Source organism: Aeromonas sp. D3 (assembly GCF_027705025.1).
Lineage (GTDB): Bacteria > Pseudomonadota > Gammaproteobacteria > Enterobacterales > Aeromonadaceae > Aeromonas > Aeromonas salmonicida.
In genome coordinates this window covers 1-57,671 of the sequence record NZ_JAPDBE010000016.1, presented here as the reverse complement: position 1 = coordinate 57,671, position 57,671 = coordinate 1, and the positions used below count along the sequence as shown (strand labels likewise).

The window sequence follows — 57,671 nt, the reverse complement described above, 5'->3', positions numbered from 1 at the left end:
TAAAGAAGGCGCAGGAGAGGCGCGATACCCCCGGCGGCGGGCTCACCACCCTGTGCAGGGTGGCCTTGAGGTAGCCGTTGGAGGCCAGCTCCAGCAACTCGCCGATGTTGACCACCAGGGCCCCCGGCAGGGGGGGGGCCGGGATCCAGCCTGCCGCCGTCTCCACTTCGAGTCCGGAGTGATCGTCCTGCATCACCAGGGTCAGGTAGCCGGGATCCTTGTGGGCGCCCACTCCCTGGCTGCTGCTGCCTGCTTCGCGCCCCGGATAGTGGATGAGCTTCATGTGCTGGTAGGGCTTGCCGCGAATGCTGGCATCGAACACGCCTTGCGGCTGCGCCAGCACCTCGGCGAAGGCGCCGAGCAGGGTGAGGGTGATGTCGCTCAGCCGTTCCTGCCAGGCCAGCAGCTGCGTTTTCATCTCGGGCAGGGCGGCGGGCCACTGGTTGGGGCCTATCAGTCGCTGCCAGGGGGCATGGATCTCGTCTTTTGCCAGCGCAGGTGCCTCATTCATGATGTCGAACTGCTCGCGCCGGTCCGGCCGCTGGCGGGTGAGTTCGGCGCCCACCTGGTTGTAACCGCGAAAATGGGGGGAGTGTACCATCTGCACTGCCCGTTTTTCCTGCTCCGGCAGGGCGAAGAAGCGGGCCGCCAGCGCCAGGGTCTCTTTCTGCTGAGTCTCGCTCAGGCCATGGCCTGTCAGATAGAAAAAGCCGATGTCGCGGGCCGCCCGGCCAAGCTTGGCCAGCATCTGGCGACGAGTCGCGGGGTCGCCACCAAGGGCGGCGAGATCGATGATCGGCAGTGGTGAATGTTCCATGTGCACCTCCTCATTTTCTGAGTACCGGGGCATCCCGACGACTCAGTGCAAACATGACAGCGCGGGTCGGTGGTGACACACCGGGCCGACCGGTAAAGATGGCGCCATTTGGATTGAGGGTGATGCTACTGTTCGGCGTTATAAGACGGAAGCAACAAATTATTCTTAGTTATATACAAAAATCGAAATAGAATTCGATGCTAATTCGGGTGGGTGTTTATTGAGCGGCCGAAGGTGAGTGTGCTGTTTGTGTTGTCAGCAGGCTAGGTGCGCCTTTGCCGCCAGGGTAAGAAGTGCAATCAGTCGCCGCCAGAGTAGCCATATGAGGTTGGATAGTAAAAGATGAGGGAGGCTGATGCCTCCCTGCTTGTTATGCGCCAAACCTCGTCTTTCCGACAGTGGTGAACCCTGTCCTCTGTTATCAATTACGCGGCACAGAAAGGGGAGAAACAAACCCTTTCGGCTTTATCGCAAACACAGAACAGTTCAATTGTGACAATACGCTCTCTGCTGTGTTACCGATAATAACGCCAGCAATCCCGGTGCGCGCGACCGTGCCCATGACCACTAAATCAATATTGAGCTTTGCTGCCATTTTAGGTACTTCCCGATCGGGAGAGCCTGGGATGATATAGGTACGAGGAGAAAGAAACTGGAATGAGTCATTTCCTATCCTGGCTTTTAGTTTATCCATGAGTCCCCGCATCTTACCGGTTCTCGTCATGTGTTCTGACTCCAACATGTCTTTTTCCACCTTCTCGGGATTTTCAGCCCAAAGGCTGATAAAGCCAGCTTCAGGGGTTTCATAGCTATTTAGTACATGCAGTGTTGCAAAATCTGAAAGAGACAGTGAACTCGCAAACTCAAGGATTGCTACATTCAATTCATCGTTATGGGTTTGTTCATCGTCATCAAATGCAACAGCCGCGAGGATCTGTTTACATTCTGTGGTGTCACTCCTTTTCACCAACCATACCGGGCAGGGACATTTTCTTAATAAATGCATGTCATCACTACCAAAAAGTCGATCAAGCCAATCGAGCTGATCAGGCTCTTTCATAACCAGATCAAATCCATGAATCTGTACTTGGTGGATTGTTTCGATGTAGCGTTTTCCAGTTAACAGCAGAGTCTTGATGCAGATATTTTTATCAAGAGAGGCTACCAGCTGTGCCAACATGGTTTCCTCTTGCTCAATGAATTTTCGCTGGAGTGTCTGTTCATCGCTGCTAAAGGCCAAAAATGATGAAAAAGAAGGGATTACTTTTAATAATGTCAATTCAGCCTGATTAGTTTTGGCCAGTTCAACAGCTCGTAATAGGGCAGGTTCTGGCGCCTCTTGGCCGTGATTGCTGAGCACGAATGCGATACGTTTGAACAGTTTCATCGTAATCCTCCTGCTGAAATGACCGATTAGTACCACGTGCCAAGGCAAGCGTCAGTCGCGCGTATATTTGCTATTTTCACTCATCTTCCAGCACTGGTTTATAACCACAATCTCTCACATTTTGAATGACCTGGCTAATATCCGCATCAGGGATGTCCAATATTCTCAATGCGGTTTCGCCAAGGTGCAGACTCGCTTCGATAATTTCTGGATAGGCTTGCAGTGCGCCAGCCTCAAGCAGGAGATTGCTGGTTTCAAGGTCTCGGGCTCGCGCTACCACAGGAACCTGCGGACAGGTTCTGCGCAGATAGGCGATGGTCGTCAAAGCGGTTTCGGAGTCGTCAACAGTCACCACTACCAGAGACGCACACTCCACATGTATGGCCGCGAGTAGCTCTGGATCTGAAATATCACCATAGAAGACGGGATGATTGTCTATTTCTCGGCCATGAGCGACGCGTTTGGCATCCCTGTCAAACACCAGAAACGGGATTCCACTTGAATGTAGTAACACAGCTATGGTGTGACCCACACGCCCATAACCACCAATAATGACTTGATTTGGTACTTGCCTTACCAGCAGAAGCGGGTCCGCTTCGCGCTGAGGTGGCGATTTTTTCACCAACTTGCTGACGATATATCCGTTAAAACGAATAAGGATGGCGCCGAGTACCATCGAGACTAGTACTGAGGTAATGGCAATTTGACCCAATCTCATATCGAGCACTCGGGCATCCAGGGCGATAGCAACCAGAGCGAGCCCGAACTCGCCACCTACGCTGAGCAACAAGCCTGTGCGCCAGGCTACATCCGTTTCGGCCTTCACACGGCGCAACATCAGCGCGACAATCACAATCTTGCTGGTCAGGATCAGTAGGGCACCAAGTAGTGCCCATATCCAGATTGAGGAGAGTGATGCGGGATCAAAGCGCATACCGATACCAATGAAAAAGAGGCCCAGCAGGACATCACGAAAAGGCCGTATGCTTGATTCCACTTGATGGCGGAATTCAGTCTCGCCCAGCATCATGCCAGCCAGGAAACCACCAAAGGCCAGGGAAAGACCAAGGCTGTTCGTGGTCCAGGCTGCGAGCAAGGCAACCAGGAGCACTGCAAGGGTAAACATCTCCATGGAGTGCCGCTCGGACACCAGATGAAACAATGGACGTAGTAGCCAGCGGCCAACAATAAACACCAGGACCAAGGCCAACACAGCTTTGGCGAGTGCCCAGCCAAGGGTACCGATCAGTACATCAGCTGTTACTGCACTGCCCAGCACGGGGATAATGACCAGAAAGGGGACGGCGGTGACATCCTGAAACACCGAAATTGCCAACCCAAAGCGACCATGCTGGGAGTTTTCTTCTCTTTGCTCAGTCAACAAGCTGGCCATGATAGTGGTGGAGGATTGTGCAAAGACAGCGCCAAACACAAACGCCGCAGCAACAGAAAGACCAGCCAACCAGCTCACGAGACTGACCAACAAGGTCGTCAATACAACCTGACCGGTACCGAGTCCAAGTACCTGGTGCCGCAGTACGGCTAATTGGGGGAGTGAGTAGTTAAGGCCTATTGCAAACAGAAGAAAGACGACACCAAATTCGGCCAGTGTGGTTAGCTCAGGAACAGAAACCGTATAACCAATGGTATGGGGTCCGAGAATAATACCAACCAATAAATAGCCAAGGCTGGTTGGTATATGCAGCCGTTGAAAGGTGACAACCACGGCTATGGCTACAGCCAACAACAATAGAATTGACCCGAAATGATCCATCACTCGCTCCTTTCCCTGATGCAGATATGATGAATGAGTGGCTACTTTACTGGATTTGAAAGCATCACGAAACCAAGATGTTACATCTTTAACAAGGCGTGTATGCGTGTGTTCTTGCAGTGAAGGGAGTGTATGGCGACAGCAATCATGTCAGGGTGTCTATTGGCAAAAAGGGGCACATATCCTTGGCTAACACATCCAGCCTTGGATATCTGCCCCCGTGGGGTTCAAGCTGACGCTGTTATCTGAATAATACTGCGCGAAGAGGTCAGGCTGTGTAACCCAGAGTAAAGCGCTGGCGCAGGTGGGCCGGTTTTTCCACCTCGTTCAGCACGCCATCGGCCAGATCGCCGACCGTGATCCCGGCAGGCTTGTCACCGCTGAAGAGCACCTGATCGCCACCGAGGTGATAGCCACCGCGCTTCTCGCCGGGTTCGAGGAACACGGGCGGGGAGACGAAACGCCAGTCGAGGGTGGTTTCACGGCGCAGGGCGGTGAGACCGTCGCGGGCCGCCAGGGCGCCCTGTTTCCACTCGGCCGGGAAGTCCGGGGTATCCACCAGCTGTACGCCGGGGGCGATTTCCAGGCTGCCGGCACCACCGACCACCAGCAACCAGCTGTGGGCGGTCACGGCCGCCGCGACTATGGCCTTGGCCCCTTTGAGGTACTGGTCGTAGATGTCCGGTGCGGTCCAGCCCGGGTTGTAGGCGCTGATCACCCGGTCGTGCCCCTTGAGCACCTCGGCCAGTGCCTGTGGGTTTTGGGCATCTACCGCCACGGCGGTGACCTGCGGGTGGGCAGCGACTTTGCTGACATCGCGGACGATGGCTGTGACGTGATGGCCGCGGCTGACGGCTTCATTGAGGATGGCTGTACCGACAAAACCGCTGGCACCGATCAGGGCAATTTTCATGGGTGATTCTCCTTCACTGTTGGAATGGGGCTATCCTACTCCGCCAAATGTGATTTAATAATCGACTGTAAAATTGATACACTTGTAAGCTGGAATTAATAATGGAGCAGCTCAGACGTTACGCCATCTTCGCCGCCGTGGTGGAGGCGGGCAGCATGACGGGTGCCGCCAAGGCCCTTGGCATGACCCCCTCCGCCGTCAGTCAGCATATCAGCCAGCTGGAGAGCCTGCTCGGCCTCACCCTGCTGCACCGTTCCACCCGTCGCCTCAATCTGACCGAGGCGGGGGAAGTGGTGTGGCAGGGGTGCCAGTCGCTGCAACAGACGCTGAACCAGACTGAGCTGCGCCTTTCCGAGGTGCGCGACAGCCTGCTCGGTGAGGTGCGGATCACGGCGCCCGTGGGGATGGCGGGCCAGCCGCTGGCGCGGGCCTTGTCGCCGCTGTTGCAGGCCCATCCCGGCCTGTGCATCCAGATCATCGCCGACGACGAGAAGCGGGATCTCATCGCCGAGCGCATCGACGTGGCGCTGCGGGTCGGTACCCTCTCCGACTCCAGCCTGGTGGCGCGCAAGCTGGGTCAGACCCGTATGCTGCTGTGTGCCTCGCCCGCCTATCTGGCGCGCAAGGGCACACCGCGCAGTCCGGCAGATCTGCTGGAACACGACTGGCTGGCGGCGGACATGCTGAGCGGGGGCCTGACCTTCTTCGACGACAAGGGGCAGGGCCACAAGGTCAAACCCAAGCCCAGGGTGGTGTGCAACAATGTGCTGCCGCTGCGCCAGTTCACCCTGGCGGGGCAGGGGGTCTCGCTGCAACCCGAGGGGGAAATCGCCGAGGATCTCGCCCAGGGTTGGCTGCTGGAGTTGCTGCCGGGCTTTCGGGTGCCGCCCATGGAGATCCACGCCATCACCCCGCAGCGGGAGATCCCGGAGAAGGTGCGGCGGGTGATCACGGCCCTGCGCAGCCACTTCGCCGAGCCCTCGGGGGCCGTGCCGGCGCGCCCCTGAGCCGGGTGGCAACTGTCTCGTCCCGACTTGCAAACACAGAGGGCAGCCTGTTGGCTGCCCTCAGTCATTCGCCTTGAGCCCGGCGCTATTTCATATAGAGGCCGCCGTTGATGGCCAGGGTTTCCCCCGTGATATAGGCGCCCGCTTCGCTCGCGAGGAAGGCCATGGCGGCGGCGATCTCCTCCGGCTTGGCGAGGCGGCGCATGGGGATGTCGGCCTTGATGCTGTCGAGGATATCGCTGCGGATCGCCTCCACCATGGGGGTGGCTGTGTAACCGGGGGCGATGGCGTTGACCGTGACCCCGAAGCGGGCCCCCTCCGCCGCCAGCGCCTTGGTAAAGCCCAGCATGCCCGCCTTGGCCGCCGAGTAGTTGACCTGACCGAACTGTCCCTTCTGGCCGTTGACCGAGGAGATGTTGATGATGCGGGCATCGCGCTGTTCGCACATGGCGTCGAACAGCGGCTGGGTCACGTTGTAGAGGCTGCACAGATTGGTGTGGATCACCTCGAACCACTGCTCCGGCGCCATGCGCTTGAAGGCGCCATCCCGGGTGATGCCGGCGTTGTTGACCAACACGTCCACCCGGCCCTCGTCTTGCAACAGGCGACCCAGGGTCTCGCGGCACATGGCGGTGTCGGCCACGTCCAGCGGCAGCAGCCGCACCTGATCCGGGCGATAGCCCTGCTCCCCGTACCAGTCGTGGGCCGCCACACTGTTGCCGCTGGAGTGGGTGGCGATGATGCGATACCCCTGAGCCAGCAAGGCAGTGGTGATGGCGGATCCGATGCCGCCACGGGCTCCGGTGATCAAGGCAACTTTTTTCATCTTGGCTCTCCCTGAAAAAGATTCGAACGAGGACTTTATGGGCTTTCAAATCTAATTGATATATTTGTTTTCAAACAATCTGACAGGGAAACGCGTCACTTTTGTGACAGTCTGACAACCTGGCTTGACGGTCTCGTTGAAGGCATAGGTGAGCGCGCGGGGTTGAGCCACAAACAGGGCGTGCGCTGTTCGCCGGTGGCAGCAGACCACTTGCCGCCGGGGCCGCGGCCATGTTTAATGTGGCCACTTGGGCGAGCGTGCCCCTCTGCTGGCAGCGATCCCGACCACCCAATGACACCGACCTTCCCCCTCGCATCCCCTGGCCCAGCGCCACAGGCGAGCGCCCATTTCACCCGCATCGAGCGGGTGCTCGACTACATCCACGGGCATCTGGATCAGCCATTGTCGCTGGAGCAGCTGGCCGAGCAGAGCTGCTGGTCGCGCTGGCAGTTGCAGCGGGTCTTCCTGCACGAGACAGGGCTGACGGTGGCCCACTATGTGCGCGAGCTCAAGCTGAGCCTGGCGGCGGAGGCGCTGCTTTCTAGCCGCCAGCGGGTGCTGGATCTGGCGCTGAACTACGGATTTGGTTCCGAGGTGAGCTTCAGCCGTGCCTTCAAGCAGCAGTTCGGCTGCTCGCCGCTGGCCTATCGCAAACGGGGTCTGCGGCTGGGATTGCGCACCCCGCTGGTGCGAGCGCCTATGCCGCTTGCCAATACTCCCCGACTGGTGCAGGTAAGGGTCGAGAGCCAGCCGGGTTTCATGCTGCAGGGGGTCAAGGGACTGATCCGCGGGCTCTTTGCCAGCTCGCCCGATTTTCAGCAGACGGTGCCCGCCATCTGGCGTGCCTTGCGCAGTGCCGGCGGCCTGGACAGGGCCCGCGATCTGATCGGCGTGGTAGATGTGTCAGGGGCGGGGGAGCAGCTGGCCTACTGGGCGGGCGTGGCGGCAGAGGAGGGGAGCAAGCCGCCGAGCGGGCTGGCTCGTCTGGCCATTCCGCCCCAGGAGTACGCCGTGCTTACCCACGTCGGCCCCATCAGCCAGCTGGGGCAGACCCTCAACTGGTTCATCCTGCACTGGCTGCCCGCCTCGGGTTATCGGGGGCTGGATGGTTTCGAGCTGGAGCGTTACGCCTTAGGCTTCGATGGTCTGCAACCCGATGCCCACATGGAGTACTGGTTGCCCATAGCCCCCCGCCAGGGCTGAACAGTGTGAGCTGTTTAGCTGCAGGGCGCCCATCGTCCGGCCTGTATCACGCACTGTGGCGTCCCGCCATTGGCCGCCATCTCATTAAAGCCTGCCTTTAGAAAAGATAGCCATTTGAATTCAAGGTCTTTCTCCATCGACATCAAAGGTCGTCGTATGGGGCTTTTCTTGCCCCTCGTTTGCCCTTCTTCCTGCCGACATGCCCCAAATTGTTAATTCGAGAGCAAATTTGCACAATAAAATGCAAATGAGATTTGTTACCATTAACTTGTGCCAAGCAGTCGAGGATTAGATGCAACTTGTTCACCCCCCATTGACCCTGGTCGCCGCGACCATCTCCGCCCTGTTGGCCGGCCCCGTGCTGGCCGCCCCCACGCCCAATGCGCAAGGCGCGGTGGCCGATGAAACCCTGACGGTACTGGGCCAGACCTATCGCAACACGGCGACCAAGACCCGGCTCGACCCCATGGAGACGCCCCAGGCCATCTCAGTGGTGGACGGCGAGACCCTGGAGCAGCGTGGTGTGAGCTCGGTGAGCGAGGCACTGCGCTACGTGCCCGGCGTCAATACCGAGCTGCGCGGTGGGGCGGTCAACCGGCTGGACCTGTTCAATATCCGTGGCTTTGACAACTACCAGAACTTCTACGACGGCCTCTTGTTGCAATACAACGACTGGAACCTGCAACCCCAGATAGATCCGGTGGCCATCGAGCAGCTGGAGGTGTTCAAGGGGCCGACCTCGGTGCTCTACGGCAGCATGCCGCCGGGTGGTATGGTCAACCTCATTGCCAAGCGGCCGCAACGTGAGGCCAGACACAGCCTCAGCGTGGCGACGGGCACCGGCACCCTCAAGGAGCTGACCCTAGACAGCACGGGCGCCATCAATGAGCAACTTGCCTATCGTGTGGTGGGACTGGCCCGCCAGAAGGAGGGGCAGGCGGTGACCTCACAGGAGGAGCGCTATGTGTTCGTGCCATCGCTGGACTGGCAGTTGAGTGATCGCACCCTGCTGAATCTGAACCTCTACTACCAGAAAGACCCACAAGCGGGCATCTACACCACGGTGCCGGCCAGCGGCTCGGTCAAGTCCAATCCCCTGGGCCAGCTTGGCAGTGACAGCTTCCTCGGCGACGAGAACTGGAACCACTACAGCCGGGAGGTGACCCTGCTTGGCTACAAGCTGAGCCACGACTTCAACGACAACTGGCAACTGCTGCAAAATGCCCGCTACATGGACGCCTCGGCCAACCAGCAGAACACCTATAACGCAGCGCTGGCGGCGGACCACCGCACTCTGGCCCGCAATGCCTATCTGACCGATGAAGACTCCAGAGGCTTTGTCATCGACAACCAGCTGGCAGGCAAGGTGATGACCGGCAGCGCCCGGCACAACCTGTTGCTCGGGGTCGATTACCAGTATCTGGATGCCCGTATTCTCTACCGGGACACCCTCGACTATTCCGCCCCCGCCATCGACATCTTCAACCCGAACCACAGCCAGATAGTGCCGGGAGCGCTCACCTTCAACTATCAGGACAGCAAGACCATTCGCCAGTCCCAGACCGGCGTCTATCTGCAGGATCAGGTGCGACTCGACCGGCTGGTGGCCATAGGCGGTGCCCGCTACGACAGCTACCGGATGGACACCGACAGCCAGACCCTCTATCAGGGAGCGGCGAGCAACACCCTGGCCCAGATTGATCAGGACAACCTCTCGTTGCGCCTCGGCGCCTTGTACGAGCTGGATCATGGCCTCTCGCCCTATGTGAGCTATGCCGAGAGCTTCGAGCCGGTAGCGGGGGCGGACAAGAGCGGCAAGGCTTTTGACCCTGCTACGGGCCATCAGTGGGAGGGGGGGGTCAAGTATCTTTCCGAGGACATGAGCAAGACCTTTACCGCCTCGGTCTTCCACATCACCAAGCAAAATGCGCTGGTGACGGATCCGGACAACGTCTACGGGCCCAAGCTGCAGACCGGAGAGATGGTCTCCAGGGGCGTCGAGCTGGAGGGACGAGTCGACCTCACCAGCCAGCTGGATCTGGCGCTGAGTTATACCCGCCAGGACATGGAGATCACCCGCGATACCACCAGCCTGCAGGGCAAGACCCCGGTCTGGGTGCCCAAACAGATGGCATCCCTCTGGAGCAACTACCAGCTGGATAACGGTTTACGGCTGGGGGCGGGTCTGCGTTACGTGGGGGAGGCACAGCTTGATGCTGCCAACACGGACAGGGTACCGGATTACCTGCTGATGGACATGGCGGCGTCCTACGATCTGGCCCAACTCAGCCAGCGTCTGAAGGGGGTGGAGGCCTCGGTGAGTGCCAGCAACCTCTTTAACAAGACCTACTACTCCTGCTATGACCAGAACAACTGCTGGTTCGGGGCAGAGCGCAATGTGGAGGCGCGACTCAAATACGTATTCTGACCCTGCGCCCCGGGCCAGTCCCGGGGCCCGCTGCACCACTGGCAGTCCGCGACAATCGCCAGTTCACCGGGGCTGGTGGGCTTGAGGAACTGACCACGGATACACAGGCTAGTGCGCTTGCGGATCATGGGGCCCTGTTTGCCGTCGCTGCCGGGGTTATTCCTTCGCTCAGGGGGCGGCTGGCGGGAGTGGGGGACAGGCCTCATCTGCTGGCGGCTCCCCCCCATTCAACCCCGGCCGAGGTGGCGGCGGCGCTATATGATCACTGGCGGCTTGCGCACCCTGAGGCGGGGCCGGCCTACTGGCTGACCCGCAGCTGGGGAATGCTCTGCTGGCAATCCCTCTATCTGACCATGGCGGCTGTTTATCGGTTGGGCGCCGTCCCCGCCGTCGATCGCATGGGGCAGGACTATCAGGATGGCGTGGTATCCGGTTTTACCCTGCCGGCCGAGCCCATGATCAAGGGGGACGTCAGTCTGTTGATCAAGGTGGCTGGCGAGCGGCTGCAAGCCCACTGGCAGGCGCTGTTCGCGCTGCTGGGCGGGGTGCAGCGACTCAGACCGGGTTTTGTGCGCCCGCTGCTGGCCGATGATCTGCTGGCGGCCCTGGTGCGGGTGCCAGACTTTTTCACCCATGTCAGCCGTGAGCAGGTGAGCGAACATGCGCCGCGCTGGCTCGCCGCCTGTGGCCTGCCAGCCGAGCATCTGGTGGGGTGGCGTCCGGCATCGATCCCGGCCGATACGCTGTCCCCCGGTTATGTGCGCCAGCGCTGCTGCCTGCACTACAAACGCCGCGATGGCGAGCTCTGCGCCAACTGCCCGAGGCGACATGGCGCCACCCACTGCCAGGACGAACCCTGAGGGCACTGGCTTTCCGACTCATCGCAAGCCGCCCCGGGGGCGGCTTTTTACGTCTCCTTCTGCTCACCCATCTTGCTGCGAATGCGCTCGAACAGGCTCTGCAAACAGGGCTGATCCTTGTCGGCGGCGCGCACGGCCCCATACATATGGCGGCGCACACCATTGCCGAGTGGCCTGGCCTCAAGCAGTCCCTGACGCACGAACTCCTCGCAGGCCCAGCGCGGCAGGGCAGCGACGCCGAGCCCGGCGGCGGCCATCTGCAGCATGACGGAGGTATTGTCCACCAGCTTGCAGCGGGCGGGCTCGACCCCGGCCGGTTGCAGGAAGCGGCTGAACACGTCCATGCGGGCCCGCTCCACCGGGTAGACAAGCAGCACCTCCTGCTTGAGATCCTCCGGGGTGATCCGTGCCTGGTGGCATAGAGGGTGATCCGGCGCCATCACCAGGGTGAGATCGAAGGCGAACAGCGGCTCGAAGTGGAGATCCCCGCGGGCCTGTACATCCGAGGTGAGCAGCAAGTCGAGCTGACCGCCGAGCAGGGCATTGATCGCATCAAAGCCGGGCACCGATTCCACCTCCAGATCCACCCCGGGCCACTGGCGACGAAAATCGGGCAAGAGCGGCAGCAGCCACTGAATGCAGCTGTGGCAGTCCAGCGCCAGGTGCAACCGGCCCGCGTCACCGCTGTGCAGGGCCTGCAGCTGTTTCTCGGTCTGTGCCAGGGCGGGCAGCACCTGGCGAGCCAGAGCCAGCAACTGCTGGCCCGCCGCCGTCAGCACCAGGGGGCGGCTCTTGCGAAGAAAAAGCTCCAGGCCAAGACGGGTCTCCAGCTCTTTGAGCTGATGGGAGAGGGCAGACTGGGTCAGATTCAGGCTCTGCGCCGCGCCGGCCAGCGACCCTTGCTCGGCCAATGCGGCCAGGGTTCTCAAGTGTTTGATTTCCAGGCCTGAATTGCTTGGCACTGCCATGACGTGGCTCCTTGTTGCATCAGTTGAAGGCTTTCTTGCATATCCGTTGAACGCTCTCTTACATGTCCGTTGAAGAGGCTCTTGCACGCTAGTTGCGGATTATTTGAGAGCCAGTTGAAGAGTATTCAATAGCCAAGGCCACCTTATCTTGTCATTTTGGATGTGTAAACATCTGGATGGCCAAATCATCCAGTTTCCCATCAGATGAATGAGCATAAGGAATTGGACCTATGACACGAGCACACACACTGGGCTTCCCCCGTATCGGCGCCAAGCGCGAGCTGAAATTTGCCCTCGAATCCTACTGGCGTGGCGAGACCACTCAGGCAGAGCTGGTCGCTGTGGGCAAGAGCCTGCGTGAGCGCCACTGGCAGGCCCAGCGCACCGCCGGGGTCAACCTGCTGCCGGTGGGGGATTTTGCCTGGTACGACCAAGTGCTCGGCACCAGTTTGCTGGTGGATGCCGTGCCTGCCCGCCACCGCCATGGGGATACCGATCTCGACACCCTGTTCCGGGTGGCCCGTGGCCGTGCGCCGACCGGCCCGTCTGCCGCCGCCGCCGAGATGACCAAGTGGTTCAATACCAACTACCACTACCTAGTGCCCGAGTTCAGCCGTGATCAGCGCTTCAAGCTGGGCTGGAGCCAGCTGTTTGACGAAGTGGAAGAGGCCAAGGCGCTGGGGCTGCCGGTCAAGGCCGTGCTGCTGGGGCCCGTCTCCTACCTCTGGCTTGGCAAGGAGAAAGAGAGCGGCTTCTCACGTCTCGAACTGCTCGACCGCCTGCTGATCGTCTATCAGGAGATACTGGCCAAGCTGGCCGCGCAAGGGGTGGAGTGGGTGCAGATCGACGAGCCGGCCCTGGCGCTGGACCTGCCGGACGAGTGGCGTCTTGCCTACCTCAACGCCTATGAGCGCTTGAGCGGCCCCTGCAAGCTGCTGCTCACCACCTATTTCGGCTCAGTGGCCCATCAGCGCGACATCATCACCAGCCTGAAGGTGGATGGCCTGCACCTGGATCTGGTGGCCGCCCCCGAGCAGCTGGAGACCCTGGTCCCGCACTTGCCGGCCCAGTGGGTCCTCTCAGCCGGTGTGATCAATGGTCGCAACGTCTGGCGTGCCAACCTGGCCAAGCTGGCGCCGACGCTGAAAGCATTGAAAGAGAAGCTCGGCGAGCGGCTCTGGGTTGCCTCTTCTTGTTCCTTGTTGCACAGCCCGGTGGACTTGACCCTGGAGCACGAGCTGGATCCCCAGACCCGCAGCTGGTTCGCCTTCGCCCTGCAAAAGTGCTACGAGCTGGGGCTGCTCTCCGACTACCTGGACGGAGGGGAGCTGGACAAGATCACCGCTTACAGTCAGCCCATCGTGGATCGGGAATCCGACAGCCGGGTCCACAAGAAAGCGGTGCAGTCCCGTCTGGCCAGCCTGACCAACAGCGATTTCGATCGCCAGAGCGCCTATCCGGTACGGGCGCAGGCCCAGCGCAATGATCTCAAGCTGCCGCTCTTGCCCACCACCACCATAGGCTCCTTCCCGCAGACCTCGGAAATTCGGGTGCTGCGTCAGGAGTGGCGGGCCGGTCGCATCGACGACAGTGCTTACGAGGCGGGCATTCAGGCCCAGATCAAGGATGCCATCGAGCGCCAGGAAGCCATCGGGCTGGATGTGCTGGTGCACGGCGAGGCCGAGCGCAACGACATGGTGGAGTATTTCGGCGAGCTGCTGGACGGCTTTGCCATCACCCGCTTCGGCTGGGTACAGAGCTATGGCTCCCGCTGCGTCAAGCCGCCGGTGATCACCACGGATATCGACCGCCCGACCCCCATGACCCTCGAATGGACCAAGTTTGCCCAGAGCCTGACCGACAAGCCGGTCAAGGGCATGCTGACCGGGCCCGTGACCATTCTCTGCTGGTCCTTCCCGCGGGAAGACGTGAGCCGCGAGCAGTCTGCTCTGCAGATTGGTCTGGCCATTCGTGACGAGGTGGCGGATCTGGAAGCCGCCGGCATCAAGATCATCCAGATCGACGAGCCTGCGATCCGTGAAGGGCTGCCCCTGCGCAAGCAGGATCACCAGGCATATCTGGACTGGGCGGTGCGCGCCTTCCGCCTGAGCGCAAGCCCTGTGGTGGACAGCACCCAGATCCACACCCACATGTGTTATAGCGATTTCAACCTCATCATAGAGGCGGTGGCTGCGCTGGATGCGGACGTGATCACCATAGAGACCAGCCGCAGCCAGATGCAGTTGCTTGAAGCGTTCGAGCGCTTCAACTACCCCAACGAGATCGGGCCGGGCGTGTATGACATCCACTCGCCGAACGTGCCGAGCCAGGGCTGGATTGAGGGCTTGCTGCGCAAGGCGGCCAAACAGATCCCGGTCGAGCGGCTCTGGGTCAACCCGGATTGCGGCCTCAAGACCCGCGGCTGGGAAGAGACCACGGCTGCCCTCAAGGTGATGGTCGATGCGACCCGGACGCTGCGAGCCGAACTGGCCTGAACAGGCTCTTACCGCTCGGCAGAGAACGCAAGAGCACTGAGATAACGAGAGAGGGAAGGCGCAGGCCTTCCCTCTTTTTTGCATAAGGGCCTTAAGCCCCTCAGGGGGTAAGCAGCAGGGGGGCGCCAGTTTGCGGGTATGGTGCTGGGCTTTGCGGCCTGTGCCACCCCTGCGATGGTGCCTCCCGCGCCAGCGCCTCGGCCAGCCAGCGCCCGTCGAGGGGGATGGCGTTGCGATCCTCGATCACCAGATTGCGGTGCTGGGCGCCGAGGCAGCCGTAGCGCGCCGGGTCTGTCTGGGTGAAGAGGCCGAGGCAGGGCACGCCGCTCGCGGCCGCCAGATGCAGGGGACCTGTGTCGCAACTGACGAAGAGGGCGAGGCCGCGGGTGAAGCGGGCCAGCTCGCTCATGTTGCCAAGGGATAGGTGCAGATCCCCCAGCAGGGGTTGGGGGGAAGCCGGATCTTCGAGCTGGATCAGCAGGGCATCCGGACTGTGGCGGCGCAGATCCCCGAGCAGTCGCCGCCACTGGGTGGCGGAGAGTCCCTTGCCCTTGCGGGCGCCGGTGAAGAAGCCGATGAGGGGGCGGCCCGGGTGGGCCCGCCGCAACGCGGCCAGCGGCGGGCAGGGGGCCAGGATCGCGCTGCCAAGCTCAATCTGCTCCGCCGGGTTGCCATGGCGACCGAGCAGTTGCAGGGGCTGGTGGGCGTAGTGGCAGCCACTGTCGGGGCTAAGGGGCTGATCGAACAGGGCATCCCCCTTGGCGTCGTCAAAGCCGATCTTCTCGCCGGCCCGCACCCAGGCGGCGATCAGGTGATCCGTGCTGGAGGCGAAGGGCACATAGACGCTGTCATAGTGCCGCTGGCGCAGGCGCCATAGCACCGCCAGGGCGCCGATCAGCTGCTTGCCCTGCAAGCGGACCCGATGGATGGCCCCCAGTTGCAGATCGGCGAGAAAGGGGAGCAAGGGGCCGCCGCTGCACACCAGCTCGATCTCGGCGTTGGGGTGATCCCGTCTCAGCCGCAGCAGGAAGGGCAGCAGGAAGAGGTTGTTGCCGATGCGGTTGGTGCTGCGAATGACCAGGATCCGCCGGGGCGCCTGAGGTGAGGGGGGCAGGCGGCCCCGTCTGGCCAGCCAGACGAGGGTGGCCCGCTCCAGCCCGGCGGTCCAGCTGCGGCGCTGGCCATCGAAGCGGCGCAGGGCATCTCTGAGAGTCTTCATAGCGTTTGGCTCCGTTCATGAGGATGGCAGCAAGGTGACAGCCGACCCTTAAGCCAGCGTTAAGAGGGAGGAAAAAGTGCCGTGGAGCCGGTGGCGGCAGGATCAGCGGGCGATAAGCCGGGGGGGCAACCCCTGGCGGGCTGGTATTGGACCGGGGTTACTGGCTAGAATTGCGCATTTGAAATAAATGTTATCGTCTTCGGGAGCAGGATGCAGTTCAGGGATTTTTTGCCGGTATCGACCAATACCAGCCTCAAAGAGAGTTGTTACGGTGCCCTCGGCGCCTTCGTCGGATTGCTGGGCACCGCCTGGCTCTGCCAGTGGGGGCTGGGGCTGGAGGTGCACTGGCTGATCGCCCCCATGGGGGCCTCCGCCGTGCTGCTGTTTGCCGCCCCGGCGAGCCCCCTGGCCCAGCCCTGGTCCATCCTGGTGGGCAACGGGGTCTCGGCGCTGATGGGGGTACTGAGTGCCAGCCTGGTGCCGGACATGGCCCTCGCCTCGGCCCTGGCGGTGATGCTGGCCATCGCCGCCATGTTCCTCACCCGCAGCCTGCACCCCCCCGGCGGGGCCGTGGCCCTGACCGCCGTCATCGGCGGCGAGGGGATCCGGGCGCTGGGGGTGGGCTATGTGCTGCTGCCTGTGCTGCTCAACTCCCTGCTGTTGCTGAGCCTGGGGCTGCTCTACAACCGCGCCCTGGGGCGCCGTTATCCCAATGGCGGCAAGGTGGCGCCCAATCGTCACCAGACGGCGGATCCCCAGCCGAGCGCCCGGCTCGCCACCCAGGACATCGACTTTGCCCTGGACAAGCACGGGGAGCTGCTCGACATCAGCCGCCAGGATCTGCAGGAGCTGCTGCAGGAGGCCCAGCTGCACGCTCTGCGGGGGCGAGTGGGCACGGTGCGCTGTCAGGATGTGATGTCGCGGGATCTGGTGGTCAGCTCCCCAGAGGCGTCAGCCATGGCGGCCTGGGATCTGCTCTCTCACCATCAGATCAAGGCGCTGCCGGTGGCGGACGAAGGGGGCCGATTGGCGGGCATCATCACCCTGCATGATCTGATGATCGACAGGGAGAGCCGCCAGCCCAGGGGGCGGGAGGCGCTCGAGCAATTGCGGGTGGCGGATCTGATGACCCGGGAGGTACGGACGGCGCGGCGCTACCAACCCCTCTACGATCTGGTGGAAACATTCTCCGACGGGGGCTTGCACCACATGCCTGTGGTGGAAGGGGAGCGGCTGGTGGGCATCATCACCCAGTCCGACATGGTGGCGGCCCTGTTCACCCTGGCCCTGCAACCCGGGCAGGCGGAGGAGGCGCCCGCCTGCGAGCCATAAGAAGCGGGCCCCTTGCGGGGCCCGTTTTGTTCAGGGTTTGCGGTAGACGGTCTCCCCCATGAAGACCGTCTGCTCGACCCGGGTCTGTGCGATCTGCTCCGGCGAGCCGGCCTTGACCAGGGCGAACAGGTCCCGGTCCAGCACGATGAAGTCCGCCGACTTGCCCGCCTCGATGGAGCCGGTGATCGCCTCCTGACGGACCGCCCTGGCGCCGTTGATGGTGTAGGCGGCCAGCATCTCGGCAAGGGAGGTGCGCTGACTGGCCCTGAAGTCGTCGCCGCTGCCGGCCGCCTTCACTATGCCGGCGGCCATGTTCTCGAACGGGCGCGGGTCCCGGCTGTCCACCGGGGCGTCGCTGCCCGCCACCAGCACGGCGCCAGCCTGGCGCGAACTCTCGACCGGGTAGAGGGCGTCATGGAGATAGCCCATGGGGTCGTAGATGGCTTCGCTCAGGGACTGTCCCACCCTGGTTGGCTGGATGAAGGGGCTGACCAGCATGTCGTAGGCAAGCTGGGGCGTGGTCCAGGCATAGGTGAAGGTGAGGTAGAGGCCAAGCTCGCCGAGCCGTTTCTGATCGTCCGGGTGCACTACCTGCAGGTGGGCCAGGGTGTGGGGGATGCCGCTCTCCCCGTTGCTGGCGCGAGCCGCCTCCAGGGCATCGAGAGCCACCCGGGTGCTGCGATCGCCGATGCTGTGCATGTGGATGCCAAACCCGGCCCCATCCAGTGCGGTGACGTAGCGCGTCAGATCCGCCTCCTTGTAGTTGACTATGCCGTTGCTGCCCGCATCCTCGCTGTCCGCTGTGATGCTCACCTCGCCGCTGTCGGGATCCAGGGCCAGATGGGGACTGTGGTAGTTCTCCAGCATGCCGGCATTGGGCAGGAAGGGGGGGCTGGTGAAGGGATCCCCCTCCAGCACGCCATCGAGGAAGATTTTGACCGCATCGGCCTTGATCAGCGGATTGTCGGCAAAGGCGCTCCTGACCTGGCTGGCCTTGGCGAGGTGGCCGGCAATATCCAGCTTGCCGCTGTAGTCATCCTGGTGAAAACAGGTGGCGGCAGTGACGCGCATGTGCAGCAACCCACGCTTCTGCATGTTGAGCAGGCGCTGGCGGATGAAATCGGTGGCGCAGGCATCCTGGATCCCGGTTATGCCACGGGAAGCCATCAAGGAAGAGACCGCAGGCAATATCTTGTCATACTCTGCTGCCGCCTGTTCATCGCTGGCGTTGAGCACCGTGGTTTCCGGCACCGGAATGGCGCTGCGAGCCCCCTCCCTGATCACGCCACTGGTCAGGTCAACGTAGGGCTGAAAATGTGCAAACACGCCCCCCGGTGCCAGGGTCACATCGTTGAAACCCACTGTATTGCCATCCTGATCCTGCGCACTGGCCAGCGCTTGCGAGTTGTAGACACTGGCATGACCATCGACCCCAAAGAGCACCACCGGATTGTCTGGCGCCGCGACATCCAGCGCGGCCAGCAGGGTGGCGTGGGTCGCCGTCGGCGTATTGCCGTCGTAGGGGGACCACTGATTGACCACCAGCCAGTTTCCCTTGCCGGAGGCATAACGGGGCAGACATGTTTTTATCTTGTCCGCCAGCTGATCCAGCGTGACGCTCTGACCATCGAGATCGCACATATCCAGTGCCACTGTGCCGAGCAGATGGATATGGTTGTCGTGCAGACCGGGCAATACCATCCGGCCTTTCAGATCCACCGACTGACTGCCGGCCGTCTGATAGGCCTTGGCCCCTTGCAGTGTGCCCACATAGAGAAACTTGCCATCGGCAACCACCATGGCCTCGGCGACCCTGCGTTGCTCATCCTGAGTGTGGATCTTGCCGTTGAGATAGAGGGTTCGTTGCGCTGTTGGCTCCGTGCTCTCCTGGTTGCAGCCGGTCAGCAGTCCGGCCATCAGCAGCAGCGCCGCGCTCAGTGTAAAACTTTGTTGCTTGCCATCCATATGCGATTGCTCTCCCTGGTTAGAATGCAGTTTTTACTGCAAATATGAGCACCTCTGTTTATTGCAGCTTCCGGGATAAATGCCAGCAATTACTGAAAATATTCTTTTTGACTTATATTTTCCTTGTTTCATCATGCAGTTATAAAACCATGCTTGGTGACCAAGGTGAGGGAGTACCCATGTCAGAACCGCCATTACCCACCGATCTCTGTATGCGGCGCCAGCCCAGACAGCAGCGCAGTCAGGAGACGGTGACCCGGATAGAGCAGGCCACTCTGGCCCTGTTGCAGGAGCAGGGCTTTCCGGCGCTCAACACCAACGCCATCGCCACCCGGGCCGGGGTTGGCATTAAGTCGCTCTATCACCTGTTTCCCAACAAGGAAGCCATCATCTGCCGACTGGCCATGGACTGGCTGGCGGCGGTGTGCGCGGCGCAGGAGGCGATCCGCACCCAAGAGTGCGGCTTGCAGGAGACGCTGATACTGCTGGATCAGGCGCTGGACGCGCTGGATACCCGTTTCGTCGGCTATGGTGCCTTGTGGCAGGCGATGGATCTCATTCCGGCACTGCGCGAGGTGGAGCGGGAGCATGAACGAGGCCAGATTACTTTCTGGTCGGAGCGACTGCGTCATTTCGGTTGCCGTTGGCCCGAACCCGCGTTGACGGCGCTGGTGCGCTATTTCTACCGGACGGCGGATCTGGTCAAACAGAGTGCCAAGGAGCAGGGGCCAGCAGGCCAGCGGATGTGGCAGTTGCACCAGCAATGGCTGGCGCAACTGCTGGCGGCAGCCATTGCCGAGCCCGACCCTGAGCGGGTGTGGCAGGCGGTGCCAACGTTGCTGACGGATACCGCGGGCTGAGAGGTGCGAGAAATGGATGTGAAGAGGGAGTGCCTGGCACTCCCTTTTTCATTTGCGACCTCGTGGCAGCCTCAGCCGTAGCGGGCCAGGGTCAGCCCCTCGTCGCTGATGGCCGTCGAGCTGCCGCTGATCAGATCGCTCAGCAGCTGACCCGAGCCGGCTGCCATGGTCCAGCCCAGGGTGCCGTGGCCTGTGTTGAGCCAGAGTCCGGGCACCGGGCTTGGCCCCACCAGAGGAGTGCCGTCCGGTGTCATGGGTCGCAGTCCGGTCCAGAACTCGGCGCGGCTGATATCGCCCCCTTCTGGGAAAAGATCCCCCACCACCATGGCCAGGGTGTCGTAACGCTTGGGATTGAGTGCCAGATTGAAGCCCGACAGCTCTGCCATGCCACCGACCCGGATCCGCTCGTTAAAGCGGGTGATGGCCACCTTGTAGGTTTCATCCAGCACTGTACTGCGGGGCGCCGCATCGGCATCCGTCATGGGCAGGGTCAGGGAGTAACCTTTGACCGGATAGACAGGCAGATCGATCCCAAGCGGACGAAGGAAGCCGGTAGCATAGCTGCCCAGCGCGCAGACGATGGCATCGGCCTTGAAACGCTGCTCACCGGCCCGCACCGCCACGGCGCGCCCCAAAGAGAGCTCAATCTCGTCGATGGCGCAGTTGAAGACAAATTCCACCCCGAGCTTTTGCGCCTCGGCGGCCAGTGCCTTGGTGAAGCGGAAACAGTCGCCGGTTTCATCTCCCGGCAGGCGCAGGCCGCCCACTATCTTGCCACGTACCCGTGCCAATGCCGGTTCAACCCCTTCACAACCACTGGCATCCAGTGACTGATAGGGGACGCCATATTCTTCCAGCACCTCGATATCTCGTTTGCTGGCATCGAGCTGGATCTCGCTTCGAAACAGTTGCAAGGTGCCGAGCTGGCGTCCTTCGTAGTCCAGTGCCAGCTCGTCTCGCAGCGTCTTCATGCAGTCGCGGCTGTATTCGGCGAGGCGCACCATGCGTCCCTTGTTGGTGGCATAGGCTGCCGGGGTGCAGTTGGCGAACATCTTCAGCATCCAGCGCAGCTGGAAAGGATCCGAGGTCGGGCGCACAGTGAAAGGCGCATGTTTTTGCAGCAGCCATTTGGCGGCCTTGAGGGGAATGCCGGGCGCCGCCCAGGGTGCCGCATAGCCGGGGGAGATCTGGCCGGCGTTGGCATGGCTGGTCTCCAGCGCCACCCCGTCCCGCCGCTCCAGCAGGGTCACCTTGTGGCCCGCTTTGGCCAGATACCAGGCGCTGGTCACACCGACCACGCCACCACCGAGTACCACTATGTCCATCTTGTCTCTCCTTGACTGGGGCCATCACCATAATCAGCCGCCACAGGATATTCAACTGGTGTAGATATGATCGGAATATACATCTGGTTACAATTATTTAACTGGTTTTCAATGTCGGAATTGGCTGGTTTGGTGGCATTAACTGTGGCATCAAAGCTGCTCGATATGGATCAGATGATGGGTCGCGGTTGTCAGGGTGGCCTGCTTCTGCACTTCCGTTTGACCATCCCAGTTGGCATAAGGGAGAGCGAGGCGAGGATTGTTGCCAAGCTTGTCCCGATTGCGCCATAAAAAGTGCCAGTAGAGGCTGTTGAACGGGCAACTGTTGTCACCGCTGCGGGCCTTGACGTCATAGTGACACCCTTTGCAGTAGTGACCCATCCGATCCAGATAAGCGCCGCTGCTGGCGTAGGGCTTGCTGCCCATCAGGCCGCCATCGGCAAACTGGCTCATGCCTCGGGTGTTGGGCAGCTCTACTCACTCGATGGCATCCACGTAGATCCCCAAATACCACTCATCGACTTCGTCCGGATTGATCCCCGCCAGCAGGGCAAAGTTGCCTGTCACCATGAGCCGCTGGATATGATGGGCGTAGCCGTGTTCCAGAGATTGCCGGATAGCGTGCCCCACGCAAGCCATGCGGGTTTCTCCATTCCAGAAGTAGGCGGGCAGTTGCCGACTGGCTGCCAGAAAATTGGTGTGGCCAAGCTCGGGCATCCGCTCCCAGTAGAGGGCGCGGACAAACTCGCGCCAGCCGAGGATCTGGCGGATAAACCCTTCGACCTGTGCCAGCGAGATGGTGGCCTGATTTGCCTGCCAGTGGGTTTCGGCCGCACGGATCACCTCGAGGGGATGGAGCATCTTGCTGTTCATGGAGAACGACAAGCGGCTGTGAAACAGGCTCCAGCCCCGCTCGCTCAGGGCATCCTGATAGCGGCCAAAGTGTGGCAGGCAGTGGGTCAGAAAGTGATCGAGCAGTTCGCGGCTCTGGCGTCGGGTGATGGGCCAGGGGAGGGCGCTGGCATCGGCCGAGCCTAGGGTGTTCACCCCGTGATGCAACAGCATGGCATCGATATCCTGCACATCGTTGGCAAACAAGAGCGGGGCCGGGATGGGCTGGCGCTCGGGCAGTTTGGCCCGGTTTTCGCTGTCAAAGTTCCAGCGCCCGCCAAGGGGCTTGCCCCCTTCATCGAGCAACACACCATATTGCTTGCGCAGAGCGCGGTAGAAAAACTCCATCCGGCTGTGGGGATAGCGCTGCCAGCCATCCCTCGGGGTGAGGAAATGCTCGCTGTCGACCTGATGGGCAGGCATGGCGAGCCCCGCAGTCCACTGTTCAAGCTGCGTGGCCAGCCGCCACTCATCCGGGCTCTGCCAGGCAAAGCGGCTGGCCTGGTGGTGGATAATCTGGGCATCGAGCAGGGCCGGCAGGTTCGGCCAGTGCCTGGTTTCATCCAGGGTGAGATAGCAGACTCTGTGACCCGCCTTGGTGAGGGCCGCGGCGAAGGCGCGCATGGCGGCGAAAAAGGCCAGCACCTTCTGACGATGGTGGTGGCAGTAGTCGGTCTCCTGGCGCAGCTCCGCCAGCAGATAGCAGACGTCGGGATCTGGGGTACGAAACCAGCTGTGACTGGCGTTGAGTTGATCGCCGAGGATTAAACGCAGTTCCATCAGGTCCTGGCTCCTTTCTGGTGGCGGCAGCGCTCGCTGCAATAGCGAACCTCCTGCCAGTTGCGGGCCCACTTTCGTCGCCAGGCGAAGGGCCGCAGGCAGACGGGGCATATTTTCTCGGGCAGATGGGGTTTGCGATGCATGATGGCTTCCGGGCCTTGGGTAATGACTGATATGGGGTGCGCGTAGGGAGCTTAACGAACAAGGAGGGCGGGCGGATCATCTACAAGCCTGGCTTGCCGCGCGCATGCGTACTTTGTGAGCAGGCGCACAGCGCGTCAGCGTACCCGTTGTCTGCGGGTTAACCAGCCGTTAACGTGGTGAGGCTGCCAGTTGGCAGCACTGCTTGGCAATCAAGATGGTTTGCCACCGACACAGTTTGCAACCAATACGGAGGGGAGTGATGCCTGTCATGACAGCTAGGCCCCGGGCAGCTTGCCTGCTCGCCCACTGGTATACCCGAGATCCTATTCTCACCTTCGATTTTCCTCACCGCTGACACCCGGCCATGCCTGGCGCGAGCCCAGCTCGCCTCTGACAACCTCTTGAACTTCAATGTGTCTGCAGCACTGGCCTCGCGCCGGTGAGGAGTCTTATATGCGTCGTATACCCGAACCCTTTCGTATCAAGATGGTCGAGCCCATCAAACAGACCACTGGCGCCGAGCGCCGCGCCGCCCTTGAGGCCGCTGGCTGGAATCCCTTCCTGCTGCTGGCCGAAGATGTCTATATCGATCTGCTGACCGACAGCGGCACGGGCGCCATGTCCGATCGCCAGTGGGCCGGCATCATGATGGGGGATGAAGCCTATGCGGGCAGCCGCAACTTCGTCGAGCTGGAGTGTACCGTGCGCGAGTTGTTTGGCTACCAGCATGTGATGCCCACCCACCAGGGGCGAGGGGCCGAGCAGATCCTCTTTCCCGAGCTGGTCAAGCGTTGCAAGGGCAAGGCGCCGGTCTTCATCTCCAACTACCACTTCGACACCACCAAGGCCCATGTAGAGTTGGCGGGCGCGCGGGCCATCAACCTGCTCACACCGAAGGCCCTCGACACCACGGCCCCTTATGCCTGGAAGGGGAATTTCGATCTCGGTCGCCTGACCGACACCATAGAGACGCTGGGGGCCGAGAACGTGGCCGCTGTCATCATCACTGTCACCTGCAACAGTGCTGGCGGTCAGCCGGTCTCCATGGGCAATATGCAGGCTGTTTCCGAGCTTGCACGTCGTCACCATATTCCTGTGGTGATCGATGCTGCCCGCTTTGCCGAAAACGCATGGTTTATCAAGGAGCGCGACCCGGATTACGCCAAGAGCAGCATCAAGGAGATAGTGCGCCAGATGTTTGACCTGGGGGACATGTTCACCATGTCGGCCAAAAAGGACGGACTGGTCAATATCGGCGGTCTTTGCTGCTTCAAGGAGGATCTCGACCTGTTCCGCTCGGTGCAGGTGCGCTGCGTGGCGATGGAGGGGTTCGTTACCTACGGCGGTCTCGCCGGCCGTGACATGGCGGCGCTGGCCATTGGCCTGCGGGAAGGGATGGACGAGGAGTATCTGACCTATCGCATCGGTCAGGTGGCTTATCTCGGCGAGCGGCTGGCCGAGGCGGGCATCCCCATCCAGACGCCCACCGGCGGTCATGCGGTCTTTGTCGATGCCAAGAAGCTGCTGCCCCATATACCGGGGGAGCAGTTCCCGGCTCATGCCCTGGCCTGCGCGCTTTATCTGGAAGGGGGCGTGCGAGGGGTGGAGATAGGCTCACTGCTGCTGGGGCGCGATCCGGCCACCGGCAAGCAGGAGGCGGCGGACTTCGAGCTATTGCGTCTCACCATTCCGCGCCGGGTCTATACCCGGGATCACATGGACTATGTGGCTGATTGCCTAATTGCGGTCAAGACGAGGGCCAGCGAGATCCGCGGTCTAACCTTCGACTATGAACCGCCGCTGCTGCGCCACTTCACAGCCCGGCTCAAGCCGGTCTAAACAGGGCCGGTTTCTTGACCGGCACCATTGGCCACGCAACAGCAAAGCCCCCGCACCAGTGGTGCGGGGGCTTTTTACATTTTGGGATGGACGCGGATTACTGGCTGCTGAACAACTTGGTCTGGGGGCTGGATTGAGCCGTCAGGCTGGTGCGACCCGAGCTCTCCAGCCAGGACTTGATACGCTTGGCATCCGCCACCCTGGCATTGGGGGTATCGGCATTGAGCAGCACCAAGATCACCGGTTCGCGGTTGATCTGGGTTGCCATCACCAGACAGCGACCCGCCTCGCGGATGTAGCCCGTCTTGGAGAGGGTGACCAGCCAGCTGCCTTCGCGCACCAGTCGGTTGGAGTTGAGATAGTGCAGCTGGCGCTTGCCATTGCGTACCATGCGCTGCTCTGTGGCGGAGTATTGCCGGATCAGCGGGTAGGCCGAAGCGGCCGCCACCAGCTTGGCCAGATCATGGGCGCTGGAGACATTGCGCGGATTGAGGCCAGTGCTGTCTGCAAACTGGGTGCTCCACATGCCAAGCATGCTGGCCTTGGCATTCATCGCTTCGATAAAGGCGCGTTGCCCCCCCGGGTAGTGTCTTGCCAGGGCCGAGGCGGCGCGATTTTCCGACGACATCAAGGCAATATGCAGCATGTCGGCGCGGCTGAGGCGTGAACCTACCGCCAACCGTGAACCCGTGCCCTTGAGGCGATCCACGTCGGCCATGGTAACGGTGAGCGTCTCGGAGAGACGCTGATTGGCATCGAGCACTACCAGCGCCGTCATCAATTTGGTGATGGAGGCAATCGGCATCACACGGTTGGCGTTGCGCTCGGAGAGTACCTCGCCGGTGCGCGGGTTGGCGACCACGAAGGAGGCCGAACTCAGGGCCAGATCGCTGCGTTGTTCGAGAAAGCGATTGGGGGAGGGAGATGCTGCTGAAAACGGGTTGGCCTGGACGCTCTCCATGCTGACGGGAATGAGGAAGGCACCGAGCAACAGGGTAAGAAAAGGGCGAATAATCATGATTTGACGCTTCCGTACGACTGACAGGGGTATTTGGCTAGTTATATGACGGTAATTGACGCTTCACAACGTTTAACGGCCCGATATTTCATTTTTATGGGGCCTTGTGCCTTGATATACCCACGTTCGGGGCTATATGGCGACCAGTTCCATGAAGTATCGAGCCATGTATGGGTCTGATGGTCGTCAGAACCCGCTGTCATTGTGACGTGCTATGGTGGCGCACTATATGCCTGTTATGGCCATTCGTTACCACTTTTTTGTGCCCTGGAGGAGGCTGTCGCTCCCGACAGCCTGTTTATCACCCTGGCGCCGGGTAAAACGGTACCAGCGGGCAACCCTCAACAGGCAGGCCGCTCTCGGAGAGGGGGAGGCATCTTATCGTCGAAGTTGTATGATGGCGCAGACGAGAAAAGCCCCCTCTGCGGTTACGAAGGGATAGTCATTTGCATCAGTGCCGAGGGGCTGTTTTCGACAAAATAGTGCCAGATGTGGTCATAGAGCGCCTTCTGCCCGGGAAAGCTCACCAGCGCCTTGGCTTCGGTGAGCGAACACCAGCGATATTCGGTGTGCTCGTCGTTGAGGGTGACCGCTTGATTGGGTGGGCAATAGACCACAAAGACCGGCACCACCATCACGGTATTCGAGGCCGATTCGTAAAACTGCTCAAGGTATTCGCCGCTGTATAGCGCTGTGACGGCGATGCCTGTCTCTTCACCCATCTCGCGAATAATGGTCTGCCAGCCGGTTTCACCCGCCTCAACCGTACCCGCCACATGGCACCAGAAGCCGCCCTTGACCCGCTTCATCAGCAGTATTTTGGCTTGGCCATCGATTTCCGATAACACCACACCGGAGACGGCGTGACAGCGGATAGGGATCATGGGGAAGGCTCCGGTGGTGGAATAAAGGGGCTCGTATTGTTTGTCCTGGATTGGCGTGATGGCAAGCCATTTACTGTTGATATTGGCCTGGACAACAGGGTGAAGGATGGCTCCTCCAACCCGTCAGCCCCCCATCATTCTCGCCGTCTGGATCGCCTCAATCAGCGCCGCACGGTTGATACGAGGGCGCTCGCTATCCAGCAGCTGTTGCCACAGGGCGATGGCCTGGCGGTAGCGGCCGTGCAGGAAGTGATCGGAGGCGAGCAGCATCAGGGCGCTCACTTCCCCTTTATCCTGCTTGAGGGCGCTATCGAGCAAGTGGCGAGCCTCTGGGGTGATCTGCTGGCCTGCCTGGTAGTAGCGCACAGTCGCCTGGGCGGCCAGGGTGGCGGCACTGGCGCCCCCTTCAAGCAGGGCGAGGCGCTGATAGGCAAGCCAGGCGTTGTCGTATTCATCCCGATAGAGATAGAGCTGACCCAGCGCAGCCCAGCTGTCGAGGTCTTGCGGGTTGCGCTGCAGGATTTGATGTAGATCCCCCAGCTCCTTGTCCTGCAGATCCCGCGGACTCAGCCCCGCCAGCGGATCGGGGCGTGACTGATAAGCCTGCCATGCCTGATAGCGGCCGCTGCCGGCATAAAAGGTGGCGAGCCCGCCGACCATCACGATTCCTAACAGCAGAAGGATGCCCTTGTGCTGCGTGTGGCTGCCGGGGTTGCCAGACCCGTGGGTCAGCCGCTCGCGCAGGGCCAGTTCTGCCGCCGGCGTGGCATTGTCAAGATTGGCTGCGGTCAGCTCCTGATAGAGGGGATGTTCTGGGGGGAGACAGGTCTGCTCCCTGAGCATGATCAGGCGATTCAACTTACTGCGCGGGTTGGCCGCTTGCCTGCTGGCAGAGCCGTTGAGCGGGACGGCCTGATCCCCTTTGGCCTTCAGACGGCGTCCCAGAGTGGTCAGCGCCAGTCCCAGCAGCAGGAGGGGACCAGCCCAGAGCAGCAGGGTGCTGGCCTTGAAGGGGGGATCGTAGCGCACGAAGTCGCCAAATCGGCTGGTCATGCGGGCGATCACCTGCTCGTCGCTCTGCCCCTCGTCCACCCAGCGGTAGACCTCGAGCCGCAGATCCCGGGCGATGGGGGAGTTGGACTCCACCAGGTTCTGGTTCTGGCACTGGGGGCAGCGCAGGGCGCGTGCGAGATCCTGGGCGCGGCTCTGTCGCTCCGGGTGCTGGAACTGATAGGTATCGACCCCGCTGGCCAGGGCGCCCACGCTCATACCGAGTACAAGCAGCAGGGTGCAGAGGATGACAGGGGTCTTCATGGTTTGCCCTCCTGCCGGGTGGTCGTTGAGGATGTCAGGGTCGTGGCGCGGGCGGCCTTGAGCTTTGGCACAAACTGGCGCTGCCAGATATCCGTGGTCAAGAGACCCGTGTGGCGGGTGAGCAGGGTGCCATCGGCGGCAAATAGATAGGTTTCGGGCGTGCCGTAGACGCCGAGCTCCAGCGCCAACTTGCCGTCCGAGTCCGCCAGCACGGCGCGATAGGGGTTGCCTGCCTCACCAAGCCAGGCACGCGCCGCTTCGCCCTTGTCTCTGTAGTTGAGGCCGTAGAGGGGCACTGTCTTGGCCAGCTCGGCGAGCAGCGGGTGCTCGGCGCGGCAGTTGGGGCACCAGCTGGCCCAGACGTTGAGCACAAAGGGCTCACCCTTGAGTTGATCGGTGTGGACAAGCCCCCCATCCAGCAGGTTTTCGCTCTGCCACTGGGGCAGGGTATGCCCCAGGGTCGCCTCGTCCTGGCGGTAGGGATTGTTGGCAAGCCCCAGCCAAAGCAAGGTGCCGAGGCCCAGGGTCAGCAGCAAGGGGATAAAAAGGCGCAGGCGGGCGCTCATGATGACTCCTGTTCGAGCTGCTTGTGCGGGGCGGTGACGGATGTTGGTCGGGTCACCAGCAAAGGGCGGCGCCCGGACAAACGCAGGGCTCCCCCCGCCATCATCAGCATGCCTCCCAGCCAGATCCAGCGCACCAGTGGCTTGTAGTGAAGGCGCATGGCGTAGGCGTCCGACCCCATCTTCTCGCCGAGCACCACGTAGAGATCGCCAAACAGACCCCACGCGATGCCCGGTTCATTCATGTTCATGGTGCGCACGCTGTAGTGGCGCCGCTCCGGCATCAGCCGCGCCACCTCCTTGGCGCCTTTGTGCACGCTCAGCGTAATGCGCTCGGCAGTGTAGTTGGGGCCGAGCAGGGGCTCGCTCCCCTCATAGCGAAAGGTATAGGCGCCAAGCTGGTAGGGGCTGCCCGCTTTTAATACTGTGCCCCCCTCCTGGCTGTAGTGGCTCACCTGATTGATGCCAAGGGCACATATGGCGACTCCCAGGTGGGCGAGCAAACTCCCCAGCCGGTTGGCACTCAGGCCATGGGTCTTGAATGAGAAATTGAGCAGCAGGCTTGCCACCAGCCAGAGACTCAGCACGTTGGCGACAAGGCCAATCCAACTGAGGGCGCCAAGATCGCGATACCCCAGGCTGAGCAGGCCGCCCCCCAGCAGACCGAGCAGAGGCGGCACTATCCGCTTGATGGGGGGGCTGGCCGCAAGACATTGCCAGCGCAGGTGCGGGATCTGGGTCATCAGTGCCATCAGCACCAGGGCCAGCGGCACGAAGACAGCGTTGAAATAAGGCGCACCGACCGAGAGCGAGCCCAGGTGCAGGGACTGGAACACCATGGGGTAGAAGGTGCCGAGCAGCACGCAGGCGCAGGCCACGCTGAACAACAGGATGGCGGCGCCCAGCAGCCCCTCTTTTGACCAAAAGCCGAAGCGGGCGTAGGGGGCGCGGGTATCTGCCCGCAGCGCAAACAGGGTGAGCGCCGTGGTCAATAGCAGACCAAGCAGCAGCAAGAGGGTGAGCCCGCGATTGGGATCCACCGCGAAGGCGTGCACCGAGGTGAGCACGCCGGAGCGCACCACAAAGGTGCCGAGCAGACTGAGCGAGAAGGTGAAGATGGAGAGCAACAGTACGCCGTGGCCGTAAGCGCCGCGCTTCTCGCAGACGATGAGGGCATGAAGCAAGGCTGTGCCGAGCAACCAGGGCAGCAGGGAGGCGTTTTCCACCGGATCCCAGAACCACCAGCCACCCCAGCCGAGCTCGTAATAGGCCCACCAGGAGCCGAGCAGGATACCGGCGGTGAGAAACACCCAGGAGCCCAGTGCCCAGGGTCTGCTCCAGTGGGCCACGGCGCCGTCCAGCTTGCCCGAGTGCAGCGCCGCCATGGCGAAGGCGAAGTTGACTGCAAAGCCCACGTAGCCGAGATAGAGCAGGGGCGGGTGAATGATGAGGCCGATGTCCTGCAACATGGGATTGAGATCGCGTCCCTCCAGGGGCCCAGGGAACTGCCGGTCAAACGGGCTGGAGAAGACAAGGGTATAGAGTCCAAACAGCCCCACTATCAGCCCCATGATGGCGAGCACCCGGGCACGGATCAGCGAGTCGACCCGCTGCGAGCAGAGCGCCACCAGGGCGCCCCAGAGCGCCAGCGCAAACACGAAGAAGAGCATGGAGCCTTCATGGCCGCCCCAGACCGCCGCCAGCTTGAAGCCCATGGGCAGGGCGCTGTTGGCGTGCTGAGCCACATAGCTGACGGTAAAATCATCCCGGGCAAAGCAGCTGGCGAGCAGCAGCAGGGCAGCCCCCAGCAGGGCGGCATTGAGCAGTGCCAGCGGCTTGGCACAGCCCAGCAGAAGGGGCGATGCCAGCCTCAGGCCCAGCCAGGGCAGGGTGCCTTGCACCAGAGAGAGCGCCGTTGCCAGCAACAGTGAGAGATAGCCGAACTCCGCCAGCACACAACCTCCGGTTCCATCATGGGTTCCTGTTATGCCGCAGCATCCGCAGCAGGCGGGCGTGGGGCATAACCAGAACATTCAAACATCCAGCAACAAACAAGCGCCAGTCGCCCAAGGCGGCTGGCGCTTGCGATCAGTTTCTCATACCACCGTCATCTGGCCGGCATAGAGCACGAAGTAACGCAGCAGCAGTATCCCCACCAGCGTCAGGCTGCACACCAGCACCAGATGACTGTTGCGCTGACGCATTTGTGCTGGTAGCAGGGAGAGCAGCTGGGGCAGCAGCATGCCAATACCCACCACGCCAAGCCAGAATACCTGAGCCCAGAAGCCGCTGCCGATGGCGGCCCACATGGCCACCTCTTTCTGGCCGCCACCAAAGTAGAGGCCGGTAAAGAAGCAGACCAGCAGCAGCACCTCCACCGCCAGCACGGGTCGCTCGAAGCGGTGCACAAAGCTCACCCCCTGGCTGTGGTGATCCTCCTTGAACAGGGTGACCGCCAGCAGGATGGTGGAGGCAATGCCTGAACTGATGCCGGAGACCAGAAACAGCACCGGCAGCACAGGGTTGTTGAGCAGCGGATAGGTCTTGAGCGCCGAGAGCAAAAAGCCGGTGTAGGCCCCCAGCAGCACGGCGAGCAGCAACAGCAGTGGCGCCAACAGTGTCTCGAAGCGGGCAAGCCAAGCAATCAGCCCATCCACAAAGGCGAACCTCTCCTTGAGCAGGCGACGGCGCACCGCCTCAATGTCGGCTCTGAACACCACTGCCAGCCAGGCAAACAGCACCGCCATATAGACTTGAAACAGCATGACCCCCATCGACATCACTGAGTCGAACTGGTAGTGGAACATCAGCTTCCAGAAGGTCCAGGGACGGGCTAGGTGGAAGATGAGGATCAAGAGCCCCAATATCACGCTTAGCGGTGCCAGAATGGCGGTCGCCTTGATGATGCCGCTCTCGCTGCCAGCCCCTTTGCGGCGCAACAACACCGAGAGGCTGGTGGCCCCGGCGGAGATGCCGAGCAGAAAGAGGTAGATGGCGATGGGCCAGTCCCAGACAAGGGAAGGAAAATGAAATGCGTCATGCCACATGGTCATTCCCTCCCTGGGTTACTGCCACTTGCATGGTCATGACGTTATCTCCCCTTTGGGCACACGGTACATCTTGGGCGAGGTGCCGAGCGCCTGCTTGTAGCGATAGGTGGTCTCCTTCACCAGTCGTTTGGCGATGGGGCTATTTGGGTCATCCAGATTGCCGAACACCAGCGCCTTGGTGGGGCAGGACTCTACACACGCCGGCTCCTTGCCCGCCGCCAGATTGGTCTTGCGGCAAAAGTCGCACTTGTCCGCGACCTTGGTCACAGGGTTGATAAAGCGCACCTGATAGGGGCAGGCGGCCAGACAGTACATGCAGCCGACGCACAAGTCCGGGTCCACATCAACGATGCCATCCTCCTTGCGGATATGGGAGGCACCGGTCGGGCAGACATGCACGCAGGGTGCGTTGTCGCAGTGCTGGCAGGACTTGCGAAAGAAGTGGTACTCGGCATCGGGGAATGTGCCTATGGGGCCGGAGCGGATGATCTCGAGCCGCGAGACCCCTTCCGGCACCTGGTTCACCTCCCGGCAGGCATCCATGCAGGCGGTACAGCCGATGCAGGCCGCCTCGTCATGGATCATGCCGTAGCGTACCCCGTCTATGGTCTGGCTGTGGGCGAGGATGGCCGCGCTGGCGTGCACGGGGCCCGTCATCATGATCAGCGCCCCCGCGCTCATGCCCGCCATAAAGTCACGACGAGAGCAGCTCATTGTGCCTCCTTGCTCACGCTCGCCTGCTGAGCGGTTGCCTTGGCCTCATGCTGCTTGCTGTGGCAATCGACGCAGAGCTTGATGCGGGACTTTTCCGGTATGCCCACCATGGGCTCCTTGACCGGGTGCAGCGCATGGCAGCTGGTGCAGGTGAGCCTGGTGGCGTGTACGTCGTGAGCCCAAAGCGCCTCGCGCAATGGCTTGGGTTCGTGGCAGCTCATGCATACCCCGTTCTGCTCGGCGATGGGGTAAGCTTCCTTGCCTTGCGGAGAGTTGAAGCTGTCACTGAACCGCATCACATCCTTGACCCCTTCCCTGTGCTGGGGGGAGGGCTGGCCGTGGCAGTTGGTGCAGGTGACCGGCGCCAGGTTGTTGGGGTTGGTTGCCTGGCCATGTTTGCCGTGCATGCCGCTTGCCTGCTCTTTGTGGCAGTCGGTGCAGGCCTTGTCGGGGCTGCGTAAAAATTCCACTTCATGCGTCGCGGGCATGGCGGCGGGCGCGCTCGCGGCGTCGCCCGCCTGTCCCTGCAGGCTGGTGAGCAGCATGGCTGCCATCAGCATCAGTCGTAAAAAATCCATTGTTAAATCACCCATTGGAAGCCTCCATCAGCTGCGGGCCCGACTTGGGGCCGGGCCCGCAGGCGCCGTTACTGTGCCAGCCGTCCGGCCGCCTTGGCCTCGGCATCCCAGGCGGGAACTGTGGTCTTGAGGAACTGGGCCTTGTCTGAGTTCATCTGTTTCATGTCCATGCCAAGGGCGGCTTGCGCCTTCTCCTTGGTGGAGATGTCCGGCAGGGCGATCTCGTGGCTTATCCCCTTGGTCGCCAAGAGGCGTGCCAGCTTGGTGCGGGCATCGGCGGCTTTATCCAGAGCTGTGCCCAGCATGCGCAGTGCCACTTCCGGGGCGTGCATCTGCACCCCGTGGGAAGCGATGGAGAAGTCCCAGCGCCATTGGGCGTGACGGATGTCTTGCAGTATGTCTTTCATCTGCGCCTCGGTGGCGCCTGCATCCCAGGCCGCCTTGGCCTCGAAGTGGGCGTGCACCAGCTGCTTCTCGACCTTCAACTTGATCTCGGTCACCGCATCCTTGCGCTGCTGGACTATGCCTTGCAGCATCTCCTTGCTCTGGGTATGGCAGTTGCGGCAGGTCTGCTCGAAGCGATCGAAGGGGTTGCCGACCTTGTGATCCGTGTAGACCTTGCCCTGCTCGTTTTGCACCTTGGGCATGTGGCAGTCGACACAGGCGACGTTGTTCTGGCCGTGAATGCCGGCGCGCCAGGTCTCGTATTCAGGGTGCTGGGCCTTGAGCATGGGGGTCTTGGAGAGGGCGTGGGTCCAGTCGGCGAAACCAATCTCGTCGTAGTACTGCTCCATCTGCTCAACCGTGGTGCCCTTGTCCCAGGGGAATTTCACCGCCTTGGTGGGGCCGCTGAAGTAGTACTCCACGTGGCATTGGCCACACACCTGGGATTGCTGATCGAAACGACCCTGCTCCTTGAACGGCTTGCCGATGGCGGTCATGGCGCGGTCGGCATAGGGACGGGAGAGGTGCAGGGCGGGTTTGCCCTCCTTGAACTCTTTCGACGCCGTGTCGTGGCAGTCGGCGCAGCCTATGGTGTTGACGATTTCCGGGCCACCCTTGGCCCACATGCCCTTGAAGTAGCCATCTTCGCCTTTTTCATCGATGACGCGGGCCACATCCGGGCCTTTGCAGCTCCAGCAGGCCATGGGCAGGGGGCCATCCTCGGCGGTCTTGGGAGCACCGGTGCGCAGGGTTTCCCGTACGTCGGTCAGGGCATAGAAATGGCCGCGGGGCTTGTTGTAATCCTTGGAGAAGGGATAACCCCCCCACAGCACCACCATCTGCGGATCTTCGGCCAGGGCATCGGTGCGCATCGCGCTCTCGCTGGTCTCTTTCCAGCTGCTGAACTGGTCGACGTGATCCTTGGCGAACAGCTCGCTGCGTGCCTCTATCTTGCCCTTGGGGGTGGTGGCCTCATCGGCCTGTGCCAAGCCGCTGGCGCCAAAGCAGGTGGTAAGCAGCAGGGCGGCAAGGCCCAGTCTGGTCAGTCTGTTGTGTGAACTCACGATCATCACTCCCGAATCGATCTCATTGCCAAGCCTGACCGTTCCATCCTGGATGTGGGCATCAGCCCCCGCACTAGGCAGGAGCAGGCAGGCCGATTAATTGTTATTAGTGAATAAAACCCATGTAATTATGCGATTGCTCGGGTTGGATATTACCAAATGGGTAAAATGGATGATGATTTATCAGGACTGAGCTTGCGCTAGATCAATTGCCTGGGGGAGCAAGTGCCGGAAATGAGATCCCGGTTAAATAATGAGAAAACTCAACTTATTGACGCGCTTTGCCAGCATGACGTTGTGCCCTGTTGGCAATGTTGGTTGGTATGCCTGATGTGGCAAGGGTTGGCTTGAAATCGATCATGTGACTTATCTATTTATGGGTATAGATTCGTCGGTGAATATTTATTCTGTATTTGGGTGGGTTTTGAACCCGGTGAGAGGCACAGGAGAACCAGATTCAATCATCTCGCCTCTGCCTGTCATTCGCGGCAGTTTATTCGCACCGGGTACGTTTGATGAACTTGCTGAAATGAAAGAGCCGGCATGGGCCGGCTCGTTGCGTGTCTGTCTGGGTGATCTGCGATCAGACCAGGGCCTGGGCCAGCAGATGGACGGGATGCTCACAGCGGGAAATCGGAGTGCTCATCTCTGTATCCATCAGCGTGTTGCATCCCCCACTGTGGTTCCTTATGCCAGCGCCCGGGCAAGCAGTAGTATGGGATGTTCACAGCGGGAAGTCGGAGTGCTCATCTCTATATCCACCTGTCACTGTGCTCTCTTATGCCAGCGCCTGGGCAAGCAAGTGGATGGGATGTTCACAGCGAAACTCTGTGCTCATCTCGATCTGCCACTTGCAGGTCTCGCAGTCGGTGATGACCAGATCAGGCTTGAGGCGATTTATCTGATCAAACAACCCTTCACCTATGGCCTGGCTGGTTTCGTAGTTCTCCGACTTGAAACCGTAGGTGCCGGCGATGCCGCAGCACTGGGACTCCAGTACCGTCACCTTGACCCCGGGAATGGCGCGCAGCAATTCGAGGGTATAGATGACGCCGCCCATCTTCTCCATGTGGCAGGGGGTATGGTAGGCGATGTGCAGATTGAGCGGCTTCATGGCCGGTTTGTTGCCCTTGTAAAACTCGTTCCACAGGAAGCGGGTCACCAGCGAGATGCGATCCCGCACCTTGTGATTGTCCTGCTCCAGCAGGTGGGGGTATTCGTCCCGCAGAGTGAAGCCGCAGGTGGAGGAGGTGGCCAGCAGCGGCATCTCGTTGCCCAGCAGCGTGTTCTCAAGCTGCCTGATGTTGAAAGCCGCCTGCTGCTTGGCCTTGTCCATGAAGCCGTTGGCAATCAGCGGTACGCCGCAGCACTTCTCCCGCTCCAGCAACTGCACGCCTATGTTCATGGCGTTGAGCACCTGCACCAGCTCTTTGCCGAGCTGCGGGTGGTTGTAGTTGACGTAGCAGCCGTGGAAATAGGCTATCTGGCGCTCATATTGGGCCTGGCTGGCTTTCTGCTTCTTGTACCAGCCGCGGAAGGTGCCCTGGGAATATTTGGGCAGGTCACGGTGGGAGGAGACCCCCAGCGCCTTGTCCAGCACCAGCTTCATGGGCTTGAGGCCGGTGGTGAAGTTGACCACGGGGGCCATCAGGGTGGACATGCTGCCCATCAGGTCGGTGTGGGAGAGCACGAACTCGCGGATTCCGGGTTTGAAGCCGCTGTACTTGTCTTTGGCCTTGGCGATGATGTCGCCGATGCGCACGCCGCTCGGGCAGGCGACTTCACAGCGCTTGCAGTTGGTACAGTATTTGAGGGCGCTATCGAACAGCTCCGGGCTCTTGATCCGCAGCCGCTCGCCATCCGGGCCCGCCTGTTTGGGGCCGGGGTAGGCGGGGTTGGCCTTTGCCACAGGGCAGTAGGCGGTGCAGACGGTGCATTTGATGCACTGATCGAAGGTTTGGTTGGCGTGATCAAGTAGCATGTCAGTTCTCCTCCCGGCGATGATGAAGACACGGGATATGGGACGAAGTAATCATTGGGCCGCGCCCAGAATATGGCCGGCGGCCTGCCAGCCGGTGGCAACCGCCACGCCGGAGCCGGAGCCCTCTTTGATGGGGTCATAGTGAGCCAGCACGCTGCCCGCGCCATAGAGGTTGGTGAGCGGTTTGCCGCCGCGCATCACTCTGAGCATGTCGTCGGTCTTGACCCCGAAGCCCATGAAGGGGTGGTGGTCGAACAGGCGGCGACCGGCCCAGGCATCGCGCTCCTCCAGACTCAGCACATCGGCGTCGAAGATGGGCTCGCGAATGCCGCGCAGACGGGATTCGAGGCCGCGGCTGAAGAAGCTGCCGGAGGCGAGCACGAAGTGATCCGCTTCAAACAGCTGATCGTCGCCGTTCTGGCTGTGTACACCGAGCACCTTGTCCCCCTCGTAACGGGCGCCGAGCACCCGCTCGCTGGTGAGGAAGGTACCGCCCAGGGCCTGGAAGCGACGCTTGAGCGCCTCTTGCATCCGCATGCCGATGAGCGACGGCGGCATGGTCGCCACTTCCTTGATGGTGCAGCCGGTGCGTTTTTCCAGTTCCGCCAGACGGGGGCCGACCAGCCCCAGTGACAGGCAGGCGGGCAGCACCACATGGCGGCAGCCAGGATCGCTGCTCTCGTGCACCATGCGGCAGATTTCGCGGGCCAGATCTGCCAGCAGAGCGGGCTGGTCGCCCTTTTGTTTGTCAAACAGGCGGGCTATGTCGGCGGAGCGAAACTCGTGGGGATTGCGGCTGAACTCGGCGAGCTGGGGCAGGCGAATTTCCCCTGTCATGATGCGACAGTGGGCGAAGCGCGGATGGGTCGCCAGATTGGCGGCCGCGAGCGCCGGGTGAAAGTCGCGAAACCCTTCCAGGGTCGCCAGCAAGATGGCATCGGGAGCCGGCGTATCCGTCTGGCAGGCGCAGGTGTGGGGCGACAGCCAGGTGGATTTCAGGGTGCCTATGGGGGTCAGCCGCTGGTGGTTGGTCTCCTGGCGAAACAGGGGCAGCCCCTGCTCGTGGCAGTGGCGCTGCAGATCTGCAAGGCTCGCCTCTATGTTGGTCAGGCCTACTTTGCTGTAAGGGTGATCCGGGTGCTCCGCCATGAAGGCGGGCAGGGCGGCGCGGGGATCCCCCTCGCTCTCCAGCAGGTCGATGGAGCCGGAAGAGAAGTGCAGGGCACTCTGGCCAGAGGCCATCAGCAGTGTCTTCTGACCCGCTTCGGCGAGGCGCAGCGCCGCCGAGAGACCCGCCATGCCGCCACCTATCACGATACTGTCGAATTTCATGACTGCACTCCTTGAGTCAATGGGGCCTGGTTGTGATCCTCTGTCCTGGTCACAGGGGCGAGGGGAAAGGGGGGCTCGGCCACCAGATGGGGCGCCGTCCACTCTCCCAGACCAAACAGCCCTTCGTAGATCCAGTAGGTAAATTCCGCTTCCCGCAGGGCATCGCCCCACAGCACGGGGCGGGTACCCTTGTAACGCTCTTCCAGGAACTGGCGCAACATGACACAGGCCTCGCGGCCATCGGCCTTGCCATACTCCTGCATCAGACCGGCGGCCCGGTAGGCGCACAGCTCTCCCTGACAGGGGCCCATGCCGAGGCGCGTGCGGCGGCGCAGATCCACCAGGTTGTCCACGTCCAGCTCCCGCAGGGCGTATTCGATTTCGCCGGCTGTCACCATCTCGCATTCGCAGATGAGGGCGTTGGCCTTGGGGTTGTCACGAAAGAAGGCGATGACCCGCTCGCCGTGGCGATACTGGGCCGAGCCTTCTGCCGGGGCCGACAGACCGGGGGCGGAGACTTTCTCCGGATCCCGCGAGCCGGGCAGGCTGAGTTCGGCGGTGCGGCACGGCTTGGTGTTGCCTATCTTCCTGGCGATAAGGTCGGTGGCCCACTCGGCCATCAGCCGGTAGGTCATCAGCTTGCCGCCGGTGATGGTGTTGAAACCCTGTAGTCCGTCGCGCTCGGCATGATCCAGCAGCACTATGCCGCGGCTGATGTTGCGGCCTGTCTCGTCGCCATCCACCGCCACCAGGGGGCGAACCCCGGCGTAGGCGCGCAGCAGACGGGTGCGGGCCATGATGGGGGCGAGCTTGATCCCCTCACGCAGCAGCACCTCCACCTCGTCCGGATCCACAGTGAGCTGGTCAATCTTGTGATAGTCGATGCGGCTTGAGGTGGTGCCGATGAGGGAGATGGTATCGCCAGGCACCAGTATGTCCGCATCCGCCGGTTTGCGAGCGCGGTTGAGCACCATCTGATTGATGCGGTAATCCATGATGAGCAACGACCCCTTGGCCGGGAACATGCGGATGCCGAGATCGGCGTACTCGCAGATCTGTTGGCCCCAGATCCCGGCAGCGTTCACCACCTCCTGGGCCTCCACCTCGAAGGCTTCACCGGTGCGGGTGTTGATGGCCTTGACGCCATAGACCCTGTCCTGATTGCGCAGCAGCCCCAGCACCTTGCTGTGGGTGAAAATGCGCGCGCCGTGTTCCTTGGCATCCAGTACGTTGGCGGCGGCGAGGCGGAAAGGATCCACAGTGCCGTCCGGTACTTGAATAGCCCCTATCAGGGCCGGGTTGACGTTGGGCTCGAGGCGCAGCGCATCGGCCGGATCCAGCTGGCGTGTATCTATACCCGCCAGGGCGCAGGCATCCATAAAGGTTTTTTGAAAATGGATGTCATCTTCCGGCAGGGTGACGAAGAGGCCGCCCGTGTCCTCGACGCAGTGGCTGGCTATCCGCTTGAGGATGCGGTTTTCCTGAATGCACTCGCGGGCGGATTCCGGATCCGTCACCGCATAGCGGGCGCCAGAGTGGAGTAAACCGTGGTTGCGGCCCGTGGTGCCGGCGGCGATGTCATCGCGCTCCAGCAGGATGCAGTCGATGCCGCGCAGTGCGCAATCGCGCATGATGCCGGCTCCGGTTGCGCCACCCCCTATGATGACGACTTGTGTGGTTATTCTTTTCATTCTTGCCCGTCTCATCTCTTCCAGATGGGAACAGTGTCCCTTACTCATGGGATGAAATGTTTGATATGGGCCAAATTAATGTTCGTAAACGCGCATAAATGACAAGGGCATGAGCATTATGTGACGGGAGTCACAAGAGACAGCCGCAGGCGTCACCGGCGAACAAAGAAAAAGGGCGCCGAGCACCCCAAAAGCGTGATGGTCGAGCCTTTAACCGCAGCACTTCTTGAACTTTTTGCCGCTGCCACAGGGGCAGGGGTCGTTGCGCCCTGCCTGCAGCGGTGCCGGATCCTGCTCGCCATCGGCATAGACCCAGCGCCCCTGATGGCGCACGAAGCGGGAACGCTCATGCAGGCAGTGGCGTTCATCTCCCTCCCGGAACCAGGCCTTGAATTCCACCATGCCGGTGTCGTCCAGCGGACCACCCTGAGCGGCGAGGATATCCAACCCGTCCCAGCGGGTGTCGGTCTGGGAGAGTTGATCTGCCGTCAACCCACCCAGATGATCAGGGTGCCAGCTGTGTACCAGATAGTCGCCCAGCCCCAGCACGAAGGCACTGTAACGGGAGCGCATCAGCTGCTCCGGTGTGCGGGCCTCGGCACCCTGGTGCAGTGATCCACAGCACAGTTCGAGAGAAAGAGTGGAACCGCAAGGACATTTGTTCATGTGTCAGCCCATCAGGGTCGATAGATAAAGGTGCGGGGATTGTAGCGAAAGCGGGTCCCCGTCGACCAGCGTCCTATACTGGTCAGGTAGGAACGGAACACCAATAAAAACAGCAGCAAGGATGTGAAAAATGACGCTAAAACAGAAAATTCTGTTGTTGGGAGCCGTCCCCGTGCTCCTGATGGCTCTGGTAGTCAACCTCAGCAATTACATGATCTCCAAGAGCGATCTCGAAGCCGATCTGATCGTTGCGCGGGAGACTGCGATCAAGGAGCGCAAGGCGCTGCTCAGCAGCTATCTGATGCTCGCCAAGACGGCTGTCGACACTGTCTACAACCAGCCAGATACCCCGGAAGTGCGCAAGCAGGTAGCCGAAATATTGCGGCCGCTGCGCTACAGCAGCGATGGCTATTTCTTCGTTTACGACTTTCAGGGCAATACCGTCTTGTTGCCGACCCGTCCCGAGATGGAGGGCAAGAACCGTTGGCAGGACAAGGATGCCAAAGGCAAGCTGCTGATCCAGGAGATCGTCAAAGCCGCCCGTCAGGGAGATGGTTTCTCCGAATACTGGACCGCCAAGCCTTCTATCGGGCGGGATGCGCCCAAGCTCTCCTTCAACCTGGTGCTCGACAAATATGAGTGGATTATCGGCACCGGCTTTTATATCGACGACATAGACAACGAGCTGGCGGCGCTACGCACCGAGCGCGAGAACAACATGCACAACTCCCTGCAGAGCAGTGTGCTGCTGATCCTGGTGATACTGGGCATCACCCTGGTGGCGACAGTGGTGATAGGCAACCGGGTTACCCGGCCGCTGGCAGATGCGGTTCAGGCACTTAATGACATCGCAGACGGTGAGGGGGATTTGACCCAGCGCCTCAAGGTGCAGAGCAATGATGAAATTGGCCAGCTGGCCACGGCGTTCAACCGCTTCGTCGAGCGGATCCAGTCGGTGGTGAGCCAGGTGGGGGAAACCAGCAATCATCTGTTCAGTGCCGTGGAGAAGTTGCACAGCTTGAGCGAACACTATGATCATCAGATGCAGGGCCACAGCAGAGAGACGGATCAGGTGGTCACTGCCGTGACCGAGATGAGCTCCACCGCGCAGGAAGTGGCGGCCAGTGCCTCCAACGCGGCGACGGCCACCAGTGACGCGGCTCGGGAGTCCGACGCCGCCCGTGGTGTGGTGGGCACCGCCATCAACAGCATCAACCGGCTGGTGGGGGAGGTGCATACCGCCTCCGGGGTCATCGAGCAGCTGGCCCATGAAACCGGCAAGATTGGCTCTGTGGTGGAGGTCATTCGCGGCATTGCAGAGCAGACCAACCTGCTGGCGCTCAACGCCGCTATCGAAGCAGCCCGGGCTGGTGAGCAGGGGCGCGGCTTTGCGGTCGTTGCAGACGAGGTGCGCTCCCTGGCGGGCCGAACCCAGCAGAGCACCAAAGAGATCAACGAGATGCTTCAACGGCTGCAAAGTGGCGTCAAACAGGCGGTAGACGTGATGCAGGCCAGCGAGGAGCGCAGCCAGGAGACGGTACAGGAGGCAAGCCATATCGCCACCTCACTCGACAGCATGGTGATGGCGGTCAGCACCATCAACGACATGAATATCCAGATTGCCACCGCCGCCGAGGAGCAGCATGCGGTGTCGGAGGAGATCAACAAGAACCTGGTGGCCATCCAGCAGATCGTCAGCGAGCTGACCGATGCGGCTGTGGAGTCCAACAGCACCACCCGCGACCTGGCCAGCACGGGTGACAAATTGCGTAAACTAGTCTCCCAATTCCGTTATTGATCGCATTTTTGCCGTCTGGACGTCATTTCCAGACGGCAAATTTGGGGATCGGCAGAGAATGTGGGAAAATTGCCGCCATCCGTTCCTTTCGTTAACCCGTACCCTATGAATGAGATCGTGAAAGGCAGTATCGATTTGATCCGTCAGCTCAACTATGGCCTGGTCTACGCCAGCCTGGAGGAGCACAAGGAGCTGTCCCGTACCGATCTGTCCCGTTTGACCGGCCTCTCTCCGGCCAGCATCACCAAGATCACCCGTGAACTGCTTGATGGCGGTCTGGTGGTGACCTGTGGCGAAAGCTCGGTGGGGCGTGGTCGCCGTCAGACCCTGCTGCGCATCAACGAACGCCGCTTCCAGTTTCTCTCCATGCGCCTCGGCCGTGGCTATGTGGACATGGCCCTGTTCGATCTGGCCGGTCGCTCTCTTGCCCGTCATCGTCATACGTTCAGCGAAGCGGAACGCGCCGATCTGCTGGCCAGTCTGGTGCGAGCCATTGAGGGTTTCCTGCCAAAGAAGGCGTTGCGCCTTGCCTGTATCGCCCTCTGTCTACCCGGGCAGGTGGAGCGTCACTCCGGCATGGTGAAACACTTCCCCTTCTATGATCTGCGCAACTGGCCACTTGGTCCGACCCTGCAACAGGCGTTCGAGGTGCCCGTGTTGGTCAGTGGTGACGTGCGCACCTGGATCCAGGCCGAGCGTGAGTGGGGTGCCGCCAAAAATTGTGCCGATGCTGTGCTGGTGTTCGTCCACAACGACATAGGTGTCGGCATGGTGGTCAACGGTCAGCTCATCGAGAGCGAGTCGGCCCTGCTCGGCGATCTCAGCCACCTGCAGCTCGAACCCTATGGTCAGCGCTGCTACTGCGGCGGCTTTGGCTGCGCCTGTACCCTGGTGACCAATCAGGCGCTGGAGGCGCAATACCGGGATCTGCGCGAGCGCATGCAGGAGTATGACTTGCCGGAAACTGTCACCATCCGCGAGTTGTGCGAGCTGGCGTTGGCGGGCAACAGCCTGTGTCAGGACATTCTCCATCAGGCGGCCGGTCGTCTCTCCCGGGTGCTATCCAACCTCATCTGTCTGCTCAATCCGGGCAAGCTGCTGCTGGGGGGGGAAATAACCCGCGCCGATCGGCTGCTGTTCCCCATGCTGCACCAGTCTCTGGCCAGCCAGTTGCCGGCCGAATACCTGGTGCGGCTGCAGATCGAATCCACCCATTTCTACGAAGATCCCACCAAGCCCACCTCGGTACAGGTGCACAAGGCACTGCGCGATGGCAGCCTGCTGCTCGACTTGTTGCGAGGCGACAAGGAGGCATGACGCTCGGGTTGCAAGGACGCTTCCTGCTCATGCTCTGTCTGGTCAGTCTGCTGCAACTGGTGTTGCTGAGCGGGGCCAGTTACTACTACGTTTCCGAGCAGCGCTACCAGGAGGTAGGCGATCAGGCCCTTGACGTGGCGCGGCTGGTGGCCCGTGAGCCCGGCGTCATTGCCGGGGTGAAGCGGGGCGACACAGCCCGGCTCAATGTGCTGGTTGAGCGGATCCGCGCCGAAGTCGGTGCCAGTTACATCGTCATTGGTGACAGCAAGGCGCGGCGGCTGGTGCACCCCAATGCGGATCGCATCGGCCAGCCCATGGTGGGGGACGATCCTGCCCGTGCCCTGCAAGGAGAAGCCTATATTTCCCGTGCCCAGGGGTCGCTCGGTGTCTCGGTGCGCGGCAAGGGGCCGATCCGCAACGAGATGGGACAGGTCATTGGCGTGGTGTCGGTCGGTTATCTGGTGCGCGACATAGACGCAGATCTACAGGATTTTTTGCGCTTTGGTCTGGCGATGACCCTGCTCATCGTCTTGCTCAACAGCGCCGCTGCCGCCTGGCTGGCGCGGCGCTACAAGCGGGCCATCCTGGGGTTCGAACCCGAGCAGATCGGGCGCCTCTATGCCGAGCTGGATTGCACCCTGCGTACCGTACGCGAGGGGATCCTCACCATAGATGAGCAAGGCAGGCTTACCTCCCTCAACCCGAATGGCATCAGGCTGCTGCGCCTCGATGAGCAGGCAGCGAGGGCGGCCATCGGCCAACCTGTCACCCAACTGTTGCCTGAAAGCCGCATGCTCTCCCTCATTCAGGATCCGCGCCCCCAGTTTGATGAAGAGATAGTGCTCAACGGCCAGCAGCTCATCGTCAACCGGCTGCCGTTGGTGCGGGACGGCAAGCTGATCGGCGCCGTATCGAGCTTTCGCCGCAAGGATGAGCTGGCCGAACTCAGTGCCCAGCTCTCCCAGGTACAGGCATACAGTGACCTGTTACGGGTACAGACCCACGAACACAACAACCAGCTCGGCACCATAGCCGGCATGATAGAACTGGGTGCTACCCAGGAGGCGCTCGCCTTCATCGGACGGGAAGCGGCTACCGAGCAAACCTTGCTCAGCTTCTTGATGGGGGCCATTGCCAAGCCCAAGGTGGCAGGGCTGTTGCTTGGCAAGTATCACAGGGCCCACGAGCTGGGGCTGGTGTTGGTGGTAGACCCGGATTCCCGTCTGCACGACATTCCCCTTCGTGTGAGCGGTTCCCAGCTGGTGACACTGCTGGGCAATCTCATCGACAATGCCTTCGAGGCGACCCGTCGCCACGGTGCGCCTTACCAGCCGATCCGGGTCTCGTTGAGCGATCTCGGCCAGGATCTCATCCTGGAGGTGGAGGACGGAGCCGGCGGCATAGATCCTGCCCTGGCAGACAGGTTGTTCGAGCGCGGGGTCAGCAGCAAGACGGAGCCGAATCACGGCATCGGCCTCTCTCTGGTGCGCAAGACGCTGGATGCCCTGCAGGGGACCATCACCATCGAAGCCACGGCGCAGGGAAGTTGCGTCGTCTGTTACATTCCCAAGGAGGTGTGAGTGATCAAGATCCTGATCGTCGAAGATGATCCGGCCATCGCCGAGATCCACCGCCGCTTCGTTCAGCGGCTGGCGGGCTTCGAGGTGCTGGGGGTGGCGCTCACCCTGTTCGATGCCAGAGAGCAGATTGGCATCCTCAAACCCGATCTGGTGTTGCTGGATGTGTGGCTGCCCGACGGAGAGGGTTTTGCCCTGCTGCGTGAACTGCGTCAGGCCGGGGCCTGCCTGGATGTCATCCTGCTCACTGCCGCACGGGAGGCGACCGCCTTGCAGGAGGCGATGCGGCTCGGGGTGGTGGACTTCATCCTCAAACCCGTGGTGTTCGAGCGGCTGCGGGATACCCTTGATAACTATTGCCAGAGCCGCGCGGCCCTGGCGGCCCTTGCAGACATCGATCAGCAGGCGGTGGATGCCCTGCTCGGTACACCGCTGCAGCAGGTGGCGGCCGCTGGCCTGCCCAAAGGGATAGACGCGCTTACCCTGCAACGGGTGCTGGCGGCATTGACCAGCGTTGGGGCCAGCGCCGAGGAGATAGGCAACCGTGTGGGGGTGAGCCGCACCACGGCGCGCCGTTATCTGGAGTTTCTGGTGGGCCAGCAGCTGGCGAGCCCTGAGCTGGAATATGGCACCGTCGGGCGGCCGGAGCGCCGTTATCAGTCAATACAGAAGCGCCAACACTGACGCATCAGCATGCTGCACTCATCTTTGATGTCATAAAAAGAGCGCCTTTGGGCGCTCTTTTACATTGCAAGCTCATGGGGATCAGGTCGGCTCCGAGTGCAGCGTTTCCACTGGCGCCCTGCGAGCCTGCCACCACTGCCAGATTGGCAACAGCAGCATCACCAGGGTGACCAGGGTGAAGCCGAGGGTGATGGGACGCTCCCACAGAAAACTCAGGGAGCCGTCGTTGATGACCAGAGCCCGGCGCAGGTTGTCCTCCAGCATGCCACCCAGAATGAAGCCGAGCAGCATGGGAGCCATGGGGAAGTCCAGCAGGCGCAGGCCGATGGCGATCAGCGCCACCAGTGCCATCACATGAATGTCCATGGTATTGAAGGAGACCAGATAGACACCGGTCAGAGAGAACAGCAGTACCATGGGAATGAGCACGGGGCGCGGCACTGCCAGTACCCTTGCCAGGTAAGGAATAAGCGGCAGGTTGAGGATCAGCAGTACCACGTTGCCCAGATACATGGAGATGATCACCGACCAGAAGACGTCCGGGTGCTCCATGAAGAGGCGAGGGCCCGGCTGAATGCCATAGGCGATGAGCGCCCCCAGCATCAGTGCCGTGGTGCCCGAGCCCGGGATCCCCAGAGTCAGCAGGGGCACGAAGGCACCACTGGAAGCCGCATTGTTGGCCGCTTCCGGCGCGGCAATGCCGGTCAGGCTGCCCTTGCCGAATTCATCCCGCTTCGCTTTGCGGGAGAAGTTTCGCTCGGCACCATAGGCCATGAAAGAGGCGATGGTGGCGCCGGCACCCGGCAGCACGCCGATGAGAAAACCCAGCACAGAGGAGCGCACTATGGGTGGGGCTATCTCTTTTACTTCTGCCTTGCTCAGCTTGAGAGATCCGAGTTGCTGGATCTTGTTCGCCTCCTCGTCACGGGAATCTTTGCCCGGGCGCAGCACCGTCATCAGGATCTCTGCCAGGGCGAAGGTGGCCATGGCCAGCAGCAGGAAGGAGAAGCCATCGCGCAAGTCCGGCAGGCCGAAGGTGAATCTGTCCACCCCGACGCTGCGATCGATGCCGACGGTGGAGAGCATGATGCCAAACAGCGCCATGATCAGCGCCTTGAGTACCTGTCCCTTGCCGGCGAAGGCGGCCACGGCGGAGAGTCCCAGTACCATGAGGGCGAAGTAGTCCGCCGACTGGAAGGAGAGGGACACCTTGGCGAGCAGCGGTGCCGCCACCATCAGGAAGATGGCCGACAGAGTGCCGCCGGTGAAGGAGGCGTAGGCCGCGATGGCCAGCGCCTTGCCGGCCTGGCCCTTGCAGGCCAGGGGATAGCCGTCGATGGCGGTGATCATGCTGGCCGAGCAACCCGGTGTGTTGATCAGAATGGAGGAGGTGGAGCCACCGAACATGGAGCCGTAGTAGACCCCGGCCATCAATATGATGCCGGAGGCCGGATCCAGCCCGTAGGTGATGGGGATCATCAGGGCGATGGCGGTGACCGGGCCCAGCCCCGGCAGCATGCCGATAAAGGTGCCGACGAAGCAGCCTACTATCACCATGAAGATGTTGATGGGCATCATGGCGGTGCCCAGGCCTTGCAAGATTCCGTCTAACATGTGATTTCCTTATCCCAGCAAGTAGGTGAACAGCCGACCCGGTTCGAGGTAGACATTGAGCACCTTGGTCAACAGAGCCCAGAAAATGAGGGTGAAGGGCACACTCACCTTGCAGGCGAAGGAGAGGCTCCGCTCGCCCATCAAGCGGATCCCGCCGATGAGGAACAGGGTGGTGGCGATGACAAAGCCGAGCCAGCCGAGGGCCACCCCATAGATCAGCATCAGCAGCAGCAAGGCAAATACCAGCCGCCAGTTACCGGCTTCTTTATGCAGTCTCTCTCCGCCAGGGAAACAGATCAGCAGCAGGGAGAGCAGGGCGCCGACGCCTGACAGGGCATAGGGCAAGGTGCTGGCGGTAAAGGGTTCATACTCGTCCCCGGGATAACCGGGGATCAGGGTGGCGTGATAGCCATAGGCGAGGGAGAGCAGCAAAAACAGCAGCCCCCCGAGCCGCTCCTTGGTCATGTGCATAACGGTGACTCCAATGGGCGGGCCTCGCCCGCCACTGAGGGATTATTTGATGAAGCCGAGCTCACGCATCAGGCTGCCGATTTGCTGCTCCTGGCTGTTGAGAAAGGCGGTGAATTCGGGACCGGACTGGTAGAGATTGGTCCAGCTGTTGCGGGCGCGGACCACTTCCCACTCCGGCTTGTCATACATCTGCTTGAGCAGGGCGGCAAACTCGGCGGATTTTTGCGCACTGACAGTGGGGGAGGCAAAGTAGCCACGCCAGTTGGCAAACACAGTGGGATTGCCTTGCTCGCTAAAGGTCGGGATCTGGCTGGCATCCGGCATCCGCTCGGGGGCTGTGACGCCAAGGATCCGCATCTGGCCGGATTTGACCGCCTCCATCGCTTCGCCAAAACCGGTGGAGAGCACCTGTGTCTCTCCCGCCAGCACTGCGGCCATGGCGCTGCCGCCCGCATCATAGGCCACATAGCGCAGCTTGCTGGCATCTGCCCCTCCATTCTTGAAGGTCATGGCCGCCACCAGATGATCCAGGCTGCCACGGGCGGATCCGCCGGCTATCTTCACCTTGGCAGGGTTGGCTTCATAGGCCGCCAACAGTTGGGACCAGTTCTGATAGGGCGAGTCCAGCGGTACGGCCAGTGCCTGATAATCGGCAATAATGGCGGCGACCGGCGTGAGATCCCGGAAGGACTGCGGCAACTCCTTGGAGAGGGATTTGACGATGATGGGGGTGGAGTTGACCATCAGCGTCTTGTCGGACTGGGCCGAGGTCTCGATCAGGTGGGCGATGGCCTTGGCGCCACCACCGGCCGAGATGTTCTGATAGGAGGCGGTGGTGATGAGGCCGGACTTGGTCAGCGCCTCGCCGGTCCCCCGGGCCGTGTTGTCCCAACCACCGCCGGCCCCGCCCGGGATCAGAAAGTGGATGTCATCTATTTTGGCCTGTACGCCGAGGCTGGCGCCAAGCAGGCAGCAGAGCAGGGTGCGCTTGAGGGTTCCTTGCAACATGATGTACTCCTTGTGATTGTTGCAAAGAGGTTAATTAATCATGTCGGGTTGGAGAACAATCTGACCGTAATGGCTATTAAGGCTGTTCTGGTCATTTTGTGCATTTTGGTCATGGGCAGACGCTTTGTTGCTGAAAGATGGCTTGATGTCGCGCTGGCCAGGAGCTGGAGGTAAAAAACACCGGGCTCCCCGCTTGAAAAGGGGGAGCCCGGTTCGTGCTGGCAGCGGCTTGGTCGCCACTACGTTTTTGCCGCTGAGGAAACCTTGTCGCCGATGGTCTCCTGCTGTTTGATGGTTTCAGTGGCCTGCTGTTTGCGCTGCAGCTGCTCCATCACCAGCTTGTAGGCGATGTAGTACTTGTAGATGTTGCCCACGTAGGTCACTGTTTCTGGCCCTATTTTCTCGGCCGCCACATACTCGACGTTATGAAACCAGATGTTGGGATCCAGTCCCCGTTTCTTGGCCTCTGTCCGCAGTCGTGCCACCCGGGCGGGGCCGGCATTGTAGGAAGCAAATGAAAACAAGGCCTTGTCGAGGGCCGTCATGGGCTCGTCGGCGTAGTAGTGATCGATCATCCAGCGCATGTATTTGACGCCACCGTGGATGTTGGGTTCGAGCTGGCGAACGTCGCCTACCTTCAGACCTTTGCCGGTGGCGGGCATGATCTGCATGATGCCGATGGCGCCGACCGGGCTGCGCGCCTTGTGGTTGAGTGCTGACTCCTGATAGCCCTGAGCCGCGATCAGCAGCCAGTCCACATCGAAACGCTCGCCGTACTGGCGAAACAGATCTACCAGCTGCAGGAATTTCTTGCGCTCAGTCTCGGCGGCAGCGCTCTTGACGAATTTGTTCTGCTTGAGGTAACGGGCCAGGATGTCCTCTCCTGTGGCCTTACCCCGCTGGGCTGCTATCTGCTCGTTGAGCATGGCGAGCAACTTGGGACTTTCCTTGCGTACTGCCCAGGCGATGACACCCCTTTCACGGAATGCGGGTTGTTCGTGGATCTGGATGGCGGGAAAAATCTTCTTCCAGAAGCGAGCCTTGTGCTCATCCATGATGATGAAGGGCAGCAGGCCGGCATTGACCATCTCCACCAGATCCTCATCTTCCAGGGATTCCGGGGCAGGCTTTATGTCGATGAGGGGCTCACCCGCGGTTTTGCGGGCCTGGTTATAGGCGATGAGGCTCTCGAAGTAACTTGAAGAGGGGCGCACATGGACAGTTTGGCCGCCGAGTTCGGCGACACTCTCCACCCTGGGTGAGTGAGGCCCAGAGATCAGCAGTTCCCGCACGTTTTCCAATAAGGGATTGGTAAACGCCACACCCTGCTTTTTGCGCTGATCCGTGATGGTGAGGTTGGCTGCCGCTATGTCACCTTTGCCGTCGATCAGGGCTTGCAGCAGGGCTTCACGGGCCACCGGAATGAAGACGAACTGCAGCTTGAGGTGGCGCTTGATGGCCTTCTGTTTGCGCAGCTGATCGTTGAGCCGTTTTTCTACCTGCATGAAAGCATCGTAGGTTACGCCCCGTTGGACCCCTTTGTTGATGAAGTAGCCGGTCTTGTTGTAGGTGGTGAGAACCCGGATGGTGCGTCGTTCCAGCATGTCATCGAGGTCACCAAACAGGGGGCGGGACAGTTCCTCTGCGCTAAATGCCAGGGACGCCGGCACGTCGTCGGGCGCTGCAGTCGATTCAGCCGCCGTGGCCGGCGCCAGGCTGCACAGCATCCAGCCCAGGATGATCCATAACCTTTTCATGATGAGTACCTCACTCTTTTCATTGAGTGTAAGTGGCAGGCAAGGGGCTGCTTAGCTCATTGAGTTTGGTCCAAGGTGTCAGATAGCACCATTGGCTCTATTTTGTGGTACTGCAGCCGTCTCGTTCGAGATGGTCAAGCATGCCTGTTGGGGCAGAGGTGTGATGCGGATGGCTGCGGACACGAGATGTTGCGGTATCTGGCAGAGGACAGGGAATGGGAAAACCGTGAAATGTAGAAGGGGAACCATAACGGCTCCCCTTTTATTGCAGCAAATCCGATGTGGCGTTAGAACCAGAAGCCGATGATGAAGGACCCCGCCAGGGTCAACATGACGTTGGCCACCGCATAGGTACCCGCATAACCGAGCGCCGGAATGGAGCTGTTGGCTGCTTCGTTCACCACGTCCATGGCCGGGGCGCAGGTGCGGGCCCCCGTGATGGCACCCAGCAGCAGTGCCGGGTTCATCTTCAACACCCAGACCCCGAACAGATAGCCCACCAGCACCGGCAAGGTGGTCACCAGCATGCCGGAAAAGAGCACCACCATACCCACTTCACTCAGGTGGTCGAGGATGCCGCCACCGGCTTTCAGACCCGTGCTCACCATGAAGACGGCGAGCCCCAGATCCTTGGCCAGACGCAATGCCCCGGGCGGCACATAGCCGACTGTGGGGTGGTTGGCGCGCAGGTAGCCCATCAGGATCCCTGCCAGCAGCAGGCCGACGGCGTTGCCCAGACCAAACTCGAGCTGGCCGAATACTAGGGAGACGGAGCCAATCAGCAAACCCAGCACGAAGAAGGTGGTGAAGGCGACCAGATCCGTGGTCTGGCTGTGGATACTGATAAAGCCGATCTTGTTGGCCAGCAGCTTGACCCGCTGCTTCTCGCCGCTGATCTGCAGCACGTCACCCTTTTGCAGCATGATGTTGCGATCAAACGGCATCTCTATCTGGGACCGTACCACCCGGTTGAGGAAGCAGCCTTTCTCGGTGAGGTTGAGCTCCACCAGATGGCGCCCGACTACCCCATCGTTTTTCACCACTATCTCTTCGGTAACTATTTGAAGATCCAGCAGGTTACGGTCGAACACCTCTTTACCGTTGCGGTAATTGACGTCGAGTTTCTCGTGGCTTTCCGGATAGCCTACCAGGGCGATCTCGTCCCCTTCCTGGATGACGGCATCACCATCCGGGCTTGCCAGTATGCCGTTGCGGCGGATCCGCTCCACATAGCAGCCGGTGTGGGGATAGATACCGGTTTCCCGCAGAGTACGACCACCAATCCAGGCTGCGAGCTCGGGGCCGACCCGATAGGCACGGATGATGGGGAGGTAGGTTTTGCGGCTTTCGTTGTCCGACAGTCCACGTTCACGGGCGATCTTCTGCGCTTCTGTACTCAAATCCAGCCTAGCCAGTGAAGGCAGGTAGCGCACCACCAGCATCAGGCCTACCAGGCCGACCAGATAGGTCAGCGCATAGCCAATGCCCATGTTGTCGAGTACGGACTGCATGTCTGTCTTGTGAGGCAGGTTGAGCAGGCCGCTGCGCAGGGCATCCTGCGCACCAACCAGGGCCGGGGTTGAGGTGAGCGAGCCCGCCAGGATCCCGGCGGCCATGCCTGGCCCCAGGTTGAAGAACTTGGCCAGCCCCACTGTCAGCAGCAGCGCCGTCAGCAGGATCACCAGAGTGAGGGTGATGTAGTGAATGCCGTCCCGCAGGAAGACGCTGAAAAAGTGCGGCCCCGCCTCTATCCCCACGCAGAAAATGAACAGCATGAAGCCGACGTTCTCCGTGGTGGCGGTGAACTCGAAACCCATCTGGCCGAACAGCAGGGCGGTAAACAGCACGCCTATGGTGTTGCCAATCTGGAAATTGCCGAGCCTGACTTTGCCGAGCAACAGGCCGAAGGCCAGTACCACGAACAGCAGCAGGGAGTCGCTTTGATGTAACAGTGTCACGAAATCTATGGTCATGCCCGGAAAAACCGAGGAAAAAAGTGGGACCGATATTGTGCCGGATCCCTTACCAATAAAGAAGCGCCAAAGGAGGATTAATCGGTAGCAAGCTGCCTTGCTGCCCCTTGGTTGAGGGAAAACACGGGGCAACCAGGAAGATCCGCTCTATTTCGCGCTGTCTGCCCCGCTGTCAATTAGTGATTCCTGCTATCTGTGATCCTTGTCCGCATGACCTGCTTGAAAATTTATTCCCTGCTGTTTGGGAGAGTCGTTTCGCGGTTTTTCAGCATATCTGACTGAAGAGCGGGGGAGGAGTCAGGAACCGGTTCAAGGGGCAGGTACGGATGCTGACCCACTGTTCGCGGGATAGCGAAAAGATATCTGGAAAAGGCATCTGATGGCCGGTGTTTCGACCCATTTAGGGGGGCATTCAAAAACAGCAGAAAATGAGGTTGGGAAGAGAAATCGGAGCCGGTCGATGGCAATGGCCTGCCAAGCTAGGCAGTGACTGGGTTTGACTGACTTACCCACAGATTCTGTGGATAACCCTGTGTGTGAAACTTGGCGATCAGGCTGCAGGCCGCGCCAATACTGGGTTGCAAGGGCTGTTCAAAAAATACCGGAAGAAAAATGTTTCTATAAAAATCAAATAGTTAGGCGCAACAGAACAAAACGCTGCTGGCATGGACAGGGAGACAAATGGGGGATGTCACCGCAGTGAGCGGCTTGTGCATTAAAATCGGCAGAGGAAAGCACTAAAGTGGATAACTTGCACCGAGATGGTGAGGAATTGGCTCCCCCGACTGGACTTGAACCAGTGACATACGGATTAACAGTCCGCCGTTCTACCGACTGAACTACGGGGGAACATCAGGCAAGGAGGGGCATCATACAGAGGTCGCTTTTTGAGGTCAATAGCCGCTTGGGCAGGAGAGTGGATACCCAGGCCACCCCAACTCGGAGTACACTTCTTCCTTGCCGTTTTTTGCCGGGAGTCGTCATGAGCAAGTTATTTCAGTTGGCCAGCCAGTTTCAACCCGCAGGGGATCAGCCAGAGGCGATCGCCCGTCTGCTTGATGGCATCGAGTCCGGCCTGGCCCATCAGACCCTGCTCGGGGTGACAGGTTCGGGAAAGACCTTCACCATGGCCAACGTGATCGCGACCCTGAACCGCCCCACCATGATCATGGCCCCCAACAAGACGCTGGCTGCCCAGCTCTATGGCGAGATGAAAGAGTTTTTCCCCGAGAATGCGGTGGAGTATTTCGTCTCCTACTACGACTACTACCAGCCCGAGGCTTATGTACCGACCACGGACACCTTCATCGAGAAAGATGCCTCCATCAATGATCACATCGAGCAGATGCGGTTGTCGGCTACCAAGGCGCTACTGGAGCGGCGTGACGTCATCATAGTTGCGTCCGTGTCGGCCATCTATGGTCTGGGGGACCCCCAGGCTTACCTCAGCATGATGCTGCACCTCAAAGTCGGGGACGTGATCAACCAGCGGGATATACTGCGTCGTCTCGCCGAGCTGCAATACACCCGCAATGACATGGCATTCCAGCGCGGTACCTTTCGGGTGAGGGGAGAGGTGATCGACATCTACCCCGCCGAGTCGGACAAGCTGGCGCTGCGCGTGGAGCTGTTTGATGAAGAGGTGGAGCGGCTCTCCCAGTTCGATCCCCTGACCGGTGCCATCGAGCAGACGGTGGTGCGCTACACCATCTATCCCAAGACCCATTATGCCACCCCGCGCGAAACCATTCTGGGTGCCATTGAGCATATAAAGGTGGAGTTGAAAAGCCGCCGGGAACAGCTGCTGTCTCTCAACAAGCTGGTGGAGGAGCAGCGCATCAGCCAGCGCACCCAGTTCGACATGGAGATGATGCAAGAGCTGGGCTACTGCTCCGGTATCGAGAACTACAGCCGCTACCTCTCCGGTCGTGCACCGGGGGAGCCGCCGCCCACCCTGTTTGACTACCTGCCAGGGGACGGCCTGCTCATCATCGATGAATCCCACGTGACGGTGCCGCAGATCGGCGCCATGTTCAAAGGGGACAGATCCCGCAAGGAGACGCTGGTGGAGTACGGCTTTCGTCTGCCCTCGGCACTCGACAACCGGCCCCTCAAGTTCGATGAGTTCGAGGCCCTGATGCCGCAGACGGTGTTTGTCTCGGCTACCCCTGGTCCCTACGAGCTGGGTAAATCCGGCGATGACGTGGTGCAGCAGGTAGTGCGCCCGACCGGTTTGCTCGATCCCGAGATAGAAGTGCGCCCGGTGACCACCCAGGTGGACGATCTGCTCTCCGAGATCCGGCTGCGGGTCGCGGTGGAGGAGAGGGTGCTGGTGACGACCCTCACCAAGCGGATGTCGGAGGATTTGACCGAATATTTGGCGGATCATGACGTTAGAGTGCGCTACCTGCACTCGGATATCGATACCGTAGAGCGGGTGGAGATCATTCGCGATCTGCGCCTCGGCAAGTTTGACGTGCTGGTCGGTATCAACCTGCTGCGAGAGGGGCTCGACATGCCGGAGGTCTCTCTGGTGGCCATCCTGGATGCGGATAAAGAGGGCTTCCTGCGCTCCACACGCTCCCTCATTCAGACCATTGGCCGCGCCGCCCGCAACCTCAACGGCAAGGTGATCCTGTACGGGGATTCCATCACCAACTCCATGAGAGTAGCCATTGAGGAGACGGAGCGTCGTCGCACCCTGCAGCATGCCCATAACCTCGAACACGGCATAACCCCCAAAGGGCTCAACAAGTCGGTGGGGGATGTGATGGACATGGGGGGCAGCCGCAGTGCAGGCAAGACGGGCAGGGGAGGTCGGAAGGCTGCCGAGCCACAAGGGGAGTACCATGTTCGCTCCGCTGGCGAGATCGCAAAAGAGATCAAACGGATGGAAGAGCAGATGTTCCAGCATGCGCGGGATCTGGAGTTCGAGCAGGCAGCGGCGCTGCGAGACCAGATCCAGCAGTTGCGCCACGAGTTGATCGAGAGTTGAACAATAAGCCGAACGGCAAACGCTGGCTCATCTGGCGGCGCATGCGCCGTCTCTATCAGGGCTTTCGCCATCCTGCCACTCCCTGGTGGGCCAAGGGGCTGGTGATCCTTATCCTGCTCTATGGCCTCAGCCCGGTGGATCTCATCCCCGATGTGGTTCCCCTGCTTGGCTGGTGCGATGACCTGACCCTGCTGCTGCTTTTGTTGTGGGGATGGGAGAAGTGCCTGCCCGAACATGTCAGGCTGACACTGGATAAACGAGACTGAACCAGCCTCCCCCTTAATCAGGGGTGAACAGGCGTTGGTTATTTATGATTTTTTGGATAAAAAGGGAATCGATTGAGCTTCGCCTTTCGTTGATTAAAAAGAGCTCAATGGGAAGATTGTGACCCTGAATGCATTGGCGTAGACTCCACGCCGTTCACTTCATGAGTATGAAAAAATGGATCTGATCCTGTTTGCGATTGACTTTATTCTGCACGTTGACGTGCATTTGAGAGAACTTTTTGAAAACTATGGCGTCTGGGTTTATGCCATCCTGTTCCTGATCATCTTCTGCGAGACAGGGCTTGTGGTCACTCCCTTCCTGCCGGGTGACTCACTGCTGTTTGCTGCTGGTGCCCTCACAGTGGGCAGTGTGCTGGATGTTCATACCCTGGCGGCCCTGCTGATCATCGCTGCCGTGCTGGGCAACGTGGTCAACTACACCATTGGCCACTTCTTCGGCGAGCAGCTGTTCCGCAACCCTGACTCCAAAATTTTCCGTCGGGATTATCTGGACAAGACTCACGCTTTTTACGACCGCCATGGTGGCAAGACCATTATCATCACCCGTTTCCTGCCAATCGTGCGAACCTTTGCTCCCTTCGTTGCAGGCATGGGTGCCATGACCTATCCGCGCTTCCTGGTATTCAACCTGGTGGGGGGGCTGTTGTGGGTTATTTCCTTCGTGTATGCCGGCCACTTCTTTGGCAATTTACCCGTGGTGCGTCAGAACTTTACGCTGCTCATCTTCGGCATCATCTTTATTTCCTTGTTGCCCATGGTCATCGGCATGGCAAAGGCCAGGATGCACACCAGCAAGGCAGCATCCTGATCGGCGCATCGCTGACGGGCAGGTCATAAAAATGGGAGCCACTGGCTCCCATTTTTATTGTGTGAACACTGGCTCGGCCGCAGTGGTGCACCTTGAGCAGGTTGCCGATAGCCAGGATCACAAACGCCAGAGGCAGGCGGCAAAGATGGTATTCAGCCCCATGAAGAAGGGGGGGAAAGCGGGTGAGGTCATAGAAGTTGATTGAAAAAGGGAGCCAATAAAAACAATGCCAGTCAGTTAAGCCTGACTGGCATTGTTTTTATTGGCTTTTTTTACACTGTATTTCTGTGGCCTTGGCTTCACGCAGCGGGGGTAACTTCGTTCCCTTCGTGCCGGCAGCACAAACTGCCCCGCCTGCTGCTCCAGCTCCGCCACCCGCTTCGGGATAGTCCCCGGGGACATGTACGGCATGCAACTCAGTTCATGGATGAGGTACACCGATGCCATGTGAAAGCTCAGCTGGCTTGCCGTGTATCCCTTTAGACTCGCCGCCATCTTCACCATCTGGCTGCGCAGCAGGTTGTACGCCAGCAGCACGCCCCACAGCTCTTGCCGTATCCCCGTCGCCTTCTTGCTGCGCAGGGTCAGCCGGTGTTGTTGCAGGCTGTGCTTCATCTCCCGATAGCCCAACTCGATTTCCCAGCGATGGCTGTAGAGCTCGACGATGTCGGTGCCCACAAAGCGCATCGGGTCGACCATTGAGGTCAGCACTTGCCGCTCTTTGCCGTTGATGGTGCGGGTCAGCAAGCGGGCTTCCACTGTGTCCGGCAGTTGCGGCCACTTCTTGCGTGCCTGTGGACTGGTCTTGAGCTGCACCAGTACATCCTGGCGCCCCAGCTTGCGTACCACCTCGTACTGCGTGCCCTTTTTGAGTGGCAGCAACCAGTGCCGCTCGCTGCCGGTGGTGTGCCAGGCATGGAGTAGACCGAGGGAGTAAAACCCCTTGTCGAACAGGGTCAGCGAGTGGTCCGGCGTGCGCGCGACAAGCTGTTCGGCCAACACCATCTCGTTGACGGTGCAGCTCTCCATGACGGCCTGAACAAGCAGGTG

The 57,671-nt window shown here is 60.8% G+C and carries 44 protein-coding genes, 1 tRNA gene and 1 pseudogene (1 of these 46 running past the window's edge); 15 read left to right on the top strand and 31 right to left on the bottom strand.

Translation table 11 applies throughout. The features are described from left to right. The 4 genes from OKC28_RS11370 to OKC28_RS11355 all read right to left on the bottom strand — a co-directional run. Positions 1-817 carry the 5' portion of an isopenicillin N synthase family dioxygenase gene (locus OKC28_RS11370; RefSeq protein ID WP_155602906.1) on the bottom strand. It extends 254 nt beyond the left edge of the window, so the window shows 817 of its 1,071 coding nt (coding positions 1-817); the start codon lies at positions 815-817; its stop codon lies beyond the left edge, outside the window. Between the two features lie 421 nt (positions 818-1,238). Then, positions 1,239-2,204 (bottom strand): universal stress protein, encoded by a 966-nt coding sequence (locus OKC28_RS11365; RefSeq protein ID WP_021140852.1) that lies wholly within the window; start codon positions 2,202-2,204, stop codon positions 1,239-1,241. Positions 2,205-2,280: 76 nt separating this feature from the next. Further along, positions 2,281-3,978, bottom strand: coding sequence for a cation:proton antiporter (locus tag OKC28_RS11360; RefSeq protein WP_155602905.1), 1,698 nt, complete (start codon positions 3,976-3,978; stop codon positions 2,281-2,283). 268 nt (positions 3,979-4,246) lie between these two features. Further along, positions 4,247-4,891, bottom strand: coding sequence for an NAD(P)-dependent oxidoreductase (locus OKC28_RS11355; RefSeq protein WP_059113378.1), 645 nt, complete (start codon positions 4,889-4,891; stop codon positions 4,247-4,249). Between the two features lie 101 nt (positions 4,892-4,992). Here OKC28_RS11355 and OKC28_RS11350 point away from each other — a divergent pair, with 101 nt between their 5' ends. Next, positions 4,993-5,898, top strand: coding sequence for a LysR family transcriptional regulator (locus OKC28_RS11350; RefSeq protein ID WP_256688235.1), 906 nt, complete (start codon positions 4,993-4,995; stop codon positions 5,896-5,898). An 85-nt stretch (positions 5,899-5,983) separates the two neighbouring features. Here the strand turns inward: OKC28_RS11350 and OKC28_RS11345 are convergent, their stop codons facing one another. Continuing rightward, positions 5,984-6,724 carry an SDR family oxidoreductase gene (locus tag OKC28_RS11345; RefSeq protein ID WP_256688236.1) on the bottom strand — a complete coding sequence of 247 codons (741 nt, stop codon included), beginning with the start codon at positions 6,722-6,724 and terminating at the stop codon, positions 5,984-5,986. A 291-nt stretch (positions 6,725-7,015) separates the two neighbouring features. Between OKC28_RS11345 and OKC28_RS11340 the strand changes: the two genes are divergently transcribed. The 3 genes from OKC28_RS11340 to OKC28_RS11330 all read left to right on the top strand — a co-directional run bounded on the left by OKC28_RS11340 (position 7,016) and on the right by OKC28_RS11330 (position 11,215). Next, positions 7,016-7,927, top strand: coding sequence for an AraC family transcriptional regulator (locus OKC28_RS11340; RefSeq protein ID WP_059113380.1), 912 nt, complete (start codon positions 7,016-7,018; stop codon positions 7,925-7,927). A gap of 292 nt (positions 7,928-8,219) precedes the next feature. Continuing rightward, positions 8,220-10,355: a TonB-dependent siderophore receptor gene (locus OKC28_RS11335; RefSeq protein ID WP_059113381.1), complete on the top strand. Its 2,136-nt coding sequence runs from the start codon at positions 8,220-8,222 to the stop codon at positions 10,353-10,355. Between the two features lie 89 nt (positions 10,356-10,444). After that, entirely contained in the window at positions 10,445-11,215 is a 771-nt protein-coding gene (locus tag OKC28_RS11330) for a siderophore ferric iron reductase (RefSeq protein ID WP_059113382.1), read from the top strand. Between the two features lie 47 nt (positions 11,216-11,262). Here the strand turns inward: OKC28_RS11330 and OKC28_RS11325 are convergent, their stop codons facing one another. After that, complete coding sequence (locus OKC28_RS11325) at positions 11,263-12,183, bottom strand: LysR substrate-binding domain-containing protein (RefSeq protein WP_270689245.1); 921 nt, start codon at positions 12,181-12,183, stop codon at positions 11,263-11,265. Positions 12,184-12,413: 230 nt separating this feature from the next. Between OKC28_RS11325 and metE the strand changes: the two genes are divergently transcribed. After that, positions 12,414-14,678: a 5-methyltetrahydropteroyltriglutamate--homocysteine S-methyltransferase gene (gene metE / locus OKC28_RS11320; protein ID WP_059113384.1), complete on the top strand. Its 2,265-nt coding sequence runs from the start codon at positions 12,414-12,416 to the stop codon at positions 14,676-14,678. Positions 14,679-14,778: 100 nt separating this feature from the next. Here metE and OKC28_RS11315 read toward each other — a convergent pair whose 3' ends face one another. Then, the gene (locus OKC28_RS11315) at positions 14,779-15,897 is read right to left on the bottom strand and encodes a glycosyltransferase family 9 protein (RefSeq protein ID WP_059113385.1); all 1,119 of its coding nucleotides are present in this window, start codon (positions 15,895-15,897) and stop codon (positions 14,779-14,781) included. A 210-nt stretch (positions 15,898-16,107) separates the two neighbouring features. On the opposite strand from OKC28_RS11315, the gene OKC28_RS11310 reads away from it, so the two are divergent. Next, the gene (locus OKC28_RS11310; RefSeq protein WP_059113386.1) at positions 16,108-17,229 is read left to right on the top strand and encodes an HPP family protein; all 1,122 of its coding nucleotides are present in this window, start codon (positions 16,108-16,110) and stop codon (positions 17,227-17,229) included. 30 nt (positions 17,230-17,259) lie between these two features. Here OKC28_RS11310 and OKC28_RS11305 read toward each other — a convergent pair whose 3' ends face one another. Next, complete coding sequence (locus OKC28_RS11305; protein ID WP_270689242.1) at positions 17,260-19,194, bottom strand: amidohydrolase; 1,935 nt, start codon at positions 19,192-19,194, stop codon at positions 17,260-17,262. A 179-nt stretch (positions 19,195-19,373) separates the two neighbouring features. Between OKC28_RS11305 and OKC28_RS11300 the strand changes: the two genes are divergently transcribed. Further along, a complete protein-coding gene (locus tag OKC28_RS11300) occupies positions 19,374-20,054 on the top strand; it encodes a TetR/AcrR family transcriptional regulator (protein WP_059113388.1) in 681 nt (226 codons plus the stop codon). 71 nt (positions 20,055-20,125) lie between these two features. Here the strand turns inward: OKC28_RS11300 and OKC28_RS11295 are convergent, their stop codons facing one another. From OKC28_RS11295 to OKC28_RS11285, 3 genes and pseudogenes are all read right to left on the bottom strand, one after another. Next, complete coding sequence (locus tag OKC28_RS11295; RefSeq protein WP_021138237.1) at positions 20,126-21,379, bottom strand: D-amino acid dehydrogenase; 1,254 nt, start codon at positions 21,377-21,379, stop codon at positions 20,126-20,128. Between the two features lie 150 nt (positions 21,380-21,529). Then, positions 21,530-23,050: pseudogene (locus OKC28_RS11290) on the bottom strand (cryptochrome/photolyase family protein). Beyond that, positions 23,050-23,193 carry a DUF2256 domain-containing protein gene (locus OKC28_RS11285; RefSeq protein ID WP_017412211.1) on the bottom strand — a complete coding sequence of 48 codons (144 nt, stop codon included), beginning with the start codon at positions 23,191-23,193 and terminating at the stop codon, positions 23,050-23,052. The pseudogene OKC28_RS11290 and the gene OKC28_RS11285 overlap by 1 nt, the downstream one beginning before the upstream one ends. 454 nt (positions 23,194-23,647) lie before the next feature. Between OKC28_RS11285 and OKC28_RS11280 the strand changes: the two genes are divergently transcribed. Beyond that, on the top strand, positions 23,648-25,033 hold the full coding sequence (locus tag OKC28_RS11280) for a tryptophanase (RefSeq protein WP_059113389.1): 1,386 nt from the start codon (positions 23,648-23,650) through the stop codon (positions 25,031-25,033). A gap of 97 nt (positions 25,034-25,130) precedes the next feature. Here the strand turns inward: OKC28_RS11280 and pbpG are convergent, their stop codons facing one another. From pbpG to OKC28_RS11215, 13 genes are all read right to left on the bottom strand, one after another. After that, a complete protein-coding gene (gene pbpG, locus OKC28_RS11275) occupies positions 25,131-26,051 on the bottom strand; it encodes a D-alanyl-D-alanine endopeptidase (RefSeq protein WP_059113390.1) in 921 nt (306 codons plus the stop codon). A 428-nt stretch (positions 26,052-26,479) separates the two neighbouring features. Continuing rightward, positions 26,480-26,935: an NUDIX hydrolase gene (locus tag OKC28_RS11270; protein ID WP_059113391.1), complete on the bottom strand. Its 456-nt coding sequence runs from the start codon at positions 26,933-26,935 to the stop codon at positions 26,480-26,482. A 123-nt stretch (positions 26,936-27,058) separates the two neighbouring features. After that, complete coding sequence (gene nrfF / locus OKC28_RS11265; protein WP_059113392.1) at positions 27,059-28,249, bottom strand: heme lyase NrfEFG subunit NrfF; 1,191 nt, start codon at positions 28,247-28,249, stop codon at positions 27,059-27,061. Continuing rightward, complete coding sequence (locus tag OKC28_RS11260) at positions 28,246-28,815, bottom strand: DsbE family thiol:disulfide interchange protein (RefSeq protein WP_059113393.1); 570 nt, start codon at positions 28,813-28,815, stop codon at positions 28,246-28,248. The genes nrfF and OKC28_RS11260 overlap by 4 nt, the downstream gene beginning before the upstream one ends. After that, positions 28,812-30,767: a heme lyase NrfEFG subunit NrfE gene (gene nrfE, locus OKC28_RS11255; RefSeq protein WP_256688238.1), complete on the bottom strand. Its 1,956-nt coding sequence runs from the start codon at positions 30,765-30,767 to the stop codon at positions 28,812-28,814. The genes OKC28_RS11260 and nrfE overlap by 4 nt, the downstream gene beginning before the upstream one ends. 141 nt (positions 30,768-30,908) lie before the next feature. Further along, complete coding sequence (nrfD, locus tag OKC28_RS11250; protein WP_256688239.1) at positions 30,909-31,859, bottom strand: cytochrome c nitrite reductase subunit NrfD; 951 nt, start codon at positions 31,857-31,859, stop codon at positions 30,909-30,911. Positions 31,860-31,895: 36 nt separating this feature from the next. After that, entirely contained in the window at positions 31,896-32,576 is a 681-nt protein-coding gene (nrfC, locus tag OKC28_RS11245) for a cytochrome c nitrite reductase Fe-S protein (protein WP_256688240.1), read from the bottom strand. Continuing rightward, positions 32,573-33,169: a cytochrome c nitrite reductase pentaheme subunit gene (gene nrfB, locus OKC28_RS11240; protein WP_256688241.1), complete on the bottom strand. Its 597-nt coding sequence runs from the start codon at positions 33,167-33,169 to the stop codon at positions 32,573-32,575. The genes nrfC and nrfB overlap by 4 nt, the downstream gene beginning before the upstream one ends. A 53-nt stretch (positions 33,170-33,222) precedes the next feature. After that, positions 33,223-34,668, bottom strand: coding sequence for an ammonia-forming nitrite reductase cytochrome c552 subunit (nrfA, locus tag OKC28_RS11235; protein ID WP_256688242.1), 1,446 nt, complete (start codon positions 34,666-34,668; stop codon positions 33,223-33,225). Positions 34,669-35,440: 772 nt separating this feature from the next. Beyond that, positions 35,441-36,643, bottom strand: a complete 1,203-nt coding sequence (gene glpC, locus OKC28_RS11230; RefSeq protein WP_256688243.1) for an anaerobic glycerol-3-phosphate dehydrogenase subunit GlpC — start codon at positions 36,641-36,643, stop codon at positions 35,441-35,443. A gap of 51 nt (positions 36,644-36,694) precedes the next feature. Next, positions 36,695-37,975, bottom strand: a complete 1,281-nt coding sequence (glpB, locus tag OKC28_RS11225) for a glycerol-3-phosphate dehydrogenase subunit GlpB (protein WP_256688244.1) — start codon at positions 37,973-37,975, stop codon at positions 36,695-36,697. Beyond that, positions 37,972-39,666, bottom strand: coding sequence for an anaerobic glycerol-3-phosphate dehydrogenase subunit A (gene glpA / locus OKC28_RS11220; protein ID WP_256688245.1), 1,695 nt, complete (start codon positions 39,664-39,666; stop codon positions 37,972-37,974). Before glpA ends, glpB begins: the two co-directional genes overlap by 4 nt. Before the next feature lie 210 nt (positions 39,667-39,876). Next, positions 39,877-40,332, bottom strand: a complete 456-nt coding sequence (locus tag OKC28_RS11215; protein WP_081100689.1) for a YchJ family protein — start codon at positions 40,330-40,332, stop codon at positions 39,877-39,879. Between the two features lie 130 nt (positions 40,333-40,462). Between OKC28_RS11215 and OKC28_RS11210 the strand changes: the two genes are divergently transcribed. From OKC28_RS11210 to OKC28_RS11195, 4 genes are all read left to right on the top strand, one after another. Continuing rightward, the gene (locus OKC28_RS11210; RefSeq protein WP_256688246.1) at positions 40,463-42,130 is read left to right on the top strand and encodes a methyl-accepting chemotaxis protein; all 1,668 of its coding nucleotides are present in this window, start codon (positions 40,463-40,465) and stop codon (positions 42,128-42,130) included. Positions 42,131-42,235: 105 nt separating this feature from the next. Next, positions 42,236-43,447 carry an ROK family transcriptional regulator gene (locus OKC28_RS11205; protein WP_256688247.1) on the top strand — a complete coding sequence of 404 codons (1,212 nt, stop codon included), beginning with the start codon at positions 42,236-42,238 and terminating at the stop codon, positions 43,445-43,447. Then, a complete protein-coding gene (locus tag OKC28_RS11200; protein ID WP_256688248.1) occupies positions 43,444-45,027 on the top strand; it encodes an ATP-binding protein in 1,584 nt (527 codons plus the stop codon). Before OKC28_RS11205 ends, OKC28_RS11200 begins: the two co-directional genes overlap by 4 nt. After that, complete coding sequence (locus tag OKC28_RS11195) at positions 45,028-45,708, top strand: response regulator (protein WP_256688249.1); 681 nt, start codon at positions 45,028-45,030, stop codon at positions 45,706-45,708. Between the two features lie 81 nt (positions 45,709-45,789). Here OKC28_RS11195 and OKC28_RS11190 read toward each other — a convergent pair whose 3' ends face one another. The 6 genes from OKC28_RS11190 to OKC28_RS11165 all read right to left on the bottom strand — a co-directional run bounded on the left by OKC28_RS11190 (position 45,790) and on the right by OKC28_RS11165 (position 53,380). Beyond that, positions 45,790-47,322, bottom strand: coding sequence for a tripartite tricarboxylate transporter permease (locus OKC28_RS11190; protein ID WP_256688250.1), 1,533 nt, complete (start codon positions 47,320-47,322; stop codon positions 45,790-45,792). Positions 47,323-47,331: 9 nt separating this feature from the next. Then, positions 47,332-47,793 (bottom strand): tripartite tricarboxylate transporter TctB family protein, encoded by a 462-nt coding sequence (locus OKC28_RS11185; RefSeq protein WP_256688251.1) that lies wholly within the window; start codon positions 47,791-47,793, stop codon positions 47,332-47,334. A gap of 42 nt (positions 47,794-47,835) precedes the next feature. Next, complete coding sequence (locus tag OKC28_RS11180) at positions 47,836-48,801, bottom strand: tripartite tricarboxylate transporter substrate binding protein (RefSeq protein WP_256688252.1); 966 nt, start codon at positions 48,799-48,801, stop codon at positions 47,836-47,838. A gap of 239 nt (positions 48,802-49,040) precedes the next feature. After that, positions 49,041-50,558 carry a lytic transglycosylase F gene (locus tag OKC28_RS11175; protein WP_256688253.1) on the bottom strand — a complete coding sequence of 506 codons (1,518 nt, stop codon included), beginning with the start codon at positions 50,556-50,558 and terminating at the stop codon, positions 49,041-49,043. Between the two features lie 287 nt (positions 50,559-50,845). Further along, positions 50,846-52,531: an aspartate:alanine antiporter gene (locus tag OKC28_RS11170; RefSeq protein ID WP_021138261.1), complete on the bottom strand. Its 1,686-nt coding sequence runs from the start codon at positions 52,529-52,531 to the stop codon at positions 50,846-50,848. A 773-nt stretch (positions 52,532-53,304) separates the two neighbouring features. Next, positions 53,305-53,380 (bottom strand) — tRNA-Asn (locus OKC28_RS11165). A gap of 133 nt (positions 53,381-53,513) precedes the next feature. On the opposite strand from OKC28_RS11165, the gene uvrB reads away from it, so the two are divergent. The 3 genes from uvrB (at position 53,514) to OKC28_RS11150 (ending at position 56,621) form a co-directional block, all read left to right on the top strand. Then, positions 53,514-55,526 (top strand): excinuclease ABC subunit UvrB, encoded by a 2,013-nt coding sequence (gene uvrB / locus OKC28_RS11160; protein WP_021138262.1) that lies wholly within the window; start codon positions 53,514-53,516, stop codon positions 55,524-55,526. A 41-nt stretch (positions 55,527-55,567) separates the two neighbouring features. Next, positions 55,568-55,792 (top strand): YkvA family protein, encoded by a 225-nt coding sequence (locus OKC28_RS11155; protein ID WP_087757344.1) that lies wholly within the window; start codon positions 55,568-55,570, stop codon positions 55,790-55,792. A gap of 175 nt (positions 55,793-55,967) precedes the next feature. After that, positions 55,968-56,621, top strand: a complete 654-nt coding sequence (locus OKC28_RS11150; RefSeq protein WP_256688254.1) for a DedA family protein — start codon at positions 55,968-55,970, stop codon at positions 56,619-56,621. Between the two features lie 237 nt (positions 56,622-56,858). Here OKC28_RS11150 and OKC28_RS11145 read toward each other — a convergent pair. Further along, the coding region (locus OKC28_RS11145; RefSeq protein ID WP_270689228.1) for an IS4 family transposase at positions 56,859-57,671 on the bottom strand (813 nt) is incomplete at its 5' end.

Excerpts from the sequence above, each read along its gene's own strand:
- OKC28_RS11340 (WP_059113380.1), top strand. The coding sequence starts at position 7,016 with ATGACACCGACCTTCCCCCTCGCATCCCCTGGCCCAGCGCCACAGGCG.
- pbpG (WP_059113390.1), bottom strand. The coding sequence starts at position 26,051 with ATGATTATTCGCCCTTTTCTTACCCTGTTGCTCGGTGCCTTCCTCATT.
- nrfA (WP_256688242.1), bottom strand. The coding sequence starts at position 34,668 with ATGATCGTGAGTTCACACAACAGACTGACCAGACTGGGCCTTGCCGCC.
- OKC28_RS11355 (WP_059113378.1), bottom strand. The coding sequence starts at position 4,891 with ATGAAAATTGCCCTGATCGGTGCCAGCGGTTTTGTCGGTACAGCCATC.
- nrfC (WP_256688240.1), bottom strand. The coding sequence starts at position 32,576 with ATGAGCTGCTCTCGTCGTGACTTTATGGCGGGCATGAGCGCGGGGGCG.
- OKC28_RS11260 (WP_059113393.1), bottom strand. The coding sequence starts at position 28,815 with ATGAGCGCCCGCCTGCGCCTTTTTATCCCCTTGCTGCTGACCCTGGGC.
- OKC28_RS11155 (WP_087757344.1), top strand. The coding sequence starts at position 55,568 with ATGCGCCGTCTCTATCAGGGCTTTCGCCATCCTGCCACTCCCTGGTGG.
- glpC (WP_256688243.1), bottom strand. The coding sequence starts at position 36,643 with ATGCTACTTGATCACGCCAACCAAACCTTCGATCAGTGCATCAAATGC.
- nrfB (WP_256688241.1), bottom strand. The coding sequence starts at position 33,169 with ATGGGTGATTTAACAATGGATTTTTTACGACTGATGCTGATGGCAGCC.
- metE (WP_059113384.1), top strand. The coding sequence starts at position 12,414 with ATGACACGAGCACACACACTGGGCTTCCCCCGTATCGGCGCCAAGCGC.
- OKC28_RS11185 (WP_256688251.1), bottom strand. The coding sequence starts at position 47,793 with ATGCACATGACCAAGGAGCGGCTCGGGGGGCTGCTGTTTTTGCTGCTC.
- glpB (WP_256688244.1), bottom strand. The coding sequence starts at position 37,975 with ATGAAATTCGACAGTATCGTGATAGGTGGCGGCATGGCGGGTCTCTCG.
- OKC28_RS11210 (WP_256688246.1), top strand. The coding sequence starts at position 40,463 with ATGACGCTAAAACAGAAAATTCTGTTGTTGGGAGCCGTCCCCGTGCTC.
- OKC28_RS11300 (WP_059113388.1), top strand. The coding sequence starts at position 19,374 with ATGTCAGAACCGCCATTACCCACCGATCTCTGTATGCGGCGCCAGCCC.
- OKC28_RS11310 (WP_059113386.1), top strand. The coding sequence starts at position 16,108 with ATGCAGTTCAGGGATTTTTTGCCGGTATCGACCAATACCAGCCTCAAA.
- OKC28_RS11285 (WP_017412211.1), bottom strand. The coding sequence starts at position 23,193 with ATGCATCGCAAACCCCATCTGCCCGAGAAAATATGCCCCGTCTGCCTG.
- OKC28_RS11365 (WP_021140852.1), bottom strand. The coding sequence starts at position 2,204 with ATGAAACTGTTCAAACGTATCGCATTCGTGCTCAGCAATCACGGCCAA.
- OKC28_RS11190 (WP_256688250.1), bottom strand. The coding sequence starts at position 47,322 with ATGTTAGACGGAATCTTGCAAGGCCTGGGCACCGCCATGATGCCCATC.
- OKC28_RS11180 (WP_256688252.1), bottom strand. The coding sequence starts at position 48,801 with ATGTTGCAAGGAACCCTCAAGCGCACCCTGCTCTGCTGCCTGCTTGGC.
- OKC28_RS11325 (WP_270689245.1), bottom strand. The coding sequence starts at position 12,183 with ATGGCAGTGCCAAGCAATTCAGGCCTGGAAATCAAACACTTGAGAACC.
- nrfD (WP_256688239.1), bottom strand. The coding sequence starts at position 31,859 with ATGTGGCATGACGCATTTCATTTTCCTTCCCTTGTCTGGGACTGGCCC.
- OKC28_RS11360 (WP_155602905.1), bottom strand. The coding sequence starts at position 3,978 with ATGGATCATTTCGGGTCAATTCTATTGTTGTTGGCTGTAGCCATAGCC.
- OKC28_RS11295 (WP_021138237.1), bottom strand. The coding sequence starts at position 21,379 with ATGGACATAGTGGTACTCGGTGGTGGCGTGGTCGGTGTGACCAGCGCC.
- OKC28_RS11335 (WP_059113381.1), top strand. The coding sequence starts at position 8,220 with ATGCAACTTGTTCACCCCCCATTGACCCTGGTCGCCGCGACCATCTCC.
- glpA (WP_256688245.1), bottom strand. The coding sequence starts at position 39,666 with ATGAAAAGAATAACCACACAAGTCGTCATCATAGGGGGTGGCGCAACC.
- OKC28_RS11315 (WP_059113385.1), bottom strand. The coding sequence starts at position 15,897 with ATGAAGACTCTCAGAGATGCCCTGCGCCGCTTCGATGGCCAGCGCCGC.
- OKC28_RS11200 (WP_256688248.1), top strand. The coding sequence starts at position 43,444 with ATGACGCTCGGGTTGCAAGGACGCTTCCTGCTCATGCTCTGTCTGGTC.
- OKC28_RS11270 (WP_059113391.1), bottom strand. The coding sequence starts at position 26,935 with ATGATCCCTATCCGCTGTCACGCCGTCTCCGGTGTGGTGTTATCGGAA.
- uvrB (WP_021138262.1), top strand. The coding sequence starts at position 53,514 with ATGAGCAAGTTATTTCAGTTGGCCAGCCAGTTTCAACCCGCAGGGGAT.
- OKC28_RS11215 (WP_081100689.1), bottom strand. The coding sequence starts at position 40,332 with ATGAACAAATGTCCTTGCGGTTCCACTCTTTCTCTCGAACTGTGCTGT.
- OKC28_RS11345 (WP_256688236.1), bottom strand. The coding sequence starts at position 6,724 with ATGAAAAAAGTTGCCTTGATCACCGGAGCCCGTGGCGGCATCGGATCC.
- OKC28_RS11170 (WP_021138261.1), bottom strand. The coding sequence starts at position 52,531 with ATGACCATAGATTTCGTGACACTGTTACATCAAAGCGACTCCCTGCTG.
- nrfF (WP_059113392.1), bottom strand. The coding sequence starts at position 28,249 with ATGAAGACCCCTGTCATCCTCTGCACCCTGCTGCTTGTACTCGGTATG.
- OKC28_RS11305 (WP_270689242.1), bottom strand. The coding sequence starts at position 19,194 with ATGGATGGCAAGCAACAAAGTTTTACACTGAGCGCGGCGCTGCTGCTG.
- OKC28_RS11175 (WP_256688253.1), bottom strand. The coding sequence starts at position 50,558 with ATGAAAAGGTTATGGATCATCCTGGGCTGGATGCTGTGCAGCCTGGCG.
- OKC28_RS11205 (WP_256688247.1), top strand. The coding sequence starts at position 42,236 with ATGAATGAGATCGTGAAAGGCAGTATCGATTTGATCCGTCAGCTCAAC.
- OKC28_RS11350 (WP_256688235.1), top strand. The coding sequence starts at position 4,993 with ATGGAGCAGCTCAGACGTTACGCCATCTTCGCCGCCGTGGTGGAGGCG.
- OKC28_RS11150 (WP_256688254.1), top strand. The coding sequence starts at position 55,968 with ATGGATCTGATCCTGTTTGCGATTGACTTTATTCTGCACGTTGACGTG.
- OKC28_RS11280 (WP_059113389.1), top strand. The coding sequence starts at position 23,648 with ATGCGTCGTATACCCGAACCCTTTCGTATCAAGATGGTCGAGCCCATC.